This window comes from Pseudomonas sp. SBT1-2 (assembly GCF_028640875.1).
GTDB lineage: Bacteria > Pseudomonadota > Gammaproteobacteria > Pseudomonadales > Pseudomonadaceae > Aquipseudomonas > Aquipseudomonas chlororaphis_I.
This window is the reverse complement of record NZ_JAQZAA010000115.1, coordinates 180631-235947: the sequence shown is the minus strand read 5'-3', so window position 1 is coordinate 235947 and position 55317 is coordinate 180631. Positions and strand designations below refer to the sequence as shown.

The window sequence follows — 55317 nt, the reverse complement described above, 5'->3', positions numbered from 1 at the left end:
CCGAAGGTTTGCATGGCGCCTTGCAGGGCCGCCTTGGCGTCCGTGGTGGGCTGGCCCTGGGCGTCGATGGCCCAATGTTCGGGGATGGCTTTGCCTTGGCGCGCGTGCAGTTCGATATCGCCGCGGGCGATGGCGCTGGTGGCGAAGTCGAACACGAACGGCTGGCCCGACGGTCGTGGCCAGGCGAAGGCCAGGGGGTTGGTGCCGAACACCGGCTTGCTGCCACCGGCCGGCGCCACCCAGCTGTGGCTGGGGTTCATGGCGATGCCCACCAGCCCTTCGGCGGCAATCGCCTCGACCTCCGGCCACAGCGCCGAGAAGTGGAAGCAGCGCTTGATCGCCATGGCCGCGAGCCCCTGGCTGCGGGCCTTTTCCGCCAGCAACGGCAAGCCGGTCTGGAACGCCAGCAAGGAATAGCCGTAGTGCGCATCCACCTCCAGCACGCCCGCGGAAATAGGCCGCAGGCTCGGTTCGGCCTGCGGATCGACCTGGCCCTCGCGCACGGAACGCACACAGCCCAGCAGGCGATACACCCCGTGGGAGCGGCACTCGTCGCGCTGCCCCTGGGTGATGACCTCGGCAATAGCCCGGGCATGGGCATCGGACAGGCCGTGGCGGGTCAGGACTTTGAGGGATAGTGCCTGGACTTCGGCAAGGGAAAGGGTAACGAGATCGGACATAGGGACTCCTGGTCCGGTGGCGACAGTCAAGGCCGGGGAAACCCGACCCTATTGGATTGAAGGTGAGATCGCCGAAGGCCTGCGGCCTTATCGTCCGAACGCGGCCCGAACCTTCGGCAGCGGCTACAGACTCTCAACGCGGCCGCTCACCGTTGAGGCGCTGCGGAACATGCCAGGGGTTGTCGCTGCGCAGGGCCTGCGGCAGCAGTGCTTGCGGCAAGTCCTGATAGGACACCGGACGCAGGAAACGCTGGATCGCCAGGCTGCCCACCGAGGTGGTGCGCGTGTCCGAGGTGGCCGGGAATGGCCCGCCATGGACCATGGCATGGCCGACTTCGACACCAGTGCCAAAACCGTTGACCAGCAGGCGGCCGGCCTTTCGCTCCAGCAACGGCAGCAGTTCCCGGGCTTGCGGATGGTCGTCGTCGCTCAGGTGCAGGGCGATGGTCAGTTGACCTTCCAGGCTCGCCAGCAGCACTTTCATCTGGGCCGCATCAGTGCAGCGCACGAGCAACGAGGCCGGGCCAAAGACTTCTTCGCGCAGCGCAGCGCGGGCCATAAAGGCCGCCGCCGACGTGGCGAACAGCACAGCCCGGGCCTGATAACGCTCGCCCTCGCCGCCCTGCCCCAGGCAGTCCACCTCGGCATGCCCCAGCAGCCGCTCGACACCCTGGCAGTAGCTGGCGTGGATGCCTGGCGTCAGCATGGTCTGCGCCGGCGCCACCTTGAGCGCCGCGGCCGCCGCGGCTTCGAATGCCCGCAACGCCGGGCTGTCGACGGCGAGGATCAACCCCGGGTTGGTGCAGAACTGGCCGGCACCCAGGGTCAGGGAGCCGACAAAGGCCTTGGCAATTTCTTCGCCCCGCTCGACCAGCGCATTGGCCAACAGCAGCACCGGGTTGATCGAACTCATCTCGGCATAGACCGGGATCGGCTCCTCACGGGCCGCGGCGATCTGCATCAACGCCACGCCGCCGCTACGCGAACCGGTAAAGCCCACGGCCTTGATCCGCCCATCCGCCATCAGCCCCTGGCCGATGCTGCGGCCGGCATCGAACAGCAGCGAGAACACCCCTTCCGGCAAGCCGTGGCTGTGCACCGCCTGCTGGATCGCCTGCCCTACCAGTTCCGAAGTGCCGGGGTGCGCCGAATGCGCCTTGACCACCACCGGGCAACCGGCGGCCAGCGCCGAGGCGGTGTCGCCACCGGCCACGGAAAACGCCAGGGGGAAGTTCGAGGCACCGAACACCGCCACCGGCCCGATGGCGATCTGACGCAGGCGCAGATCCACCTTGGGCAAAGGCTGGCGTTCCGGCTGGGCCGGGTCGATGCGCGCTTCCAGGAAACTGCCGTCGCGCACCACCGCCGCGAACAGGCGCAGTTGACCGACCGTGCGCCCGCGCTCACCTTCCAGGCGGGCGCGAGGCAGGCCGGTCTCGCTCATGCAACGCTCGATCAGCTCGTCGCCCAGGGCGAGGATGTTGCTGGCGATGCTCTCGAGGAACGCCGCCCGTTGTTCCAGGCTGGTTTCCCGATAGCGGTCGAATGCCGCTTCGGCCAGGGCGCAGGCGCGCTCCAGGTCATTCGGGCCGGCGCCGCCAAAACTCGGCGCCAGGGCCTCGCCAGTGGCGGCGGCCAGCGCATGCACTTCGCCGTGGCTGCCACGCACGCGGGCTTGGCCGATCAGCAGTTGTCCTGTTACAGGCATGGGTTACCTCTCCGAATAGATGGTATGAACAGCGGTCATTCGTCTTCCCCTTCCAGCACCAGCTTGCTGCCTGGCACCCCGGTATTGGCGCCCCAGTAGTAGATGCACAGGGCCATGACCGTGACGGCCAGGGTGTCGTAAGGGTGAGTGAGGGTGCCGATACCGCCGAAGCTGCCCAGGTAGGAAATGACCATGGTCAGGGCGTAAAAGGCGATCAGCCACAGGGACGAGCGCACCTGTTCGCTGAGGCTCAGGTGGTCGGTGGGCACCAGGCGCTTGCAGCCCAGGTAGATGACGAACATCAGGATCTGCAGGCCCAGCAGCCAGGACACCGTGCCCCAGCCGGACCAGTAGACGATCAGCGCGGCGATGACAAAGGACACCGGCCCCAGCAGGCCGAAGCCGCTGACCCGGAACGGCCGCGGCAGGTCCGGCGCGCTCTTGCGCAGCGCCGCCACGCTGATCGGGGCAATCGCATAACTGAGCACCAGGGCCGCCGACACCACGTTGATCAGCGCTTCCCAGGACGGGAACGGCAAGGTCCAGAACACCGACAGGCCGAAGGTCAGCCACAGCGCCGGGCGCGGAATGCCGGACTGCTCGTCGATGCGGGTGAAGATCTTGAAGAAGGTCCCGGTCTTCGCCCAGCCGTAGACCACCCGTGGCGTAGCGTTCATGTAGATGTTGCCGCAGCCGCTGGGGGAAATCACCGCGTCCGCCACCACCAGATAGGCCAGCCAGCCGACGCCCAGGGTCAGGGCGATGTCGCGGTACGGCAGGGAGAATTCCTTGCTGATGCTGCTCCAGCCGTTGGCCAGCATGTCGGTGGGAATGCTGCCGAGAAACGCCAGTTGCAGCAGGCCGTAGATCAGGGTCGAGAGCAGCACCGAAAGGATCAATGCGATGGGAATGGTGCGCTGTGGATTACGCACTTCGCTGGCCACCGAAATGATCGGCGTCAGGCCCAGGTAGGCGAAGATGATGCCGCCGGCGGAGACCGCCATTTCGATGCCGGACAGACCGAAGGGGGCAAAGCCCTGGACGTGGAAATTGTCCGGTTTGAAGAAGGTGAACAGCACGCCGATGACCAGCAGCGGCACGACGAACTTGAACAGGCTGATGAGATTGTTGGACTTGGCGAAGGTCTTGACGCTGGAGTAATTGAGCCAGAAGAACAGGCACAACAGGGCGAATTGCACCAGCCAGCCGAGAATGGTCGGGTTGCTGTTGCCGGCATGGGTCAGCCCCGGAAACCAGGCCGCCGCGTATTGCCGCGCCGCCACCACTTCAATGGCCACCAGGCTGGAAAACGCGATCAGCGTGATAAAGCCCATCAGGTAGCCCAGCAGCGGCCCGTGGGAGAACACCGGATAACGCACCACCCCGCCCGCTCGCGGCAAGGCCGCGCCCAGTTCGCAATAGACGATGCCCAGCAGCAGGACGGCAAAGCCGCCGAGCAGCCAGGAGAAGATCCCCGCCGGCCCGGCGATGGCCGAGACATGGCTGGCGGCGAACAACCAGCCGGAGCCGAAGATCGCCCCCAGGCCGATGAAGGTGAGGTCAACCAGAGAGAGCTGTTTCTTGAATTTGCCTTGGCCTGACATAGGCGCGCCTTCTTATTGAGTTATTGGAGTAGGCAGATCGAATGTCGCGCCGGCCTTCCGCGGACGGGGTACCGACGTGGTGAAACACGGCACTGCGCGAGTGCCTGATTGTTCTTCTCGTGGACCAGGACGCCCCGCAAGCCACTGCGCGGGGGCGTCCTGTCGGCGGGCCTACAGACCGACGTCGGGCAATTGCGGACGCTCGGCCAGGGCCTTGGCGACTATCGCCTTGACCTCGGCCAGGGTCTCGCCCTGCAGGGCCAGGCGCGGTGGGCGGGTGATCGAGGAGCCGCGACCGACCAGTTCCTCGCAGAGCTTGATGCACTGCACCAGGTCCGGACGCGCATCCAGGTGCAGCAGCGGCATGAACCAGCGGTACAGCGTCAGGGCCTCTTCAAAGCGTTTTTCCTTGGCCAGGCGGAACAGCGTCTCGCCCTCTTTCGGGAAGGCGTTGGACATGCCGGAGACCCAGCCTTCGGCGCCGACGGCGATGCTTTCCACCACCACGTCATCCAGGCCGGCGAACAGCACGAAGCGGTCACCCACGGCATTGCGCAGGTCGATGAAGCGCCGGGTGTCGCCGGAGGAGTCCTTGAAGCAGACGATGTTTTCGCAGTCCTGCAGGGCGATCAGCACGTCCGGGGTGACGTCGTTTTTGTAGATCGGCGGGTTGTTGTAGACCATCACCGGCAGGTCGGTGCCGGTGGCGATGCTGCGAAAGTGCGCGGCGGTCTCATGGGACTTGGCCGAATACACCAGGGCCGGCATCACCATTACCCCGTCGACCCCGACCTTGGCCGCTTCGCGCACGGTGTTGCGGGCGAACTCGGTGGTGAACTCGGCGATCCCGGCGATCACCGGTACGCGGCCGCCGGCGGCGTCCTTGGCGACCTCGATCACCGAGAGTTTTTCCGCGGTGCTCAGCGAGGTGTTTTCGCCCACGGTGCCGCACACCACCAGGCCCGACACGCCGTCGGCCACCAGGTTGCGCATGACGCTGTGGGTGGCGTCCAGGTCCAGGGAAAAGTCAGCTTTGAACTGGGTGCTGACAGCAGGGAACACACCGCTCCAGTGGATGGCTTTACGGCTCATGGTCTTGTCCTTGTTGGTTGAGTCGGCCGGGCCGACAGGCGTTGAAAACGAAAAACAGATTCCGCCTTTCGCCGCCCTGGAGCTTGAGGTTTTTCCCGCTCAAGCAAGACGAAATCGGCACATTCACCCAATCGTCCACAGACCTTTTCCGTCCATTGCGCCTGCGCACTACCCTCCTTCGACCCGCCTGAAATCCCCTGCACCAGCAGCCGCACCGCACGCCTGTAGCCGCTGCCGAGGTACGAGGCTGCGATCGGCTGCGCAGCAGACGCAGAACCTGTATCCCCGGTCTTTCTGTCACACCACGTCGTCCGATCTGGCGGACGCTGCGCGTCCGTGCGCAGCCTGCGGCAGCGGCTACAGGATGGGCGAGCCCCGGCACTGTGCCAATTTCGTCATCCGCCGCAGAGAAAACCCACAAGCGATACAGCCCTTTCCCGAGCCAATCTGTAGGCCTTTTCCGTCAGGTGCTGCCATGAAAAAAATAACCGTCATCGATTCACATACGGGGGGCGAGCCGACTCGCCTGGTTGTCGACGGCTTTCCCGACCTGGGCAGCGGTTCGATGGCCGAACGGCTGGCCGTCCTGCAAGAGCGTCACGATCGCTGGCGCACGGCCTGCGTGCTGGAACCGCGGGGCAGCGATGTGCTGGTGGGGGCCCTGCTGTGCGAACCCCAGGCGGCGGATGCCTGTGCCGGGGTGATCTTCTTCAACAACAGCGGCTACCTGGGCATGTGCGGCCACGGCACCATCGGCCTGGTGCGCTCGCTGCATCACCTGGGCCGCATCGCCCCCGGCGTACACCGCATCGAAACCCCAGTGGGCACCGTCAGCGCCACCCTGCACGACGACCTCTCGGTCAGCGTGCGCAACGTGCCGGCCTACCGTTACCGCAGCGGCGTCGAACTGCAGCTGCCCGGCCACGGTATCGTCCGCGGCGATATCGCCTGGGGCGGCAACTGGTTCTTTCTGATCAGCGAGCATGGCCAGCGCATCGCCCTGGACAACGTCGAAGCTCTGACCCACTACACCTGGGCCGTGCGCGAAACCCTGGAGGCCGCCGGCATCAGCGGCGCCGACGGTGGTGTGATCGACCATATCGAGCTGTTCGCCGACGACCCGCATGCCGACAGCCGCAACTTCGTGCTGTGCCCCGGCAAGGCCTACGACCGCTCCCCCTGCGGCACCGGCACCAGCGCCAAGCTGGCCTGCCTGGCCGCCGACGGCAAGCTGGCGCCCGGGGCGATTTGGCGTCAGGCCAGTGTAATCGGCAGCCAGTTCAGCGCCCGCTACGAGCAGGCGGGCGAGCAGGTCATCCCGACCCTTCGCGGCACCGCCCATATCAGCGCCGAAGCCACTTTGCTGATCGAGGACAGCGATCCCTTCGCCTGGGGCATCGTCTCGTGAGCGAGCCGGCCGAAGCCGACGTGCTGGTGATTGGCGGCGGCATTGTCGGGGCCGCCTGCGCCCACGAAATGGCCCGCCGCGGCCTGCGGGTGCGGGTGCTCGACAACGCCAGCGGCGGCGCCACCGGCGCAGGCATGGGCCACCTGGTGGCGATGGACGACAACCCCGCCGAACTGGCGCTGAGTCACTACTCCATCGGCCTGTGGAACCAGCTGCGCGCTCACCTGCCGGCCGCCTGCGCCTACCGCAATTGCGGCACCCTGTGGCTGGCGGCGGACCCGGCGGAAATGGACCTGGCCCGGGCCAAGCAGGCGACCCTGGCCCAACACGGCGTGGCAGGCGAATTGCTCGACAGCGCGACCCTGGCCGGACTCGAACCCATGTTGCGCAAAGGTCTTGGCGGCGCCCTGAAGATTCCCGGCGACGGCATTCTCTACGCCCCGGCCACGGCCCATTGGCTGTTGCACAACACGCCTGGGATCAGCTGCGAGCGAGCCACGGTCAGCGCCATCGCCGCCCAGCGCGTGGAGCTGGATGACGGCCGTGTGCTGCGCGCCGAGTACGTGGTGCTGGCCAACGGTCTGGCGGCGCGGAGCCTGCTGCCGGAGTTGCCGTTGCGACCGAAGAAGGGCCACTTGCTGATCACCGATCGTTACCCCCGACAGGTGTCCCACCAACTGGTGGAGCTGGGCTACGCCGCCAGCGCCCACGCCAGCAACGGCACCTCGGTGGCGTTCAATGTGCAGCCACGGCCGACCGGGCAATTGCTGATCGGCTCGTCCCGCCAGTTCGACACTCTCGACCCGGCCATCGAGCCCGAGGTGCTGACGCCGATGCTGCAACGGGCCGTGGCCTATCTGCCGGGCCTGGCGCAATTGAACGGCATCCGCGCCTGGACCGGCTTTCGCGCCGCCACCCCGGACGGCCTGCCGATCCTTGGCGAACACCCGCGATACACCGGCCTGTGGCTGGCGGTCGGTCATGAAGGCCTGGGCGTCACCACCGCCCCCGGCAGTGGCCGGCTGCTGACCAGCCTGATGCTCGGCGAACGGCCGGGTATCGATGCCCATGCCTATCGCCCCGAACGCTTCGCCGAGCTGACCGCCACCCTGACAGGAAGCGCCCCATGATCATTTACCTGGACCGTCAGGCGCTGACCGTGGGCGATGGCCTGAGCGTCGCCGCGGCCATCGCCGCCAGCGGCGACCCACGTACCCGAACCTCTTGCACCGGCCAACCCCGGGCGCCCTTCTGCGGCATGGGCATCTGCCAGGAATGCCGCATGACCATCGACGGCCGGCGCCAACTGGCCTGCCAGACCCTGTGCCGCGAAGGCATGCACGTGGAGCGCACGCCATGAAGCAACAGCGCCTGAGCTGCGACATCCTTATCGTCGGCAGTGGCCCGGCCGGCCTCGCGGCCGCCCGGGCGGCGAGCCGCAGCGAGCTCTCCATCATTCTGCTCGACGACAACCCGCGCCCCGGCGGCCAGATCTGGCGCAACGGGCCCGGCGTCACGCTCCCCGGTATCGCCCGCGAAGCCTTGCAGGTGCTGCAACACTCGCGGCTGCGCTACCTGCCGGGCACCCGGGTGGTGGCCGGCGCCGGTGCCAATGCCCTGCTGCTGGAAGATGTCGAGCAGGCTCTGCTGGTCCGCTACCAGAGCCTGATTCTGTGCTGCGGCGCCCGCGAACTGCTGCTGCCCTTCCCCGGCTGGACCTTGCCCGGAGTGACAGGCACCGGGGCCTTGCAGGCGCTACTGAAAAACGGCCTGGCCGTGGCCGGCGAGCGGGTGGTTATCGCCGGCAGCGGGCCGTTGCTGCTGGCCAGCGCCGCCACCGCCCGCCAGGCCGGTGCCCGGGTCGAGGCGGTCCTGGAACAGGCCCCGCTGGCCTCGCTGGCGACATTCACCGCCGGGCTCTGGCGCTGGCCGGCCAAGCTCGGCCAGGCTGTCGGGCTGGCAACCACTTCCTATTGCTGCAACGCCCATGTGCTCGAAGCCCTGGGCGACGATCGCCTGGAAGCGGTGCGCATCCAGCAGGGCGAACAGGTGCGGGAAATCCCCTGCGAGCGCCTCGCCTGCGGGTTCGGGCTGGTGCCCAACACCACCCTGGCCAGCCACCTCGGCTGCCAGCTGCAAGCCAACGCGATTGCGGTGGACCGTTACCAGGGCACCAGCCTCGCCCGGGTCTACGCGGCCGGCGAATGCACCGGGGTCGGCGGCAGCGAACTGGCGAGGGTCGAAGGCGAGATCGCCGGGCTGGCCGCCAGCGGGCAGACCCGGGAGGCCACCGCGCTGATCCAGCGCCGAGCCCATTGGCAGGCGTTCGCCGAGCGAGTGAGTGAAACCTTCGCCCTGCAACCGGCGCTTCTGCGCCTGGCGCGAGCTGATACGCTGCTGTGCCGCTGCGAGGATGTGCCCTACGCCGCCGTGGCTGGCGAAGCGGGCTGGAGCGAGGCCAAACTGCACAGCCGCTGCGGCATGGGTGCCTGCCAGGGGCGGGTCTGCGCCACGGCGGCACAGGCCCTGTTCGGCTGGACCGTACCGACACCACGAGCGCCCCTGGTGCCGGCGCGGATCGAGACCTTGCTGATGGAGTCGACGCCCGGCGCGAAGTGACGAGCAGACCGTTGCCGCTGGCCGCCCGCCAACGGCGCCGTGGGATTCAAGGATGAGCCAGTAGACCCAAAGTCGCGGGGCGCGCCCCGCCCCCTAACAAGAGCAGCCCTTGATGATCGACACCGCTCAGCTGCACCGCCTGCCCGAAGCCATCGCCAGCCAGGCGCCCGAGGATATTCACGACCTGCTGGGCAGCATGGCCCTGGTGATCCCGCTGCTCGACACCCTGCCCAACGCGGTGTTTTTCATCAAGGACCTGCAAGCCCGCTACCTCACCGCCAACCTGACCCTGGCCCAGCGTTGCGGTTTCAAGAACGTCGCGCCGCTGCTGGGCAAGACCTCGGCCGAGGTGTTTCCCGCCGTGCTCGGCCCGGTCTATACCGAGCAGGACCAGCGCGTGCTGCGCCAGGGCATCACCATCAAGGGCCAGCTGGAACTGCACCTGTACGGCAGCCGCGAACCCGGCTGGTGCCTGACCCACAAGCTGCCGCTGCATGGGCGCGACGGGCGGATCATCGGCATGGCCGGCATCTCCCTCGACCTGCAGGCCGCCCGCGACGCGCACCCGGCCTACGAACGCCTGGCCGCGGTCGACCGGCATATCCGCGAGCACTACAACGAAGCCATCCGCCTCGACGACCTGACCCACATCGCCGACCTGTCCATCGCCCAGCTGGAGCGCTACTGCAAACGCATCTTCCACCTCACCCCGCGGCAGATGATCCACAAAGTGCGCCTGGAACACGCCTCGCGCCTGCTGCTCGGCGAACTGCCGATCACCGACGTCGCCCTGCAATGCGGCTACACCGACCACAGCGCCTTCAGCCGCCAGTTCAAGGCCCTGACCGGCGTCAGCCCACGGCAGTTCCGGCAGAACGCCGCGCACTGACCTGGGCCCATTTTTCCTGGGGTGATAAAAGAGCATGCCGTTAGAGCCAGAAGCCCCTGGCTCATAACCGAATGTTCCATATCGGCCTTATGACTCCGCTATTTTTCATGCCCCCGCACGGCATAAGATGGCGACGGGAAAAACACCCCGTAACCGTTGAACAGCCCAGCCGCGCCTACCCGTCCACATCGACGCCCTGGCCCCGTGATAGAACATTTAACGGATTAAATTTCTGTGCACACCTCTTTCAATTCAACGCCGCGGTCAGTGTGGTCCTTTGTGGCTTTGGGGGTATTACTTATACTTTCCGAAGCCATCTACGACCTGGTATTCGCCAACCTCGCCTATTCCATTAGCGGAACGACGCTCGCTGTTACCACCACCTACGCCGTCGGCTATAGCGCTGAAATACTGGTAACCCTGCTAGGCGCGGGTTTTATCGATCGTTTCAACAAATGGAAACTGTTCATTGCCACGCAACTGGCCAACATTGCGGTGTTTGCCCTGGCTGTTTTTGTCCTCAGGATCTACGACAGCTCCGTGGAGTGGGTGTGGTTTTTTGCCTTCTTCGTCGACCTGATCCATCAGTACTCACGGCTGATCATGTTTGCCTTGATCCCGTTCCTTTTCACCGCTGACAACATCCCCAGAATCAACGGCCTGCTCGCCACCTTCAATGGCATCGCCAGGACCCTGGGGCCGGTCATCGGCGCCCTGGTCATTTTCAACGTCGGCTTGTCGATCTCACTGCTGGCCTCCATTGCCTTCATGCTGGCGGCGCTCGCCTTGACGATCAGCCTGAGCGCCTTGAATGAGAAGACCTCGACCCTCGATATCTGCAGCACGTCGTTTGCCCAACGCTTCCAGGAAAGTGTCACCGGCGCATCAAGAGCCACCATCGATCTGTTGCGCGCTCCACGCTGGCGGTATTTCCTTGCCTCCTATGCCACCTGCCTGCTGGTGGTCAGCGTGCTGGCGCTGCTGTGGGTCCCCTTGCTGCGGGGCTTTCATGGTTTTTCTGAAGCACAGACCGGCTACCTGTTCTCAGTTGGAGCAGCAGGCGCCATAGCCGGCGGACTCGCCTTGCGCGCCAGTGGCCAGGCCTCCCGGGTGCCGGGCACGATATTGCTGTCCCACCTGATCATGATCTCGGGGGTCTGCATCACGTTATGTCTGCGCGGCAACCTCTGGCTCGCGGGCACCGGCATGTTCGTGTTCCAGTTCGGTACCACGCTGTATTTTCGTACCACAGCCAGTGCCATCCAGCTCACCGTACCCAAGGAAATCATTGGCAGCTGGTATGGCTCGATAGACTTCATCAGCCGCTTTGCCGGACTCGTGGGCATTCTGCTGGCGGGTTGGGCCTACGATAAGCTCGGGACCTACGCCATCTACTCGATCCTCTTACTCTTGCTGGCACTGAGCAGTTTCAACTGGCGCGGCAGTCGCCAGGCTCGCTGGTTGGTCAATACCTGAGGCTGTGCCCCCTCGGTCCGTCTCAGTGCCCATGACCTGAAGCATGGGCACTTTGCGCGAAAGCCTCCTTGCCCGACGTTACTCGAGCAGCTCGCTGCATAGCTCGTCAGCATCTTGTCGTCCTCCGCTTCTGCATCATCGTTATCAGCATTCCCTGCTCCGAAGGCGCAGGCAACCGCAAGAGACGGCTGGATAGCACCACTCATTGCAGACCTGAGACGATCATTGATTTGATCATTGAGAAATTGACCCACCATTTTTCGAGTCAGCTCATAAAACTGTTCCCGGACTTTTTGGGTAATCACTCCGTCGTACACCCGCGATGCAAAGACATGGTTTTTTCCAGCGCCAGGGCACGCCGGCCGCACAACCCGGATCAATTTCGTGAACGCCAGGACTTGCGATGAATTATGATGCGCGCCCTTTCGGCTCGCGTTTCAGCGCAGGCTCACAGCGCCACCCCCTCGTTCGCCATCCAAGGCCAGGAACCCTACATGCTTCACCTCAGGAGCTTCACCCGAACGCTGCATCGGCAGCAGATCGATGGCGTGACCTTCCATTTCGATCCATCCCACCGGCACGAACTGGACAGGCTGCTACGGCGTTTTTTGGCCAAGCCCGAGCAATACCCCACGCTGGATATTCCGGAAGACACCCGGGGCGTATTCCTGCTCGAAGGCGAACGCCAATGGGTGCTCAAGCGCAACCGCCTGACTCACTGGAAAAAGCAGCTGCAGAACTTCCTCGGGCTCAAGCGCAGCTTCGGCCTGCACGACCTGACCAACGAATTCATCAACCTGTCGGTGGTGTCGGGCAAATCCGCCCTCTCGCCCCAGGTCTCGGCGTTTGGCTACAAGGGGCGTTTTCCGTTCCTGCGCGAAGAGTACTTGCTGGTGGGTTTCTGGGCCGATCATTGCAGTGTCGACGACCGTCTGCTGGCCCATCCCGAGCAGGCTGAAACCCTGTTGTCGGCGATCTTCCGGCTGTTCGGCCAGATGCTCGACGACGACTTCGTGCACATGGACCCCCACCCGAAAAACATTCTGGTCGCCGCCGATGGCCGACTGCGCCTGATCGACTTCGAGTGCTGCGCCCACTCGGTACTCGACCGCGACTTCAGCCTGGGTTTCCTGCTGGGTTACTTCTACCGCTTCTGGTTCCGGCGCTTCATCTCACAGCAGGATTACGACCGGCTTTGCGAGGCCTACCTGAGCGCGGAGCAACCCCACCTGGACCGCACCATCTTCCAGCCGGTGTACCAGCGCTTTCGCGACCAAACCGTCTCCCGCAGCACGCGCTACCGCATCCTCACCTGTGCCCGGGCACAAGCGGCGTTCCAGCGTGAAATCAGCGGTCTGCCCGAGCAAGCGCGGAAGCCGAGTTGAATCGATATTGAACAATGCCTGGGGGAAACGGCGGCACTGGACGCGGTGCGCCTTCAGGTCATGCCCAAAGACACATCAGCGGCAGAGCCCCACTCAGCCATCCAACTGATCCAGGGCCCGCCCAGCCTTGAGGGCCTTGGCCATTTGTAGGTGGTTTTGCAGTTTCGGCAGGGTCTCTTCGGCAAAGGCCTTGAGTTCCGGTACCTCGGTGATTTCGGCCTGTTGCTGGATCTGCTCGATGGCCTCTTCGGTGGCCTTGACCTGGCTCTCGGCATAGGCGGCGTCGAAGGCTTCGCCTTCCGGGACCTCGGGGATCAGCGCCTTGGCCTTGCTGATCACTTCTTCCCTAGGCGCCACGGGCAGGTCGAGCTTTTTGGCGATTTTCGCCAGGTGCTGGTTGGCGGTGGTGCGGTCGTTGATGACCACGATGGTGTAGTCCTTGACGGCCTTGGAGGACGTCTTCTGGTGGGCCAGGCGACTGGCCTCGATGTCTGCCATGCCCTTGGCCGAGGCGTCATCGATAAACTCCGCGGGGGACTGGGCGAACGCCGCGCTGGCGCTCAGGCCGAGCAGCAGCGCGAGGCAGGTGCGGGACAGATGGGTGGCCATGAAGCTCATGGTGTCGGCCTCCTTTGATCAGGTGACGGCGCACGGCGCCTGCACAGAGTGAGAGTTTTCAGGCCATCGAAGGTTTGAAAAAGTTGCATCGGCCACGACGAACGGTTGGCAAAAAAAACGGCCAGCTCCGCCGCTTCCGTCAAGCGCGGGATGGGCTTCGCTGGGCGCGCTTGGCCGCGTACATCGCCTCGTCGGCGTGCTTGAACAACTGCTTTTCGTCATGGCCGTGTTCGGGGAACAGGCCGATACCGATGCTCGGCAGAATGCTCAGCTGATGGCCGTCCAGGCGCAGCGGCTCGTTGAGTGCCTGGCGAATCTTCCCGGCGACGATACCGGCATCTTCCGCGTGCTGGATACAGCCGAGCAGCACCACGAACTCATCGCCACCGATCCGCGCCACGGTGTCGCTTTCGCGCACGCAGGCCTTGAGCCGGTTGGCCACGGCCTGCAACAGCATGTCACCCACGGCGTGGCCAAGTGTGTCGTTGACCTGCTTGAACCGGTCCAGGTCGACATAGAGCAAGGCCATGCGCCCGGACTCGCGACGGGCTCGGGCCAGGGCGTTGCGCAGGCGCTCGCGTAGCAGTTCGCGGTTGGGCAACTGGGTCAGCTGGTCGTACTGGGCCATGTACTGCAGGCGCGCATGCAGCTGCTTGCGCTCGATGGCGGTGGCGAGCTGGGCGCAGACGTATTGCAGCAACTCCTTGTCCTGCTCGGTGTATCGCTCGTCGCCCGGCGCGCTCTTGACGATCAGCGCGCCGATGGTGCCCTTCTGCGAATTCAGCGGCACACCGAGCCAGCAGGGTGAATGCGGGTCGGCGCTGGCATCCGGCAGCGGCACATAATCGTCAGGGGTCAGCAGCAACGGCTGGCCACTGCGGATCACCTCGGCACACAGGCTGCCGGTCAGCGTGCCCGCCTGCTCCGGGCAACGCTCGCGGTCGTCGACGTGATAGGGAAAGCTCAGCGCCTGGCATTGCTCGTCGTACAGCGCGACGGAGAAATTCAGCGCCGGCAGCCATTCCCCGATGATCCGGTGCACGCGCCGGAACAACGCCAGCAGGTCCTCGGCGGCATGGGCCGCTTCGGAAATTGCATACAGCGCCGCCTGCCGCGACTCGGCCTGCTTGCGTTCGGTGATGTCGCGGGCCACGGCGATGCGCAGCTGGTCGACCTCGGACCAGCGCGCCGACCAGAGGATATGTGCGACCTGCCCGTCCTTGCGCAGGTAACGGTTCTCGAAGTTGGGCATGGGTTCGCCGGCCATGATCCGGTCGGCGGCCTGCAAGGTGCGCGCACGGTCCGCGGGGTGCACCAGCTCGATCATGCGCCGGCCGACCAGCTCGTCCGGCGTGTAGCCGAAAATCCGCTCGCAGGCGGCGCTGACGAAGACGAAACGGCCTTCGACATCCACCGCGCAGACGGCATCCAGCAGAAGGTCGATGAAACTGGCCAGGGGCGCGGAGTTGTTGGTTGCCATCAGGGAACGACACTGCCTGTGAAGATAAAGCGCCGAGTATCAATCCCTGGGTTCCGGCAGCGGCGCAAAGCCGCTGCTTGTCCGTGACTGTCGCAACCTTGCGAACAGCCTTTATGCCTTGTTCGCCAGCAATCCCGGAACGGCATGCAGCAAGGCGTTGATGGCAAACCCGATGAACATCACGCCGCAAAGCCGGGTGATCGCCAGTTCGTGGCGCTGATACAGGGTCCGCACCCGCCGCGCACCGACGATGCCAATCAGAATAGCGTATGCGCCGATGCCGCCGAGGAAACTGAGGAAGATCAGCCAGGGCAGCATCGACCAGTTGAGCAGCTCGGCGCGACTGGACAGCAGCGCGGTGAAAGTCGCCACGGCCACCGGGTACGCCTTGGGGTTGGTCAGGCCGAACAGGATGCCGTGCCAGAACGGCTGGCGCGCCGGCCCCTGGGGCTCCTGCCCGCTGCTGCGCTGGCTGCGGATTGCCCGCAGGCCGAGCCAGAACAGATAAAGGCCGCTGAGCACGCCCAGCACATCGAAGGCACTGCTGCCGATCTCCCGCGCGCCGACGATGGCGATCAGCGCGGTGCTGCACCAGACCACATCGCCCAGCAGATGCCCGCAGAGAAAGCTGGCCCCGGCCCGCCGCCCGCGCGCCGCGCCAATGCCGAAGACCGCCAGCACGCCAGGCCCTGGGGTAATGCCGTAGATAAAGCCCGAGGCGAGGACAGCCAGTAACAGCGAAGAAGTCATGCCACACTCCGAAGCGCCGAAGGTGGCGCGGTTTTGATCGCAGGATTCTGCCGGCTTGTGCGCCCCCGCACCACCCCACCATGGTCGTCACAGCGACAGCCAGTCGTCTTGAAGCGGCGGCGAGCGGTCATTCGTCGGTAAAGATCGTCATCCCGGCATAGGGTTGCTGCCGACAGGCGCGCAAGCGCGAGGCCAGATCGCCGACATGGGCTTCCAGCTGGTGGCCGTCGGGGTCGAGGAAATAGAACGAGGCGCCTTCGCTACGGTTGTCGCGCCACTCCCGCACACCGGCAGCACGCAGGCGCTGGACGAACGCCACGAAATGCCCGGCCTCGATGCTGAAGGCGTAATGGGTGTAGTCCGGCACCTCCGCCGAACGGCGCGACGAGTCCAGCGACAGGCACAACCACAGGCCCGGCAGCGACAGATAGGCGCCGCTGTCCCAGCTGGCGTCCAGGCGCAGGCCCAGCAGGTCGCGGTAAAACCCCAGGCTGCGGTTGAGATCGGTAACGGCGAGGGTCAGGTGGTTGAGGCCGGTGAGCATGCAAAGTCCTTGTTAAGAGGAAGGTCCTGAATCGTCTTGAATCAAAACAGCGTTCGCACTGGACGAATGGCTCTGGCGGCAAGCCTCGGGTGGCGATGTAGTGTGCTGCATCACAAACCACTCCATCGAGATCACCATGTCCGTCATGTCCTTGCGCCTGCCCGATGATGTTGCCAATTCCCTGGCTCACTTGGCCAAGGCGACAGGCCGCAGCAAGTCATTCCTCGCTGTGGATGCACTGAGAGAATATCTGGCCCGCGAAGCCTGGCAAATCGACGAGATCCAGAAAGCCCTGACTGAAGCAGAGGCAGGCGACTTCGCCAGCGCCGAAGAGCTGGATAACGTGCTCACTAAATGGACTGGCAAGGCACGTTGAGTGGCTGCGCACCGCCCTCAAGAACCTCGATGACGAAGCCGCCTACATTGCACAGGACAGTCCTCAGGCCGCCGCGGAATTCGTCAAAGCCATCCTGAGCAGCATTCAACACCTGAGCCGTTTTCCTGCCAGTGGTCGCGAAGGTCGCCTGCCCGGTACCCGGGAGTGGGTGGTCCCCAATCGTCCTTACCTGATCCCCTACCGTGTACGTCAGGGACACCTGCAGATACTGCGGATTTTCCATACCCGGCGCTTGCCGCCTGCCGGTTGGCAAGACGACCGCCAATAGCTCGTGCATTGGGGCCAGCGGCGGCGCGCCCAAGACAGCAAGTCCCGAGCGCGCGGTAAAACATCTGTAGGTATCAGAACGCGCTGCGGAAGATTTCCTCGATCTGGCGCTGGTCGGCGGTGCGGGGGTTGGTCAGGCCGCAGGCGTCTTTCAGGGCGTTGGCGGCCAGGATCGGGATGTCCGTCAGCTTGGCACCCAGGTCGCGCAAGCCGCTGGGGATCTCGACATCCCGGGCCAGGCTGCGAATGGCGCTGATGGCCGCCTGCGCGCCCTCCTCCGGGCTGAAGCCACGAATGTCCGCGCCCATGGCGTGGGCCACATCGGTCAGGCGTCCGGCGCAGACCATGGCGTTGAAGCTCTGCACATGGGGCAGCAGCACGGCGTTGCACACGCCATGGGGCAAGTCGTAGAAGCCACCCAGCTGGTGCGCCATGGCATGCACGAAACCCAGCGACGCATTGTTGAAGGCCATGCCGGCGAGGAACTGGGCGTAGGCCATGTTTTCCCGGGCCACCAGGTCGCTGCCGTCGTGCACCGCCTGGCGCAGGTTCTGGCTGATCATGGTCATGGCTTTCAACGCACAGGCATCGGTGATCGGGTTGGCCGCGGTGGACACATAGGCTTCGATGGCGTGGGTCAGCGCGTCCATGCCGGTGGCGGCGGTCAGGCCCTTGGGCATGGCGACCATCAGCGCAGGGTCGTTGACCGACAGCAGCGGCGTGACGTTACGGTCGACGATGGCCATTTTCACGTGGCGCTTTTCGTCGGTGATGATGCAGAAACGGGTCATTTCGCTGGCGGTGCCGGCGGTGGTGTTGATGGCGATCAACGGCAACTGGGGCTTGGTCGAACGGTCGACGCCCTCGTAGTCGCTGATATGCCCGCCATTGGTGGCGCACAGGGCGATGCCCTTGGCGCAGTCATGGGGCGAACCGCCACCGAGGGAAATCACGAAGTCGCAGCCACTTTGCTGCAATTGCGCCAGGCCCTTCTCGACATTGTCGATGCTCGGGTTGGGCTTGGCGCCGTCGAAGATCACCGAATCGATGTCCTGCATCGCCAGCTTCTCGGCAATCATCCCGGCCACCCCGGCCTTGGCCAGGCCGGCGTCGGTGACGATCAGCGCCTTGCGAAAACCGTAGTTGCGAATCGCGACCATGGCCTCGTCGAGACAATCGATACCCATGATGTTCACGGCGGGGATGAAAAAAGTGCTGCTCATGGTGCGTCCTCCAGGCTAGGGGCGGATCGACCGTGCCGATCCGGCAAATGCGCACAGGATCGACCCATCGGTCACGCGCGTTGTTGATCTGGCTCAAGGGTCGGTCGTGATAAAGTCGGCGCCCTGTACACCTTCTGCCTTGAGACGACGAACCGCGATGATGGATTTCCAGGAATTTGATACCGACCTTGAAGACTGGAACGCCTTGCGCGCCAGCACGCCGATCGCCGGCCTGCTGATCGGCAACGGCGCCAGCCGCGCGGTGTGGGAAGACTTCGCCTACGACTCGCTGTTCGAGAACGCCCGCACCGTCGAGGAAAAGCCCCTGAGCCCCTCCGAGCTGAGCGTGTTCGACGCCCTGCAGACCCGCAGTTTCGAGCAGGTGCTGGGCGCGCTGAAGACCACCAGCCGGGTCAACAAGGCCCTGGCCGTCAGCTCCGCGGCGCCGCGCAATCGCTACTACGCGATCAAGGAAGCGCTGATCAATACCGTGCACGCGGTGCACATTCCGTGGCGCCTGGTGCAGCCGGCGAGTCTTTCGCAGATCAACCAGGAACTGCGCCGCTACCGCACGGTGTTCACCAGCAATTACGACCTGCTCAACTACTGGGCGATCCAGCACGACGCCCAGGGCATCGACGACCTGTTCCAGGGCGCCGACCCGAGCTTCGACATCGGCCAGACCGCCAGCCAACAGACCCGCGTGCTGTACCTGCACGGCGGCCTGCACCTGGTGCGCAACCAGGACGGCACCGCGCGCAAGCTGGGTTCCACCGAGGGCACCCTGCTGGGCAACTTCGCCATCAACAACACCCTGAAGACCCTCGACGATGTGCCGCTGTTCGTCAGCGAAGGCCCGGTGGCGGACAAGCTCAAGACCATTCGCAGCAGCGACTACCTGTCGTTCTGCTACCAGCAGTTGCTCAACCACAGCGACGCGCTGTGCATCTTCGGCCACGACCTCGGCCCCCAGGACAGCCACCTGGTGCAGGCGATCCGCCAGTCCGGGGTGCAGACCCTGGCGATCTCGATCCACCCGCGCAGCAAGGCCTTTATCCAGAACCAGAAGCGGCGCTACACCCAGCTGTTTGAAGGGATGGAAGTGACGCTGCGCTTCTTCGATTCGAAGAGCCATGCCCTGGGCGCGCCTGCGCTGTCGGTGCCGGTCGAACGCTGAAAGCTACCCGCGATCCGTAGGAGCGAGGCTTGCCCGCGATCCAGGCACTGCGGTCTGCCCGCAAGGACGCCATCGCGAGCAAGCTTCGCTCCTACAGTTTTCATGCTGGTACGCCACCTGTAGCCGCTGCCGAGCGCAGCGAGGCAGCGGCTACGGGCCTACGGGGCAGCGGTTCGGCGCCGATGGTGTAGGAAAATCCACAATCCGCAGGAGCGGGCTCATTCCTCGCCGCTGTGCACCACCACCAGCAACTGTGCCTGCACCTCGCCCACCGAGCGCAGGCGGTGGGGTTTCTGCGCGTTGAAGTGCAGCGCATCGCCACGGTTGAGGATCACCCGCTCGTTCATGAAATCCACTTCCACCTGCCCTTCGTGGACAAACAGGAACTCCTCCCCCAGGTGTTCCTTGAAGCTCTTGTCGGTGAACTCCCTGGGCGGATAGATGATGAACGGCAGCAGGCTGCGCTCGCTGACCTGATGCGCCAGCACCGCGTAACCCGGCGCCTGGTCGTTGGCCGCCAGCGACTGGCGTTCGTCGCTGCGCACCAGGCTGTAGCTGTCGAGGCTGACCTTGTCTTCGGCGAACAGCTCCTCGACGTTCACGTTCAACGCCTTGGCCAGTTTCAACGCCGCGGCGATCGAGGGCGTGTTCAGGCCGCGTTCGACTTTCGACAGGTAACTCTTGGTCATGCCGGATTTCTCGGCCAGGGCCTCCAGCGTCACGCCAAGTTTTTTTCTCAATAATTTCAAACGGATAGACATGTAGAACGGTTAACCCATCAAGGAGCCGACGATTTGTCCTTGCCAATGACACAAAGTGTCATATAGCCTCTTTAGTGTCATTTGCTTTCACCCAACGACCTTGCGAGCAGCGGGAGCTGGCAAATCCGACGTCCATTGAAACGACCAAAGGACACCGATATGGCCAAGACATTAGCACTACCCAAAGAGCAACTGGTCAAGCAAGCCTTGACCCAGATGCAAAACACCCTGGCGGATAATACGTGGACCGACCGGCAAAAGCTGGCGCTGACGTGCCGCATCCTGTTCGAGAACGGGCATGACTCCGGCCTGGCCGGGCAGATCACCGCCCGCGGCCCGCAGCCGGGCACTTACTACACCCAGCAACTGGGCCTGGGCTTCGATGAAATCACCGCGGGCAACCTGCTGCTGGTCAACGAAGACCTGGAGGTGCTCGAAGGCCACGGCATGCCCAACCCGGCCAACCGTTTCCACAGCTGGGTGTACCGCGCCCGCCCCGACGTGAACTGCATCATCCACACGCACCCGACCCACGTCGCCGCGTTGTCGATGATCGAAGTGCCGCTGGAAATCTCCCACATGGACCTGTGCCCGCTGTATGACGACTGCGCCTTTCTCAAGGCCTGGCCGGGCGTGCCGGTGGGTAACGAAGAAGGCGAGATCATCTCCGCGGCCCTGGGCGACAAGCGCGCCATCCTGCTCTCGCACCACGGCCAGCTGTCCACCGGCGCCAGCATCGAGGAAGCCTGTGTGATCGCCCAGTTGATCGAGCGCGCCGCCAAGCTGCAGTTGCAGGCCATGGCCGCCGGCACCATCAAGCCGATCCAGCCGGAGCTCGGTCGCGAGGCCCATGACTGGATCTCCAAACCCAAGCGCCACGCCGCCGCCTTCAACTACTACGCTCGGCAGAACCTCAAGCAACACGCCGATTGCCTGAACTGAAACCACCCTATTCGCTAAAGGAGCGTCGCCATGTCGAACACCCACATTCACGGCATCATCGGCTACACCATCACCCCGTTCACCGCCAACGGTGAGCAACTGGACCTGGACACCCTCGGCCGTTCCATCGATCGCCTGATCGACAGCGGCGTGCATGCCATCGCGCCCCTGGGCAGCACCGGCGAAGGCGCCTACCTGAGCGACGCCGAGTGGGATCAGGTCGCCGAATTCAGCATCCGCCACATCGCCAAGCGCGTGCCGACCATCGTCAGCGTTTCCGACCTGACCACCGCCAAGGCCGTGCGCCGCGCGCGCTTTGCCGAGGCCAAGGGCGCCGATGCGGTGATGGTGCTGCCGGCTTCCTACTGGAAACTCAGCGAAGCCGAAATCCTCGGCCACTACCAGGCCATCGGCGACAGCATCGGCGTGCCGATCATGCTCTACAACAACCCGGCCACCAGCGGCACCGACATGTCGGTGGAGCTGATCCTGCGGATCTTCAATGCCGTGGAAAACGTGACCATGGTCAAGGAGAGCACCGGCGACATCCAGCGCATGCACAAGCTGCAACTGCTGGGCGAAGGCCAGGTGCCGTTCTACAACGGTTGCAACCCGCTGGCCCTGGAAGCCTTCGCCGCCGGCGCCAAGGGTTGGTGCACCGCCGCCGCGAACCTGATCCCGCAGCTCAACCTGGACCTGTACCAGGCGGTGCTGGACAACGACCTGGACCGCGCGCGCGAGCTGTTTTACCGCCAGTTGCCGGTGCTCGACTTCATCCTCAAGGGCGGCCTGCCGACCACCATCAAGGCCGGGTTGAACATGACCGGGCTGCAGGTCGGCGACCCGCGCCGGCCGGTGTTCCCGCTGGGTGAGGCTGGGCGTAATCAATTGCAGGCCATGTTGAACGCCGTGCGCTGATCGGGCCTTCACTGTAGCGGCGAGCTTGCGGGCCTCATCGCCGGCAAGCCTGGCTCCTACAGAAGCCAAAGACGCCACCGACCTGTAGGAGCGAGCTTGCTCGCGATGACGCCAGCAGGAGCGCCGCACAACTTGCCCGAGATAGCGGTGCATCAGGCAAAACACCTTGCCTTAAAACGCCGCCCAACAAAAAGCCCGACAGGTTGTCCTGTCGGGCTTTTGTGCTTCAGAGCAGAAAACTAAACGGTCTTGTCCTTGATGGTGGTGGTTGGACCGTTGGTCTTGACGCTTTCGATACCGCCGTCGCGTGCCGCCTCGGACGAATAGCGCTGGCTATTGCCGATGATCTGGTGGTTCGCCGCCTTGAGGTTGAAATAAGGCTTGCCGTCCTTGGAGACTTCCTTGGCGTAGCGGGCCTCGTTGGGGCTGTTGGTCTGCACCGAAGCGATGCCGTTTTCGGCGGCGCTGCGGGAGGAATACAGCTCACTCGTCAAAATGGTTTCAGCGTTGCCAGCCTTGAGAACGAAGCGGAACTGCCCGTCACTGCTTTTGCTTAATTCATACCATCCAGCCATGGTCCTGCTCCTGAGTGTCCAAAGATGCGAATGCACTTCGGATTAAAGCTTGTCTTTGCCGGTTTACCAGCGTTTGGGGTGTGTTGCTGAGGCACGCAGCATCAGACAGGAAAAATCGCATCCGGTTCATGAAGCGAAACTCATGCAGACAAATAGTAATAATTCTCGATATCATTCACGACCTTTCTGCCCGGCAGTACTTGCGAAGGATTTTCATGTCTCGCTTCAAGCCCGACCCCACCTCGGCGGACCCCGTCCGCGGGTTCTATGCGGACATCCTGCATTACCTGCGTAAACGCACGGACAACGCCAGCGATGCGGCGGACATGACCCAGGACGTCTTCACCCAATGGCTCGATTACCGCGACCGGGCCAAGGTCGAACAACCCCGCGCCTTTCTGTTCCAGATGGCGCGCAACCTGCTACGCGATCACTGGCGCCGGCAGAAGGTCAGGCACAAGGTGCACCACGAACCGCATGCAACAGAACCCGAGCCGCTGGCCGACGAACACCACGAGCCACTGCCCGCGGCCCAGCGCCTGCAACGCCTGGAGCGCTTGAAGAGCGTGCTCGCCGAACTCTCGCCGCGCCGCCGCGAAGCCCTTATGCTGCACCGCTTCGAAGGCCTGAGCCAGGCGCAGATCGCCGAACGCATGGGCATCTCCCTGAGCATGGTGGAAAAACACATCGCCTTTGCCCTGCTGCACTGCAAGCAGCGCCTGGAACAGGAACACGGCAAGGAGCAAGCGCAATGACCCGCCCCCACGACACCGAGCAGCAGATCGACAGCATCGATGCCCAGGCGGCCGGCTGGTTCACACGCAATCGCGACGATCGCAGCCAGGCCACGCGCGACGCCTTCGCGGCCTGGTCCAGCGAACCGGCCCACGCCCGGGCTTATGCCGAGTTCGAGCGCTTGTGGGCCGACCTGGCCGAACTCGAACCACTGAACCGACCGACGCCGCTGCCGCTGAGCCAAAAGCCGCGCTGGCGTCCGGCCCTGGCGGTCGCTGCCGCCTTGGTCTGCGCGCTGCTGGCCATCGAACTGGGCGCCCCGCCGGCGATCTATTCGCAACAGATCGCCGCGCAGCGCCAGGGCATGCGCAGCTTCAACCTACCCGACGGCAGTACCCTGTACGTCAACGCCAACACCCGTTTGCGCATCGACTTTACGGCGCAGCAACGCAACCTCTATCTGGACCAGGGCCAGCTGTACCTGGAAGTCGCCGCCGACAAGGAACGGCCGCTGTGGGTGCATGCCGGCGCGGCCCGGGTGCGGGTGGTCGGCACCGGCTTCGATGTGCGCCGCGGCGAAAAACAATTGGTGGTCAGCGTCGCCCATGGCCAGGTGGCCTTCGTTCCCGACGAACAAAAAACCGACCCGCTGCTGCTCGGTGCCCGCCAGCGTGGCATCTATGACTACGCCAGCGGCACCCTGCGGGAACAGCCCGTGAACGTCGCCGAGGTCGCCGACTGGCGCGGCGGCCACCTGGCCTTTCGCAATCGCGACCTGGCCAGCCTGGTGGACGAGTTGAACCTCTATCGCCGCCAGCCGGTGTTATTGGCCGACGGCGCCCTGGGCAACTTCAAGGTCTCGGGCAACCTCGATGTGCGGGATCCGGACGCCCTGATCAAGGCCCTGCCGGCGCTGATCCCGGTGAAAACCGTGGCCCTGGCCGACGGCCGCGTGCGCATCGAAGCCCGGCGCTGAAACTCATATGCGAATATTTTTCATTCGCATATGAGGTTTTAGTTTACTGACGCGTCTTCCTCCGGTCTGCGTTGTTTACGCACACCTTTTCTGGCCTTTGTCGCCGCTCCGGGGGATTTCATGTTTCGCGTGCCTTATCACTTGCAGCTCATCTGTTCGCGTCCGACCTTGCTCGCCGCCTGCCTGGCGTTCAGCCTGCAGGGCCAGGCGCAGATTCAGGCCGAATCGTTCGCCTTCGCCCTGCCCGCCCAGCCGCTGGCGGCCTCGCTGAGCCAGGTGGCGCAGCAGGCGAAGATCCAGTTGCTGTTCGACGAAGAGTTGCTGCGCAACGTGAAGGCCCCGGCGCTGAAGGGCGACTTCAGCCCCGAGGCGGCGATCCAGCAGCTGCTGGGCGGCAGCCAGTTCAGCCTGGTCAAGGTCGACCAGACCTACGTGGTGCGCCCCGCGGAAAACAGCAGCACCCGCAGTTCGGCGCTGCAGCTGGGCGCCATGAGCGTCATCGGCAGCGGCCTGGAAGTGGACTCCGCCACGGTCGGCCGCTCGACCCTGAACCAGGCCGAGATCGATCGCCACCAGGCCACCAACATTCCCAGCCTGATCGCCACCCTGCCCGGCGTCAGCCTCGGCGGTTCGCTCAAGCCCGGCGGCCAGACCATCAACATCTGGGGCCTGGGCGATGCCGAAGACGTGCCGATGAGCGTCGACGGCGCGACCAAGAGCGGCTTCGAACGCTACCAGCAGGGCTCGATCTTCATCGAGCCGGAACTGATCAAGCGCATCGAGGTGGAAAAGGGCCCGCACTCGCCCGAGACCGGCAACGGCGGCTTCGGCGGCACCGTGCATATGGAGACCAAGGACGCCCCGGACCTGCTGCAAGAAGGCCGCGACACCGGCGCCATGCTCAAGTACGGCTACAGCAGCAACAGCCATGAGCAGGCCTACACCGGCGCGGTGTACGGGCGCACCGAGGACCGGCGTTTCGACGCCCTGGCCTACTGGACCAAACGCGACGGCGACGACATGAAGCTGGCCAGCGCCCAGCCGGACCCGCGCAACGCCTACCCGATCAACCCCAAGCGCCTGCCCAACACCGCCCAGGACCTGGACGGCGAGCTGTTCAAGCTGAACATGCAGCTGACCGACGAACATCGCCTGGGTTTGAGCTACATGCGCTCCAACAGTGATATCTGGGCGCCCTTCTCGGCCAAGAGCTACCCGACGCCGCCGACCCAGCGCGATATCGACAAGTACGGTTACGACGGCGCCACCCGGCGCTTCCTCGCCCAGCGCAACACCATCGACACCACCTGGCAGGCCAAGTACCAGTACACGCCGCTGGACAACCCGTGGATCGACTTCGAGGCCAAGTACTCCGACTCCAAGACCGACCAGACCGACGAGCGCGGCCCGAACGCCTACGCCCAGCCGGCCTCCGGTGGCCGCAAGATCACCGTGGGTTACGAGGACAGGATCCTCTCGCTGAAAAACACCAGCCGCTTCAACACCGGCCCGCTGGAACATGCCCTGACCCAGGGCATCCAGATCCGCAAGCACGACCGCGAAGTGGACATGTGGATGCCGGGCAAGACCTACGAGGTGCCCAAGTACAACAACGGGCATTACCAGCCGGGCTTCATGCCCCATGGCAAGGTCGACAACAACGCCTTCTATATCCAGGACGCCATCACCCTGGGCAACTTCACCCTGACCCCGTCCCTGCGCTACGACCATGTGCGCAACCGTGGGCAGAAAAACGACGCGCCGGTCTACAACAGCCCCGACCCGGTGGTCGGCCACGATTACGGCGACAAGACTTACACCGGTTGGTCGCCACGGCTGTCGGCGTTCTGGACGGTCACCCCGCAATTCGCCCTGTTCGCCGACTACAGCAAGACCTGGCGCGCGCCGGTGATCGACGAGCAGTACGAAGTCCAGGCGGCCGGCACCACCCGCTCCTCCACCAGCCGCGACCTCGACCCGGAGCGCATCACCGCGTTGCGCGCCGGTAACATCACCCGCTTCTCCGACGTCCTGACCCAGGCCGACAGCCTGCAGATCCGCACCACGGTGTTTCGCAATGAGATCAAGGACGAAATCATGAAGAACCTGGGGATCGGCTGCCCCGAGCAACTGAGCAGCGGCAAGAACATCGGCCAGGTGTGCAACCAGCCGACCATCGGCGTCTACCGCAATATCGGCGACCTGACCATCAAGGGCTTCGAAGTCGAGAGCTTCTACGATTCGACCTACCTGTTCGGCTCGCTGTCTTACTCCTGGATCACCGGCAAGCATGAAGGCGCCTACACCAACCCCTGGGGGCCGAATGTCTGGGCCCGGGACATCCCGCCACGCAAGTGGGTCGCCACCCTGGGGGTGAAAATCCCGCAGTGGGATGCGCAAGTGGGCTGGCAGGGCCAGTGGGTACGCCAGACCGACCGCGTGCCGAGCGACATCTACCCGAGCGGCCCGGCCAGCGCCGCGGGCGATTCCTACTGGGACCAGTACGAGAACGACCGCTACAACGTGCAGGGCCTGTTCGCCAACTGGAAACCGCAGCAGCCGTACCTCAAGGGCACCGAGGTCAACTTCACCCTGGACAACATGTTCAACCGCGATTACCGCCCGCCCCTGAGCGGCGAAAACGCCTCCAGCCTGGGGCGTAACGCCAAGATCAGCGTGACGCGGTTCTTCTGAAGCGGCGTTGCCTGATCGATCGCCATCGCGAGCAAGCTCGCTCCTACAAAGGAACGCCTATCCCTGTAGGAGCGAGCTTGCTCGCGATGGCAGTACGTCAGACACACCGCGTTGCCCGCATCGCCGGCAAGCCTGGCTCCTACACAAGCCAAGATCGCCACGGACCTGTAGGAGCGAGGCTTGCCCGCGATAGCGGTACGTCAGACACACCACATTGCCCGCATCGCCGGCAAGCCTGGCTCCTACACAAGCCAAGACCGCCACGGACCTGTAGGAGCGAGGCTTGCCCGCGATAGCGGTACGTCAGACACAGCGCATTGCCCGCATCACCGGCAAGCCTGGTTCCTACACAAGCCAAGATCGCCACGAACCTGTAAGAACGAGGCTTGCCCGCGATAGCGGTACGTCAGACACAGCGCATTGCCCGCATCGCCGGCAAGCCTGGCTCCTACACAAGCCAAGATCGCCACGGACCTGTAGGAGCGAGGCTTGCCCGCGATGACATTCTCACAGCCGCTGGAGGTCCTGCGACCAGCGTGGCCCGGACCATCGCAGCCTCGCTGGGGCTCGGCAGCGGCTACAGGTATTGGTCAGGGAGAGGTGCTGGGCGGAGAAGAAGTTTCGCTTTGTTTTGTAAGGTATTTCCTAGAAAACCCCCAACGCCTTTGAGCGTCTTGTCCCCCTCAAACCGATCAGGCAGTCTGCCTGGGTCGCTGCAAAATCAGCGGCCCGGATGTGGAAGTCTGGTTCTGGAGAGCGTGCAATTCGTCTCATACGAAAACATCAGTGACCTTCAGTCCTGGTGAGTTCGTTTTATGGCGGCTGTATGTGGGGCACCCTCGGGTGCGCCGGTTCTTCAGTCCGGTCTTCCACACCTGCGTACGGCTGCCACCTCTCATGTGGAAGTGAGACCCGGCGGTTCCTTGAACAACTGGAGAAATCACCTCATGAAAAAGCTCGTCCCCGATCCCCCCTGCAATCCCCTCGTAAACTGCGCGACCCGGAACTGGATCGCGCCAACGCCAGCCTGATCGCCACCTTGCAAGGCACACGCCGCCGCCCCTTTGGCCTGCGCGATGGCCAGCACAACCCACTGTTCGCCGTGCAACCCGGCGTCAATGCCGAAGACGCGCTGATGCACGTTTCCCTGCTGCTCAAATGCGCCGAGGAGGTTTCCGATGAAATCACCGAACGCGCCAGCGGCGTCGAGCGCGGGCTGATCTGGTCCATGGTGCATTCGGTGGAAATGGCCCGGGCAGTGGTGGATGCCCTGCTCGATGGCACGCGCCCGACCTCATGACCTGAAACGAATCCTGTAGCCGCTGCCGAGCCTTGGCGAGGCTGCGATCGGGGCGCAGCCCCGTAAAACCTGGCGACACGGTATGTCTGATGTGTGGCGTCGCCTGGCTTGGCGCCTGCTACGTCGGAGTGCCGCCCAAGTCGATCGCAGCCTCGCCAAGGCTCGGCAGCGGCTACAGGGATTGCGGGGATCGCAGGGTTATTTGGTGGCGCTGCGCACTACGCTGAGTTCCGGCGTGGCGCTGCGGCGCTGGCTCAGGTAGCGGGTGCAACTGACCCGCAGGAAGGAGGCGAAATTCACCACCTCGCCGCGGTAATCCATCACTTCTTCGTAGAGCTTGGCGATCAACTGGTTGGTGGTCATGCCATCGACTTCGGCGATTTCGCTGAGGATGTCCCAGAACTGGTTCTCCAGGCGCAGGGTGGTGACCACCCCGCAGATGCGCAGCGAGCGCGAGCGGGACTCGTAGAGGATCGGGTCGGCTTTGACGTAGAGCTCGCACATGCTGGGCGCTCCTCGGTTGGCGGTAGGACGATGGCGCTGCTTCCTGACAGAAAAGCAGCGCCAGCGGGTCATCCGTTTACAGGGTGATTTTGGTGCCCAGCAGGCCGAGGAAACCGGCCAGCCAGCTGGGGTGCGCCGGCCAGGCCGGGGCTGTCGCCAGATTGCCTTGAACGTGGCTGTCCGTCACCGGGATATCGATGTAGGTACCGCCGGCCAGGCGCACTTCCGGGGCGCAGGCCGGATAGGCGCTGCACTCGCGGCCTTCGAGAATACCCGCCGCGGCCAGCAGCTGGGCGCCGTGGCAGACGGCGGCGATCGGCTTGCCAGCCTTGTCGAAGGCCTGCACCAGTTGCAGGACCTTTTCGTTCAGCCGCAGGTACTCCGGGGCGCGACCGCCAGGTATCAGCAGCGCGTCATAATCGGCCGCCTCGACCTTGGCGAAATCGAAGTTCAGGGCGAACTGATGGCCCGGTTTTTCGCTGTAGGTCTGGTCGCCTTCGAAGTCGTGGATCGCGGTGCGCACGGTCTGCCCGGCCTTTTTGTCCGGGCACACCGCATGCACGGTGTGGCCGACCATCAGCAGCGCCTGGAACGGCACCATCACTTCGTAGTCCTCGACGTAATCGCCGACCAGCATGAGGATTTTTTTCGCGGCCATGGAGATGACTCCTCTACAAGGGAAAACAGGAATGTTCAAGGTAGTCCTTATCCGCGAGGCCGGGTAATAACCCGGTACTACGCCCTCAACGCTTCTGTAGGAGCGAGGCTTGCCCGCGATAAAGGCACCGTGGATTACCTGGCACACCGCGTCATCGTTCATCGCGAGCAAGCTTCGCTCCTACAAAAAAGCGTGACCCATGGCCTGCAGGAACGAGGCTTGCCCGCGATAAAAGCGACGCGGATTGCCTGATACACCGCGTTATCGTTCATCGCGGGCAATCGAGCGTCGACCGGCCGCTCCTACAGAAGCCGAACTGTATGGATAACTCTGCGTACAGCTGTAACAGGGTGCCGCGGTGGGTTTATGGCTAGATAAGCGCACCTGCCCTTCCCCAATAAAAAACGGTTGTCATCATGTCTTCCCGCGAAAACACCGGCATGGCCCTGGGCCTGCTCGGCGTGGTTATTTTCAGCCTGACCCTGCCCTTCACCCGCATCGTGGTGCAGGAACTTCACCCACTGCTCAACGGCCTGGGACGGGCGCTGTTCGCGGCGATCCCGGCGGCGCTGCTGTTGCTCTGGCGGCGGGAAAAATGGCCGACCTGGCACCAGATCAAAGGCCTGAGCCTGGTGATCGCCGGGGTGATCCTGGGGTTTCCGGTGCTGTCGGCCTGGGCCATGCAGACCCTGCCGGCGTCCCACGGCGCGCTGGTCAATGGCCTGCAACCCTTGTGCGTGGCGCTGTACGCGGCGTGGCTGTCCCATGAACGGCCGTCGAAAGCCTTCTGGGGCTGCGCCGCACTGGGCAGCGCATTGGTCCTGGGTTACGCGCTGATCAGCGGCGCCGGCAGTATCCAGGCCGGCGACTTGCTGATGCTCGGGGCGATTGCGGTCGGCGGGCTGGGTTATGCCGAAGGCGGCCGGCTGGCCAGGGAGATGGGCGGCTGGCAGGTGATCTGCTGGGCCCTGGTGCTGTCGACGCCGCTGTTGATCGGCCCGGTCTGGTACCTCGCGGCGCAGCATCAGGGCGCGGTTTCGGCAAAGACCTGGTGGGCCTTCGGCTACGTGGCGCTGTTCTCGCAGTTCATCGGCTTTTTTGCCTGGTACGCCGGGCTGGCCATGGGCGGTATCGCCCGGGTCAGCCAGATCCAGCTGCTGCAGATCTTCTTCACCATCGCCTTCTCGGCGCTGTTCTTCGGCGAACAGGTGGAACCGGTCACCTGGCTGTTCGCCGTGGGCGTGATCCTTACCGTGATGCTCGGGCGCAAGACTGCCGTGCAGCAAGCAACCCCAGCACGCGCCCTGTAGCCGCTGCCGCAGGTTCGGGCCGCGTTCGGACGATCGACGGCGTAGCCGGCGCAAAGGCGGTATCCCGGCCCTGTCAGATGTAGCGCGTCGCCTGGTTTGCGGCCCCTTCGGTGCCGATCGCAGCCTGCGGCAGCGGCTACAGGCGCGTGGTCAGCTCAGGTAGCCGTCGGCCCGCAGCAGGGTTTCCAGGCAGTGCTCGCTGATGTGGTAGAACGCCTTGAGTTCGCCGATCTTCGCCAGCAGTTGGGTCGGGTCCTGGGGTTCGGCACGTTTGACCGCGAGGATCATCTTGTTCTTGTTGGTGTGTTCCAGGGAGATGAACTCGAAGACCTTGGTCTCGTAGCCACAGGCTTCGAGGAACAGCGCGCGCAGGCTGTCGGTAACCATCTCCGCCTGCTGGCCCAGGTGCAGGCCGTATTGCAGCATCGGCTTGAGCAGCGCCGGGCTCTGCATCTGCGGGCGGATCTGCTTGTGGCAGCACGGCGAGCACATGATGATCGACGCACCGGAACGAATGCCGGTGTGGATCGCGTAGTCGGTGGCGATATCGCAGGCATGCAGGGCGATCATCACGTCCAGCTCGCTCGGCGCCACGCTGCGCACGTCGCCGCATTTGAACTCCAGGCCCTGATGGTCCAGGCGCGCCGCCGCGGCGTTGCACAGGGTCACCATGTCTTCGCGCAGTTCGACACCGGTCACCTGCCCTTGCGCCTGCAAGGTGTTGCACAGGTAGTCGTGGATGGCGAAGGTCAGGTAGCCCTTGCCAGAGCCGAAGTCCGCCACCCGCACCGGCTGCTGCAGGTCGATCGGCGACGAACTCAGCGCATGGCTGAAGACCTCGATGAACTTGTTGATCTGCTTCCACTTGCGCGACATCGCCGGGATCAACTCGTGCTGCTTGTTGGTCACCCCCAGGTCGGTGAGGAAGGGCCGGCTCAGCTCCAGGTAGCGGTTCTTCTCGCGGTTGTGCTCGGCGGACGGCACTTCGCGCTGCTGCTGGGCCTTGCCCTTGAACAGCGAGCTTTTGCCCTTCTTGCTGTATTCGAGCTGCACTTCATCGGTGAGCGACAGCAGGTGCGCGTTCTTGAACGACGCCGGCAGCAGCCCGGCGATCAGCGCCACGCCTTCGTCCAGGGGGAAGTTCTTGGTGATGTCGCGGGTCTTGTAGCGGTAGACGAAGGACAGGCACGGCTGCTCCTTGACCGTCAGCTGCTTGATGATCAGCCGCTGCAAATCCGCCTCGGCCCCCACATGCTTGGCCAGCACCAGTTTGATAAAGGCGTTCTGCGCCAGGCTGGTTTCCAGCAGCTCAAGAAACTGGGCGTGATGATCCGGCGCAAGGCTGGCGGGGGTTGCGGTTGCAGACATGGAAAAAGGCGCCTCGGGCGGTGCGGGTGTGAATCGGGGAATGGCGGGTATTTTAGGGGGGATGGCCCGCCGGGGCACGGAGTTATTTACCCGGCGGCGCAGATTCTGCGGGAGCGGGCTTCCTGTAGCCGCTGCCGAAGGCTGCGCAAGGTCCGCAGGACCTCCAGCGATCTTGCGGACGCCACGGCCTTCGGCCGATTGCAGCCTGCGGCAGCGGCTACAGGAGCGGGGGGGATCAGGCCAGGACCACCAGGCGGTTGGGCAGTTCGTTGCGCACGTGGGTCACCGGCACATGCACCTTGAGCAGTTCGCCGCAGGCCTCGATGCAGGTGATGAAGCCTTGCAGGGTCTGCCCCTGCTTCACCTGCTGGGTGAAAGCCTGGACGATGGTGTCCCAGGTCTTGTCGTCGAGGCGCTTGGAAATGCCCTCGTCCACCAGGATCTCCACATAGCGCTCGGCTTCGCAGACGAAGATCAGCATCCCGGTGCTGCCGACAGTGTGGTGCAGGTTCTGTTCGAGAAACTGGCGGCGGGCCAGGTTCGAGGCGCGCCAGTGGCGTACCGAGCGCGGAATCAGGCGGGTGGTGATGCGCGGAATGCGGAACACCAGGCAGAGCACGATAAAGGTCACCCACTGCACCAGCAGCAACAGGTGCATGCTCATCCAGCCGGTGGCGTAATGCACCACGCCCGGCACGATCAGCGCCAGCAGGCTGGCCCAGAGCAAGGGGATATAGGCATAGTCGTCGGCGCGGGCGGCCAGCACGGTGACCAGTTCGGCATCGGTCTGCTGTTCGACCCGGGCGATCGCCTCGGCGACCTGCCGTTGTTCGTACTCACTCAGTAGTGCCATGTCTTCCCATACTCATCGATTATTTTTAGTCACCAGCCGCCTGACGATCCGCCGCCGCCAAAGCTACCACCGCCACCGCTGAAGCCCCCCCCGCCTCCGCCGCCAAAGCCTCCGCCACCAAAACCGCCCCCGCCAAAACCGCCGGAACCGCCACGCCCGCCGCCACCGCTGGGCAGGATGCCAAGCAATTGGCAGACGAAGATCGTCACGAAAAACAGCAGCACCAGGAACACCAGGGCGCCGGGATGCCGATCGAAAAACTCGCTGCCGCGCTCGCCGCCACCGTCATAGGCGGCGCTCGGCTCGTCCAGCGGATTGCCGCCCAGCACCAGCAACATGGCCGACACGCCGTCACTGATGCCCTTGCTGAAATTGCCGGCCTTGAAGGCCGGGGTGATGACCTGATGGATGATCACCGAGCTTTGCGCGTCGGTCAGGCGGTCTTCCAGGCCATAACCGACTTCGATGCGCAGCTTGCGATCATCGCGGGCGACGATCAACAAGGCGCCGTTGTTCTTGTCCTTCTGGCCGATGCCCCAGTAGCGCCCCAGCTGATAGCCGAAATCCTCGATGCTGGTGCCTTGCAGGTCCGGCAGGGTCACGACCACCACCTGCTCGCCAGTGGACTGCTCGTGGGAGGCCAGCTCCTGGGTCAGTTGCTGGCGCACCGTCGGCTCGATCATCTGGGCGTTGTCCACCACCCGCCCGCTCAGCGCCGGGAACTTCAGCTCGGCCTGGGCCGTTATCGCAAACACCCAGAGCAACAGCACCAGGCCAACTCTCAACACGCGCATTGGAACCTCATCCGTGGTAACGCCGGGCCGGATCCCGCGGCCGCTCGTGCGATCCGCGGGCAGCCGCTGCTGATCAGAACTTCACTTCTGGCGCTTTGTCGGCGTCGGGGCTGGTGGCCTCGAAGGTCTCGCGCACCGGCAGGTCGCTGTACATCACGCTGTGCCACAGGCGGCCGGGGAAGGTGCGGATCTCGGTGTTGTACTTCTGCACCGCGAGGATGAAATCGCGACGGGCCACGGCGATGCGGTTCTCGGTGCCTTCGAGCTGCGACTGCAGGGCCAGGAAGTTCTGGTTGGCCTTGAGGTCCGGATAACGCTCGGACACCACCATCAGACGGCTCAAGGCACCGGTCAGCTGGTCCTGGGCCTGCTGGTACTGCTTGAGTCTTTCCGGGTTGTCCAGGGTGCTGGCATCGACCTGGATCGAGGTGGCCTTGGCCCGCGCCTCGATCACCGCGGTCAGGGTCTCCTGTTCGTGCCTGGCGTAGCCCTTGACCGTTTCCACCAGGTTGGGGATCAGGTCGGCGCGACGCTGGTACTGGTTCTGTACCTGGCCCCAGGCCGCCTTGGCCTGTTCGTCGAGGGTCGGGATGTTGTTGATCCCGCAGCCACTGAGCAGGCTGCCGAGCAGCAGCAATGCCATCATGGGCCAGCTTGAGCACAGGCTCTGTCGTACGTTCATGGTGGTGACGCTCCTTGCAACCTAGGGGATGGAACCTGTAACCCTTTGAATCGAGTGCATCGACATAATCTGCCGCCACCACTGGATTGCATCGGGCCAATCGGCTAAAAGATGCCCAGCGCGAAAAAGAGTTCAGAAGTGTGCTGCATTTATCCGAACAACAATAGTCGTTCCTTTATTAGCCGCTCTCCCAATTTTCGGCCGCTCGACGCGTACTGATCGCGTCTGTTTTAGGCCCTAGAGAACAATATTCATGAAGAAGCTGTGTTTGCTGGGCTTGCTGGTCAGCCTGGCCAGTCACCCTGCCCTGGCCGCCACCACGCCGGTAGCGGCCCAGGAAAAACCCTTTTCCGATGCGGTCCTGCAGAACAAGGACGCCTTCATCGACAACCTGCTCAAGCAGATGACCCTGGATGAAAAGATCGGCCAGTTGCGCCTGATCAGCATCGGCCCGGAAATGCCCCGCGAGATGATCCGCAAGGAAATCGCCGCCGGCCGCATCGGCGGCACCTTCAACTCCATCTCCCGCCCGGAAAACCGGCCGATGCAGGACGCGGCCATGCGCAGCCGGCTGAAGATCCCGATGTTCTTCGCCTATGACGTGATCCACGGCCACCGCACGATCTTCCCGATCCCCCTGGCCCTGGCGTCGAGCTGGGACATGGACGCCATCGGCCGCTCCGGGCGCATCGCCGCCCAGGAAGCCAGCGCCGACAGCCTGGACATCACCTTCGCGCCGATGGTCGACATCTCCCGCGACCCACGCTGGGGTCGCACCTCCGAAGGCTTCGGCGAAGACACCTACCTGGTCTCGCGCATCGCCAAGGTCATGGTCAAGGCCTACCAGGGCGACAGCCCGAAGAACGCCGACAGCATCATGGCCAGCGTCAAGCACTTCGCCCTGTACGGCGCGGTCGAAGGCGGTCGTGACTACAACGTCGTCGACATGAGCCCGGTGAAGATGTACCAGGACTACCTGCCGCCCTACCGCGCCGCGATCGACGCCGGTGCCGGCGGGGTGATGGTGGCGTTGAACTCGATCAACGGCGTGCCGGCCACCTCCAACACCTGGCTGATGAACGACCTGCTGCGCAAGGAGTGGGGCTTCAAGGGCCTGGCGGTGAGCGACCACGGCGCCATCGTCGAGCTGATGCGCCACGGTGTCGCCAAGGACGGCCGCGAAGCCGCCAAGCTGGCGATCAAGGCCGGCATCGACATGAGCATGAACGACTCGCTGTACGCCAAGGAGCTGCCGGGGCTGATCAAGTCCGGCGAGGTCAGCCAGCGCGACCTGGACAACGCCGTGCGCGAAGTACTGGCCGCCAAGTACGACATGGGCCTGTTCGCCAACCCCTACCTGCGCATCGGCAAGGCCGAGCAGGACCCGGCCGACACCAACGCCGAAAGCCGCCTGCACCGCAGCGACGCCCGCGATGTGGCGCGCCGCAGCCTGGTGCTGCTGAAGAACGCCAATGAAACCCTGCCGCTGAAAAAGGCCGGCAAGATCGCCCTGGTCGGCCCGCTGGCCAAGGCGCCGATCGACATGATGGGCAGTTGGGCCGCTGCCGGCGTGCCGGCGCAATCGGTCACCCTGTTCGACGGCATGAGCAACGCCCTGGGCGACAAGGCGCAACTGATCTACGCCCGTGGCTCGAACATCACCGCCGACAAGGCCGTGGTCGACTACCTGAACTTCCTCAACTTCGATGCCCCGGAAGTGGTGGACGATCCACGCCCGGCCCAGCAGTTGATCGACGAAGCGGTGAAGGCCGCGCAGCAGGCTGATGTGGTGGTGGCGGCGGTGGGCGAATCGCGGGGCATGTCCCACGAATCCTCGAGCCGTACCGACCTGCACATCCCGGCCAGCCAGCGCGAGCTGATCAAGGCCCTCAAGGCCACCGGCAAGCCACTGGTGCTGGTGTTGATGAACGGCCGGCCGCTGGCGCTGCTCGACGAGAACCAACAGGCCGACGCGATCCTGGAAACCTGGTTCAGCGGCACCGAAGGCGGCAACGCCATCGCCGACGTGCTGTTCGGCGACTACAACCCGTCCGGCAAGCTGCCGATCACCTTCCCCCGCTCGGTGGGGCAGATCCCGACCTACTACAACCACCTGACCATCGGCCGGCCGTTCACCCCGGGCAAGCCGGGCAACTACACCTCGCAGTATTTCGACGACACCACCGGCCCCCTGTTTCCGTTCGGTTATGGCCTGAGCTACACCACGTTCAGCCTGTCGGACATGGCCCTGTCGTCGACCACCCTGAACAAGAGCGGCAAGCTCGACGCCAGCGTGACCCTGAAAAACACCGGCAAGCGCGACGGCGAAACCGTGGTGCAGCTGTATATCCAGGACGTCGCCGGCTCCATCATCCGCCCGATCAAGGAGCTGAAGGGCTTCCAGAAAGTGCAGCTCAAGGCCGGCGAACAGAAGGTGATCCACTTCAGCATCAGCGAAGACGACCTGAAGTTCTACAACGCCCAGCTCAAGTACGCCGCGGAACCGGGCGAGTTCAAGGTCGAGATCGGCCTGGACTCCCGGGACGTCAAGCAACAGAGCTTCGAACTGCTGTAACCCTCCCCCCGGCCTCGCTCCTATGTAGGAGCGAGGCTTGCCCGCGATAGCGATTTCCCTGACACACCGCGTTGCCCGCATCGCCAGCAAGCTTGGCTCCTACAGAAGCCAAAGCCGCGTCGCTTCTGTAGGAGCGGCCGGTCGACGCTCGATTGCCCGCGATAGCGATTCTCCTGACACACCGCGTTGCCCATATCGCCAGCAAGCTTGGCTCCGACAGAAGCACAAGCCGCGCCAGGTCGGTGTAGGAGCGAGGCTTGCCCGCGATAGCGATTTCCCTGACACGCCGCGTTGCCCGCATCGCCAGCAAGCTTGGCTCCTACAGAAGCAGAAGCCGTACCAGGCCAGGGCGGGGTCAGTCGCGGCGATTGAGCAGGTTCACCACCAGCCGGTCCACCCAGCCCCAGATCCGCTGCTTGATCCGCCGCCACAGCGGGCGGTTTTTCCAGGCTTCGAGGCTGACTTCCTGGCTCTGGTCGAAGTCGGCGAGGAAGCTCGCCACCACCGCATCGGTCAGTGGCATGTCGAGGGCTTCGAGGTTGGCCTCGAGGTTGAAACGCAGGTTCCAGTGATCGAAGTTGCACGAGCCGATGCTCACCCAATCGTCGATCAGCACCATCTTCAGGTGCAGGAAACGTGGCTGGTATTCGAAGATCTTCACCCCGGCCCGCAGCAAGCGCGGGTAATAACGATGCCCGGCATAACGCACCGACGGGTGATCGGTGCGCGGCCCGGTCAGCAGCAGGCGCACGTCCACCCCGCGTCCGGCCGCGCGGCGCAGGGAGCGGCGGACCTTCCAGGTCGGCAGGAAATACGGAGTCGCCAGCCAGATCCGCCGGTGCCCGCTGTTCAGCGCGCGCACCAGCGATTGCAGAATGTCCCGGTGTTGCCGGGCGTCAGCATAGGCCACCCGGCCCATGCCCGCGCCCTGGGCCGGCACGCGCGGCAGGCGTGGCAGACCGAAGTTCGACGCCGGCTTCCAGGCGGTGCGATGACGGTTGGCGATCCACTGCCGGTCGAACAGCATCTGCCAGTCGAGCACCAGCGGGCCGCTGATCTCCACCATGACTTCATGCCAGTCGCAGCTGTCCTGCAGCGGGTTCCAGAATTCATCGGTCACGCCAGTGCCGCCGACCACCGCCAGCTCCTGATCCACCAGCAGCAACTTGCGGTGGTCGCGATAGAGGTTGCGCACCCCGCGGCGCCAGCTCAGGCGATTGTAGAAACGCAGCTCGACCCCGGCGCCGGTCAAGCGTTGGCGCAGGCCCATGGTGAAGGCCAGGCTGCCGTAGTCATCGAACAGGCAACGCACCCGCACCCCGCGCTCGGCGGCCTGGGTCAGGGCCTGGACCATGGCCTCGGCGCAGGCGCCCGCCTCCACCAGGTACAGCTCCAGTTCCACCTGCTCACGGGCCCGGGCAATCGCCACCAGCATCCGCGGGAAAAAACTCGGACCGTCGATCAGCAACTCGAAACGATTGCCTTCACGCCAGGGAAAGACTGCGCCCGCCATATCAGCGCGCCGTGAAGATCAGCACCGCACCCACCGGCACCGACAGGCTGATCGCCGACAGGCCGGCCGCCTTGCGCAGGGTTTCGAGCCCCGGCACCAGGTCGAAATCGGCAGCGTTGAGCACCAGCGGCTCCAGGGTCACCACCTGGAAGCGTCGGTCATCCAGGCGCGTGGCCAGCAGTTCGGCGGTGTATTCGTGCTGTTTGCCGTGCAGGGTGACATTGACCGGCAGACGCAGTTCGATCTGCGCGCCGGGCGCCAGGTCGTTGATCGGCCGCAGGTTGATTTGCGCGTTGATCAGGGCATCCGGATGCCGGTCGATCTCGAACAGCTCCTTGCGCATGCGCTCGTCGCGCAGCGGAATCCCGCTGTTGATCGAGTCCAGCTCGACTTCCAACTGCGCCATGCCCTTGGCGTCGACCTTGCCGTGCAGGACCAGGAAACGATGGACTTCGGAAACATTGGCATTTTTGGTGGTGACGAAAGACAGGCGCGAGGACTCGTTGTCCAGGTACCAGTTGGCCTGGGCCGGCCAGGCCGCGCAGGCCAACAGCAAAGCGGCCAGGGCCTTGGGGAAAGAGGCGTTGAACATGGAAGACTCATGGGGTCGAGAAATCTGAGCCGAACCTTAACCGGCCCGCGTGCGCTTGCAAACAGCGACAGGGCCGTGAACGGCGAATACTCGGAGTGCATAAAGACGAAAAAGATCCCCGGTCCCCTGTAGCCGCTGCCGTAGGCCACGATGGCCTTGCAGCGGCCCCGAACAGGGCAGCCGGTGGTCCGGATACGCCGCAATGCCAGGCCGAGCGGCTGAGTCTAGATCAAGCTGCGCTCGACATCGTGGACAGTCGCCTCGAGGCTCGCCAGGTGCAAACTCAGCACCCGCTCCACCGGCGCCTGGTCCATCGGCCAGTGCAGGGCCATGCTGCCCACCAGCCGGCCCTGGTCACGAATCGGCAAGGCCACGGCGCGGATCAGGAACGGCAGCCGCACCGGGTACTCCCAATAACCCTCGGTGCGCTGGCCGAAACCCTGATGCTGGGATTGTTCGCAGGCGCGGTACTGGTCCTCCTGGGGCACCCGCTCGCGGACGGCCAGGCGCTGGACTTGCTCGTGATCCAGTTCGGCCAGGCAGGCCTTGCCCATCGCCGAATGGAACAGGCTCGAATAGTGGCCGACGATCTGGCAGTTATGCGGGTAACGCTTGCGCAGCACTGCCGGGATCGAACTTTCCATGACCTCCAGGCGTTCGCCGTCGAAACACGACAGGTCGACCACCAGCCCGGTGCGCTCGCTCAACGCCTGCAACCAGGGCGCGGCACGCTCCACCAACTGCCGCTTGAAGCGTTGCTGCTGGTCGCCGAACAGCCGCCTGGCGCACAGCCGATAGCGCCGGTCGCTCAGGCCGCGATAGATCCAGCCCTGCTCCTGCAACGTCAGGAGCATGCGCGATACCGTGGCCTTGGGCAGCGCCGTCAGGTAGTGCAGTTCCTCCAGGCCCAGGGCCTGGTGCTGGCCCAGCAGCTCGACGATCGCCAACGCCCGTTCGACCGAACGCACACTGCCGGTTTCTACCTTGCTGGCCATATGCCGACCTCCCTGATAAGCGGATGGATGAGCGTTTTACGCAGCAAGATGCGGGCCCGATAAACCCGCACACCCCGGTTCGAGGGTTACAACGGATGACCAGGCGGCCGGCGCCTGACCCACTGCGTCAGTTGTTCGTGGGCATGACCGAGCTGCAACACCGCCCGGTCGGCCTGGGCCGGGCCGATGATCTGCATGCCCATGGGCAAGCCCGCCGGATTGAAGCCGACCGGCACGCTGAGGCTCGGCAGGCCGGCCAGGGTCGGACCGATCACCACTTCCATCCAGCGATGGTAGGTGTCCATCTCCCGCCCTCCGACAAAGCGTGGCCATGGCACCCCTGCATCGAAAGGGAACACCTGGGCGCTGGGCAGCAGCAGGAAATCGTAACGTTCGAACAGGCGCTCCAGGGCCCGGTACCAATCGCTGCGAACCTGCGAGGCGCGGTAGACCTCCGCCGCGCTCAGGCCCAGCCCGCCCTCGACTTCCCACTGCGCCTCGGGCTTGAGCAGGTGGCGCTTCTGCGGGTCGGCATACAGCGGCCCCAGGTTGCCCTGGACCAGCCAATGCCGATGCACCAGCCAGCACTGCCACAGCGCCGCCATGGAAAACGCCGGCTGGCAGGCTTCGACCTCGCAGCCCAGTTGGCGAAAGTCCCCCAGCGCCGCTTCGCACAGCGCCAGCACGCCGTCGTCCATGGCCAGGTAGCCGTCAAAGTCCCCCAGCCAGCCCAGGCGCGCGCCGCGAAAATCCCGTTGCAAGGGCTCGTTGAAGATCGCCGGGTCGTCCTTGAGCGACAAGGGCACCCGCGGGTCGTACCCGGCCTGGGTGCCCAGCAAGCGCGCGATATCGGCCACGCTGCGGCCCATCGGCCCCTCGGTGGCCAGTTGCTGGACGAACAGCTCCGGTGCCGGGCCGTGAGGCACCCGGCCCTGGGACGGGCGCAGGCCAAAGACATTGTTGAAGGCCGCCGGGTTGCGCAACGAGCCCATCATGTCGCTGCCATCGGCCACCGGCAGCATGCGCAGCGCCAGGGCCACCGCCGCCCCGCCACTGCTGCCGCCGGCATTCAGCCTCGGGTCGTAGGCGTTGCCGGTGGTGCCGAACACCTTGTTGTAGGTTTGCGAGCCCAGGCCGAACTCCGGCACGTTGCTCTTGCCGACGATGATCGCCCCGCTGGCCCGGACCCGCGCCACGCAGATGGCGTCGTGGGCCGGTATCTGTTCGGCGAACAGCGGCGAGCCCAGGGTGGTGCGCAGCCCGGCGGTGGCCGCCAGGTCCTTGATCGCCTGGGGCATGCCGTGCATCCAGCCCATGGACTGGCCCCGGTCCAGCTGGCGGTCGCGCTCCTCGGCCTCGGCCAGCAACACCTGGCGCTCGCGCAGGGACACCAGGGCATTGACCCGGGGGTTGCAGCGCTCGATCCGGTCCAGGTAGGCCAACATCACTTCGCGACAGGAAAACCTGCGGGCGTGGATCGCCCGGGACAGTTCGACGGCGCCCAGCTCAACGATGGGCCCAAAGTCTTGTGCTGCGATATCCATCAAGGTTTCACCCCGAAATTCAGTGCGCTCGGTTTCTTCTCTTTGGGTGCCTCATGCAGGCAATAAGTGCCCAGCAGCGTCAACACGCAGGCAAACAATACATAAAACGCCGGGGCCACCGGGGTGCCCAGCACCTTGCTGAGCCAGGTCACGATCAGCGGGGCAAAGCCGCCGAAGACCATGACCGCCACGTTGTAGGCCACCGACACCCCGGTGGAACGCACCTGCACCGGGAACTGTTCGGCCAGCGCGGTCGGCGCCGGGCCGAAGAAGCCGCCGATGGCGCTGCACAGCAGCACCTGCATCACCAGCAGCCGCTCGATCGACGGCGCCGCGGCCACCCAGACGTACAGCGGGTAGACCATGACAAAAAACGCCAGGGTAAAGGCCAGCAACACCGGGCGCCGCCCCAGCCGGTCCGACAGGGCGCCGGACAATGGAATCACCACCGTCATCAGCGCCACCGCGAACATCTGCACCAGCAACACCTGGTCCAGCGGCAAGCCGAGGTTCTTGTGGGCGAAGGTCGGCATGTTCACCAGCACCACGTAGAACGACACCGTCGCGCCACAGGCCAGGCCCATGGACACCAGGATGCTGCGCCGGTGCTCACGTATGACCTGCATCAGGCCCGGGCCGTTGCCGCGCACCTGCTTGCGGGCCTCGACGAAGGCTTCCGGCTCTTCCATGTACTTGCGGATCCACAGGCCCACCGGACCGATCAGCAGGCCGATCACGAACGGCAGGCGCCAGCCCCACAGATCGAGGTCCTCGGGCGAAAACAGATGGGTGACCAGCGCCACCATCGCCGCCCCGGAGAACACCGCCAGGCATTGCCCGACCAGTTGCCAGGAGCCGTACAGGCCCTTGCGATGGGCCGGCGCGCTTTCCACCAGGAAAGCCGTGGCGCTGGCGTATTCGCCGCCGGTGGCGAAACCCTGCAGCATCCGTGCGACGACGATCATCAGCGGCGCGCCCATGCCGATGGCCGCGTAGTTGGGGGCAAAGGCGATCAGGGCGATGGACACCGTCATCAGGCGGATGATCAGCTGCATGGCGGCCTTGCGGCCTTTGCGGTCCGAATACATGCCCAGCAGAACGCCGCCCACCGGCCGCATGAAGAAGCCCACGCCGAAGGTGGCCAGGGCCATCAGCAGCGAGGCGTACTCGTCGTCGGAGGGAAAAAACTGCCGGGCGATGATGCTGGCCAGAAAGCCGTAGACGATGAAGTCGTACCACTCCAAGGCGTTGCCGATCACCGCGGCGACCACTTGCCGGGTACGCGAAACACTGGATCTCGAGGCGTGCATGAGCGCTGTCCTTCTATTCTTGTCGGGCCTCTCGGGTAACGAGTCGGGCCCTTATGGGAAGTGCCGGGCGCTACGGCGCCCGATTCAGCGGCAGAAGAAAGGGAAAACTCAGGCCGGCTCGAGCCAGCTCTCGGCCAGCGCGGCCCAATAGGCGGCGCCGGTCAGCAGGATGTCGTCGTTGAAGTCGTAGCCGGGGTTGTGGACCATCGGCCGGGACAGGCCGTTGCCGATGAACAGGTAGCTGCCGGGGCAGCGTTGCAGCATCCAGGCGAAGTCTTCGCTGCCCATCAGCTTGCGCGTGTTGCCGTCGACCGCCTGCTCGCCCAGCAGCGCCACACCCACCTGGCGGGCGAATTCGGTCTGCTCCGGGCTGTTGACCAGCACCGGATAGGCCGGGCGGTGTTCGATGCTGGCCGAGCAGCCAAAGCTCTGAGCCTGGGTGTGGATGATCGCCTTGACCCGTTCGAGCATCTGCTCGCGCACTGGCGCGTTCAGCGCCCGCAGGCTCAGGCGCAGCAACGCCTGTTGCGGAATGACGTTGGCCGCCTCGCCGGCCTGCAGCGCACCGACCGTCACCACCGCCGCCTCCTGGGCATCGATGTTGCGCGCCACCACGGTTTGCAAGGCCATCACCACACTGGCCGCAGCCACCAGCGGATCGACCGTCAGGTGCGGCATCGAACCGTGCCCGCCCACGCCTTCCAGAGTCACGGTGAGCAGGTCCTGGGAGGCCATCATCGGCCCTTCGCGAAAGCCCAGGTGACCGGCCGGCAGCCCCGGCATGTTGTGCATACCGAACAGCGCATCGCAGGGAAAACGCTCCAGCAGGCCATCGGCAAGCATCGCTTCGGCACCGCCCTGGCCTTCTTCGGCCGGCTGGAAAATCAGGGTCAGGGTGCCGTCGAACTGGCGCGTGGCCGCCAGGTAGCGCGCCGCGCCGAGGAGCATGGCGGTGTGGCCGTCGTGCCCGCAGGCATGCATGCACCCGCTGTGGCGGCTGCTATAGGCCACACCGCTGTTCTCGACGATCGGCAAGGCGTCCATATCGGCACGCAGTCCCAACCGGCGCGGGCTGCTGCCGTTACGCAGCACACCGACCACACCGGTCTTGCCGATACCGCTATGCACTTGGTAGCCCCATTCCTCCAGGGAACGGGCAACCAGCGCCGCGGTGCGGTTCTCCTCGAAGCCGAGTTCGGGGTGGGCGTGGATATCCTGGCGCACGGCGCGCAGGTCGCTGGCGACGTCGTCGAGCCAGGCAAAGATATGCGGGAAACGGGTCATGACGTATCTCCTTGGCCGGGTGTAATCCCGTTCTTTTTTTCGGAGCGTCTCACGGTGCAGCAAGGCGTGATCGCGGCGTGCCCTCAGATAACCGCGAGCCGTCGCCTGCGACAATCAAATGTGGTTCCACAGGGTGGAACCTTGTGCGGGGAGCCAATCAGCACAGGGGCTGGCAGCCCCGGGAAAGGATTACCGATCGTTGCGTGGCGCCGTTCAGGGCTCCAGTCGACAGCCCTGGCGCTCGCTCAGCCAGACAGCGCTGTGGCTGCGTCCCAGGCCGCTGGCGCTCACCCGCTTGTGCTCGGCATCGTCGTGCAGACTTTTGAGCGGCAGGTACTGCTGCACATAACCTTCGCAGTACTCGGCAACGTTGTGCATCACGTAGCGGCAGGAACAGTACTCCTTGGCACTGTAGGCGCTGAGGATGTCCGGGAAGGCCCGCAGCGCGACCCGCTCGCTCCAGCCCCAGCCGAACAAGGCCAGCAGCGCCAGCAACAGCAGGCTGGCGAAGGGATGGCGCACGACCCACGGACGCCGGCTCATGGCTGCACCTGCCGGGCGAAAGCCGCCTGGGCCAGTTTGAGCAGCTCGTTGTGGCTATAGCTGCCGTCGCGGTCGTCGGCATAACGCACAATCACCAACCCGGCGCTGGGGATCACGTACAACGCCTGCCCCCAATGGCCCAGCGCCGCGAAGGTATCGGCCGGCGCGTCTGGCCAGGGCGATGGGGCGCCGCCGACGGCGCGATTGAGCCACCAGTGGCCACCGGGCACCAGCTCGTCCTGGTTCGCCTGATAACCGGCGAACGGCGTGCGACTGAATTCGACCCAGTCCCTGGGCAACAACTCGCGCTCGCCCCAACGTCCGTCGCGCAGCATCAACAGGCCGACCCGCGCCAGATCGCGGGCAGTGAGGTAGGTATAGGAGGAACCGACAAAGGTGCCGGTGGCGTCGCTTTCCCACACGGCGTGGGTAATGCCCAGGGGCTCGAACAGCGCCTGCCAGGGATAGTCGGCATAACGCTGGGCTCCCAGCATGCCTTTCAGGGCCGCCGACAGCAGGTTGCTGTCGCCGCTGGAGTAACGAAACACCTGCCCCGGCGGGCTGAAGGCCGGGTGCTCGGCGGTAAAGGTCGCCATATCGCCGTGGCCGCGGGTGTAGAGCATGGCCACCACCGAGGACTTGAGTGGCGCGTACTCGTAATCCTCCTGCCAATCCAGGCCCGAGGCCCAGTGCAGCAGGTCGGCCAGGCTGATGTCCGGATGCTGGCGCAACGCCGGAAGGAAGCGGACGGCCTTGTCCTGCAACTGGAAACGCCCTTCGCCATAGGCCACGCCCAGCACCGCGGCCAACAGGCTTTTGCTGATGGACCAGGTCAGGTGCGGGGTGTCGGCACTGGTCGGGCCGGCGTAACGCTCATAGATCAACTGGCCATCGCGGATCACCAGCAAGGCGTCGCTGCGGATGCCCAGGCGGGTCGCCTCGTTGCGGGGTGCGAAGGCGTAGGCCTCCAGCGCCTCGAGGGCCGGGCCGCTGGCTGCGGGGCCCGTGCTCCATTGCGCGCCGGGCCAGTTTTCGGCCCAGGCCGGTGGGAGCATGAATAGCAGCGCGAGCAGCAGGGTCGAGCCTTTGAGCATGGCGGGAACTCGGGCAAGGGAACCCGCTGAGGGTAGACCAGGGAGATGACAGTTTTTTGCCACCCGCGGCCCTTCGGGCCTATCGCGAGCAAGCTCGCTCCTACATGAGCAGCGTCGCTTTTCTGTAGGAGCGAGCTTGCTCGCGATGTGCCGCGCAGCGGCCCCTCCTTTATAAGGCCAGCGCCTTGGCCAGGCGTTTGCTCCGCGCCCCCGCCGCCAGGTCCAGCACTGCCCGATCGCGCTTCCACAATTCGGCCCACTCCGGCGGGCCATCGGCAAAGGCTTGCTCAAGGGCCGGCTTGAGCCCGTCGAACTGGGCGAACAGGCCACCCAGCAACACATGCCCACTGCCCAGCGACGGGTTCTGCCGGCTGACTTCCGCGCAACCGGCGAGCAAGGCCAGCAATTGCAGGAGCAGGGTCTGCGGCCAGTCGTTGTCCTGGCCGACGCCATACAGCCAGGCCGTCATGGCGCTGAGCACATAAATGTCTTCCAGGGTGCGGAAGGGTTTGACGTAGGCATCCCAGCCGTCGCCCGCCAGCAGTTCGCACAGGGCGTTATCCAACTGCAGGCGGCCGTGGCTGATGTCCGGCATCAGCGGGATCGCCGGCAGCTTGTCGACCTTGACCCCAGGCTCGCCAGCGTAGACCACAGCCAGGCTCAGGCGCGGCGATTCACCTTGGGCCTCGCAGCGGGCGGCGATCAGCAGCCAGTCGGCGGCATCGCCCGCGGTGACGAAGTCCTTGCGCCCGCTCAGGTGCAGGTCCCGCAGCCGAGTCTGCATGTCAGCCGGGCGCAGGCTGCGCTGCTCGGTGGCACACAGCGCGCCCAGGCTCAGCGGCGCGCTGGGCCAGAGCATGCGCAAGGCCGCCTGGTAGCCCACCAGGAAGGCCAGCCCCGGAGTGGCCATCAGCCGTCCGCCGCGCACCGCCAGCTCGAAGGGCGTCACCGGTCCCGACGCCTGTAACAACAGCTCCTGTAACAACGCGGCATAACCTTCGGCCAGGTCCGGGTGGGCGGGCAGTCGGCGACGGCTGTGCAGCAGGGCTTGCCAGGGCATAAGCGGGTCCTCAGGGGCTGTCATATAAGCATCACCAAAGCTTCATGGCGATGACACCGGGGCTACATAGCCTGACTTTGCACAACAAAGTCGATCGGCTGCAACCCAAGGCGGGTCAGTGGCCCGCACGGAGATTCACAATGACTCAGATCGCCCGCATCAGCGACACCGGCAATGAACGCCGCCTGCAAGCCGAGCGCCTGGTTGGCGCCGCGGCCCTGCAAGAAGCCCAGGCCCTGCGCTTCAACGTCTTCAGCGGCGAGTTCAACGCCAAACTGAAAGGCGCTGAGCTGGGTCTGGACATGGATGACTATGATGTCCACTGCAGCCACATCGGCGTGCGTGACTTGAGCAGCGGCCGCCTGGTCGCCACCACCCGCCTGCTCGACCACCAGGCCGCCAGCAGCCTGGGGCGTTTCTACAGCGAAGAAGAATTCAGCCTGCACGGCCTGGTCCAGCTCAAGGGCCCGATCCTGGAGATCGGCCGCACCTGCGTCGACCCGGCCTACCGCAACGGCGGCACCATCGCCGTACTCTGGGGCGAGCTGGCCGAAGTGCTCAACCAGGGCGGCTACAGCTACCTGATGGGTTGCGCCAGCATCCCGATGCAGGACGGCGGCGTGCAGGCCCACGCGATCATGCAGCGCCTGCGCGAACGCTACCTGTGCACCGAACATCTGCGCGCCGAACCGAAGAACCCGCTACCGAACCTCGACATCCCGTCCAACGTCATCGCCGAGATGCCGCCGCTGCTCAAGGCCTACATGCGCCTGGGCGCGAAGATCTGCGGCGAGCCGTGCTGGGACCAGGACTTCCAGGTGGCCGACGTGTTCATCCTGCTCAAGCGCGACGAGCTGTGCCCGCGCTACGCCCGCCACTTCAAGGCGGCCGTGTGATGCGCCGGCTACGGGTCTACGGGCGCATCGCCCGCGTGCTGCTGGTGGTGGCGCTGGGCCTGAGCATGGCCTGCGTGTTCGGCGTGTTCGAGCGCCTGGGCATCGCCAATTCCATGGTCCGCCGCCAGCGCTGGTCGCGCTTTTTCATGGCGCGCCTGAGCAATGCCTTGCCCTTCGGCGTGACGGTGCACGGCGAGTTGCCCAAGCAGCCGATGCTCTGGGTCAGCAATCACGTGTCCTGGACCGACATCCCGTTGCTCGGCGCGCTGACGCCGCTGTCGTTCCTGTCCAAGGCCGAAGTGCGCACCTGGCCGGTCGCCGGCTGGCTGGCCGCCAAGGCTGGCAGCCTGTTTATCCGCCGTGGGTCGGGTGACAGCCAGTTGATCCGCAAGCAGATGACCCGCCATTTGCAGCAGACCCACCCTCTGCTGATGTTCCCCGAAGGCACCACCACCGACGGCCGCAGCCTGCGCACCTTCCACGGGCGCCTGCTGGCCAGTGCCATCGAGGCCGATGTGGCCTTGCAGCCGGTGGCCATTCGTTACCTGCGCGATGGCGATATCGATCCGCTGGCGCCCTTCGTCGGCGATGATGATTTGCTGTCGCACCTGATGCGCCTGTTCGCCAACGATCAGGGTCGGGTGGAAATCCATCTGCTCAAGCCGATTGCCTGCCAGGGCCAGGAGCGCGCCGCGTTGGCGTTCCAGGCGCAACAGGCGGTGCAGAAGGTCCTGTTTGGCGATATCGCCCAGCCAGCCGAACCACGGCGTGCCGGCGAACTGATCGCTGCCTGAACCCAGTACCTGTAGGAGCGAGCTTGCTCGCGAAAAAACCTGAGCCTTGAACCGTATTCAAGGGCCTCATCGCGAGCAAGCTCGCTCCTACACGGGATGGATGTGTTGCGCGGCGAATGCCTGCAACTGCGGGTAGAACGCCCGGAAATCCTCGCTCAACGGCTGATACAGCCGCTCCAGCTCGCCCATCGCCGCCGCCAGCTCTTCCGGACGTGACAGGCGCCGGGCAATCCCACGCAACACCTGCTCCAGCACCTCGAACTCGCGGTAGGAACCCAGCCAGTCATGGGCGGCCATGTGCGGCGCGATCTGCGCCAGGCGCCCGGGCAATCGGGGTTCGGCCGCCAGCACCCGGTACACGTCCGAAGTGAACAGTTCCAACGGCCGGTCGGCATAGAACGCCCAGTCCCGCGCCAGGCAGTGGTCGAAAAACACGTCCAGCACAATGCCGGCGTAACGCCGGCGGGTCAGGGAAAAACGCGACAGCGATTCGCCCACCAGCGGATGGCGGTCGGTAAAGATGTCGATGCTGCGATGCAGCTGGATGGCCGCCTCGATCTCCGGGTCGAACTGGCCCTGCAGGCGCCCTTTGACGAAGTCGCCATACAAACTGCCGAGTAATTGACCGGGGCGCTGGCCGCCGAGGTGCAGATGTGCGAGATAATTCATTCGCGCAGCTTAGCACTGCGCCTCACATATCGTTATAACCCGATATACCGATTAACGCTGATCTCAGATCAAAATCATATTGGTATATCGCGAAATAGCGATTTAAAGTTCGCCTCATCGCGATATAACGTTTTACGGAAAACGAGCACCGCCATGTCCATCGACCTCGACGAAATAATAAAAGCCCTGGCGCACCCAGTACGACGAGACATCCTTATCTGGCTCAAGGACCCGAAGGTCCAGTTCCCCGATCAGACCCACAACCATGAGTACGGCATCTGCGCCGGACAGATCGACCAACGCTGTGGCCTGTCGCAGTCGACCGTCTCCGCGCACCTGGCGACCTTGCAGCGGGCGGGCCTGATCAGCAGCCAGAAAGCCGGCCAATGGCACTTTTTCAAACGCAACGAGGATGTGATCCAAGCCTTCCTCGAAGCGCTCACCCAAGAACTCAGCAGCAGACGCTGACAAGGACCCGACAATGCCCCTCTCGCTCCTCATCCTGGCCTTGAGCGCCTTCGCCATCGGCACCACCGAGTTCGTCATCATGGGCCTGCTGCCCGATGTGGCGAACGACCTGGGTGTGTCGATCCCCGGCGCCGGCTGGCTGGTGACCGGCTACGCCCTGGGCGTGGCCATCGGCGCGCCCTTCATGGCCCTGGCCACCGCCAGGCTGCCGCGCAAGGCCGCCCTGGTAGCGTTGATGGGGATTTTCATCGTCGGCAACCTGCTGTGTGCGCTGGCCAGTGACTACAACGTGCTGATGTTCGCCCGTGTGGTCACCGCCCTGTGCCATGGCGCCTTCTTTGGTATCGGTTCGGTGGTCGCGGCAGGCCTGGTGCCCGCCAACAAGCGTGCCTCCGCCGTGGCCCTGATGTTCACCGGCCTGACCCTGGCCAACGTGCTCGGCGTACCGCTGGGCACTGCCCTGGGCCAGCAGGCCGGCTGGCGTTCGACCTTCTGGGCGGTGACCGTGATCGGCGTGATTGCCCTGATCGGCCTGATCCGCTTCCTGCCGGCCAAGCGCGACGAAGAGAAGCTCGACATGCGTTCGGAACTGGTCGCCCTCAAGGGCGCCGGGATCTGGCTGTCGCTGAGCATGACCGCGCTGTTCTCCGCCTCGGTGTTCACCCTGTTCACCTATGTCGCCCCGCTGCTGGGCGAGGTGACCGGCGTCTCGCCCCAGGGCGTGACCTGGACCCTGGTGCTGATCGGCCTGGGCCTGACCCTGGGCAACATCGTCGGCGGCAAGATGGCCGACAAAAGCCTGTCGGGCACCCTGGTCGGCGTGCTGATCGCCATGGCCGTGACCAGCTCCGTGCTGACCTGGACCAGCGTCGCGCTGATCCCCACCGAAGTCACCCTGTTCCTCTGGGCCACCGCCTGCTTCGCCGCGGTGCCAGCCCTGCAGGTCAATGTGGTGACCTTCGGCAAGGCCGCGCCGAACCTGGTGTCCACGCTGAACATCGGCGCCTTCAACATCGGCAACGCCCTGGGCGCCTGGGTCGGCGGCAGCGTCATCGCCCACGGCTACGGCCTGGTCAACGTGCCGCTGGCGGCCGCCGCGCTGGCGATCCTGGCCCTGCTGGTGACGCTGATTACCTTTCGCCAGGGCGGCAACGCCGATCTGGCTCCTGCGACCAACTGATACGTTCATCTAAAGAAGGGTGTATTTCATGACGACTATTTTCGATCCGATCAAACTCGGCGACCTCGAGCTGGCCAACCGCATCATCATGGCGCCGCTGACCCGCTGCCGCGCCGACGAAGGTCGCGTGCCGAACGCGCTGATGGCCGAGTACTACGTACAACGCGCCTCCGCCGGCCTGATCCTCAGCGAGGCCACTTCGGTGACCCCGATGGGCGTCGGCTACCCGGACACCCCGGGCATCTGGTCCAACGACCAGGTGCGCGGCTGGAGCAACGTGACCAAGGCCGTTCACGGCGCGGGCGGCAAGATCTTCCTGCAGCTGTGGCACGTGGGCCGGGTTTCCCACCCAAGCTACCTGAACGGCGAAGCGCCGGTCGCGCCAAGCGCCATCCAGCCCAAGGGCCACGTCAGCCTGGTGCGTCCGCTGGCCGACTACCCGACCCCGCGCGCCCTGGAAACCGCTGAAATCGCCGATATCGTCGACGCCTACCGGGTCGGCGCCGAGAACGCCAAGGCCGCTGGTTTCGACGGCGTGGAAATCCACGGCGCCAACGGCTACCTGCTGGATCAGTTCCTGCAAAGCTCCACCAACCAGCGCACCGACCAGTACGGCGGCTCCCTGGAAAACCGTGCCCGCCTGCTGCTGGAAGTGACCGACGCCGCCATCGAAGTCTGGGGCGCCGGCCGTGTCGGCGTACACCTGGCGCCACGGGCCGACTCCCATGACATGGGCGACGACAACCTGGCCGAAACCTTCACCTATGTCGCTCGCGAACTGGGCAAACGCGGTATCGCCTTTATCTGCTCCCGCGAGAAAGAAGGCGCCGACAGCCTCGGCCCGCAACTGAAAGAAGCCTTCGGCGGCCCGTATATCGCCAACGAGCGCTTCACCAAGGACAGCGCCAACGCCTGGCTGGCCAGCGGCAAGGCCGACGCCGTGGCCTTCGGTGTGCCCTTCATCGCCAACCCGGACCTGCCGGCCCGCCTGAAGGCCGATGCACCGCTGAACGATGCGCGTCCTGAACTGTTCTATGGCAAGGGTCCGGTCGGCTATATCGACTACCCGACGCTGTAAGACGCTTCAATTAAAAAGCCCCGGACTCGCGAGAGCCGGGGCTTTTTCATGCGCATTCACCTGTAGGAGCGAAGCTTGCTCGCGATGGTAGTCAACGATAATGCGGTGTGCCTGAAGCTACCCGTTGCCCTTGGGTTTATCGCGAGCAAGCTTCGCTCCTACAAAGACGGGGCGCGATTAGCTGCGCTTGCGCTGGCCCCAGGCCACGGCCAGGCCGCTGAAGCAGATCACCGCGATCCCGACTATGCCGAAGCTGTCCGGGGTGTGATCGAAGATCAGGTAGCCGTACATGCCCGCGAACAGGATCTGCCCGTAGCTGAATGGCGCCAGCATCGCCGGCGCGGCATGGCGGAAGGCCTGGGTCAGCAACAGGTGGCCAAGCATGCCGCAGGTGCCGAGGCCGATCATGAACAAGGCGTGCCACAGGGTCGGTGTACTCCAGAAGAACGGCAGCGCCGCGCTCATGATCAGGCTGTTGAGAATTCCGGTGAGGAAGTTGCTGGTGGTGGGGCTGTCGACGCCGCTGAGCTTGCGGGTGAACAACTGATAGAAGCCGAAACACAAGGCCGAGCACAGCGGCAGCAGGATCGCCGGGGTGAACAAGGCGCCGCCCGGACGAATCACGATCAAGACCCCGACGAAACCGGCCAGCACCGCCAGCCATTGGCCGCGGGTCACCCGCTCGCCCAGCAGCGGCACGGACAAGGCGGTGACCAGCAAAGGCGCGAGGAAGTTGACCGCGGTGGCCTCGGCCAGGGGGATATAACGCAGGCCGGTGGTGAAAAACAGGCTGGTGCCGATCAGGCACAAGGCGCGCAACAGTTGCAGGCCTGGCCGCTTGGTACGCACCACGGCGGAGAAACCGCTGCGCGGCACGAACACCACCAGCATCAACAGCGTGTGCACCACATACCGGGCCCAGACCACCATGACGATGGGGTAGAACCCGGACAGGTATTTGGAGAGGGTGTCATGACTGGCGAACAGCAAAACCGCCAGGCAAATCAGTGCGATACCTTTTACCGGTTGCTCGGCACCCTTGTAAGCCGCGGTACTTACACTCATTCACATACCCGCAACAATTTCCCTACAAAATACGTAGCTCGCTATCTATCAAGATAAAGTCGCCACGTATATAAAGGCATCCCGGTGAGTCGTGACGAATGAAACATCAAGCTTTATAACGCGCAAACGTTGACATCTGCCGACGTAATTCCGCATTTTGTCTCAATTACGCAGGCTGGGACTCAGGCGCAGCATGTCCAATCCGGTATCGATCCAGCGCTCCGCTTCCTTATGGAGTTCGAAACTGTCCGGCGCCAACAGCCACTGATAAAGAATGCCATCAATATAGGCGTGGATGCTGATGGCCGCCCGGGCAGTATCGAGGTTCTCGGGCAGTTGTCCCCGCTTCACGGCATTGCGCAACCCCAGCTCGATATGCACGTTGCAATCCAGGCTGGCCGCGCGACGCTGGCGCCGCATGTCGCACATTTCATCGGTGATTTCGCACTTGTGAAACAAAATCTCATTAATGCGTCGGGTTTTCGGGTCCAGGGCAATTTGATGAAACAAATGAATCAGCAGCTTGCGCATGCACCCCAGCGGATCGACTTCTTCTTCGTCTTCACTGGCCCTGGCCATTTCATTCAGCGGCTCGCGCAAGGTATCGAGCATGGCCTGCACCAGATCCGCCTTGTTGCTGAAATGCCAGTAAATGGCTCCACGCGTGACACCGGCCAACGCCGCGATATCGGCCAGGGTGGTACGCGCCACACCGCGCTCGTAGAAAGCTTTTTCGGCCGCCTCGAGTATCTGTTTGCGGGTTTCTTGAGCTTCCTCTTTGGTACGACGGACCATGGCAGTAAACCTCGATCAGGATGTTTCAGCGATGCATGAAGCTCATCTGAATAAATATGGAACGGCATCTCGGGTGCCGTTTGCCCAGCCTACAATTCAACGTTTGCAACGGCTTTTGTAACCGAATGGGTACGCCGCCAAGGTATTTACAAACAACCATGAACGTAAGTATATTCCTTAGCAAGCTACTTATCCACTCAGCACCCGTTTTTTACCCTTCCACTTTTCGAGTGCGCATTTTGCGCGCCTGACCCGAGGATCTTCATGCAACTCAAGCCAGCTGTTACCGCTCTGGTCACTGCCGTCGCCCTGGCATCGCTGCTCAGCGGATGTAAAAAGGAAGAGGCGGCTCCCGCCCCACAAGCCCCTCAGGTCGGCGTAGTCACCCTGCAACCTCAAGCCTTTACCCTGACGTCCGAGCTTCCAGGGCGCACCACCGCGTTCCGGATCGCCGAGGTCCGTCCCCAGGTCAACGGCATCATTCTCAAGCGCCTGTTCAAGGAAGGCGGCGACGTCAAGGAAGGTCAGCAGCTCTATCAGATCGATCCGTCGGTCTATGAGTCGACCCTCAAGAGCGCCCAGGCCAACCTGCAATCGACCAAGTCGATCTCCGATCGCTACAAGCAACTGGTCGACGAACAGGCCGTAAGCCGCCAGGAATACGACACCGCCGTCGCCAACCGCCTGCAATCGGAAGCCGCGCTGCAGAGCGCCCAGATCGACCTGCGCTACACCAAGGTGCTGTCGCCGATCTCCGGGCGTATCGGCCGTTCTTCGGTCACCGAAGGCGCATTGGTCAGCAACGGTCAATCCGCTGCCATGGCAACCATCCAGCAACTCGACCCGATCTACGTCGACGTCACCCAGTCGTCGGTGGAACTGCTCGAGCTGCGCCGTGAGCTGGAAAGCGGTCGCCTGCAGAAGGCCGGCGACAACGCCGCCAAGGTCAAGCTGACCCTGGAAGACGGCAGCCAGTACAAGCTCGACGGCAAGCTGGAGTTCTCCGAAGTGTCGGTCGACGAAACCACCGGTTCCGTGACCCTGCGCGCAGTGTTCCCGAACCCGGAACACACCCTGCTGCCAGGCATGTTCGTGCACGCGCAACTGCAGGCCGGCGTGAATGCCGCGGCGATCCTCGCCCCGCAACAAGGCGTGACCCGCGACCTCAAGGGTACACCGACCGCCCTGGTGGTTGGTCCGGACAACAAGGTTGAACTGCGTCAGCTCAAGGCCAGCCGCACCGTCGGCAACCAGTGGCTGATCGAGGACGGCCTGAAGGCCGGTGATCGCCTGATCACCGAAGGGCTGCAATTCGTCCGACCTGGCGTCGAAGTCAAAGCCAGCGAAGCGACCAACGTTCCAGCCAAAAACCCGGCCACTGCACAGGCAACTGACAAAGCTGCAGGCGGCAAAGGGGAGTAAACCATGTCGAAATTTTTTATCGACCGTCCGATTTTCGCCTGGGTAATCGCCCT

The 55317-nt window shown here is 64.4% G+C and carries 53 protein-coding genes and 2 pseudogenes (2 of these 55 cut by a window edge); 25 read left to right on the top strand and 30 right to left on the bottom strand.

Going from position 1 to position 55317, the window contains the following annotated elements; genetic code table 11:
* From PVZ78_RS29790 to PVZ78_RS29775, 4 genes are all read right to left on the bottom strand, one after another.
* Nucleotides 1-680: the 5' portion of an Ldh family oxidoreductase gene (locus PVZ78_RS29790; RefSeq protein ID WP_273829671.1), read on the bottom strand. It extends 334 nt beyond the left edge of the window; 680 of the gene's 1014 nt are visible here — the first part of the coding sequence; the start codon lies at nucleotides 678-680; its stop codon lies beyond the left edge, outside the window.
* Between the two features lie 133 nt (nucleotides 681-813).
* Nucleotides 814-2388 (bottom strand): aldehyde dehydrogenase (NADP(+)), encoded by a 1575-nt coding sequence (locus PVZ78_RS29785; RefSeq protein ID WP_273829670.1) that lies wholly within the window; start codon nucleotides 2386-2388, stop codon nucleotides 814-816.
* A 35-nt stretch (nucleotides 2389-2423) separates the two neighbouring features.
* Entirely contained in the window at nucleotides 2424-3992 is a 1569-nt protein-coding gene (locus tag PVZ78_RS29780; RefSeq protein WP_273829669.1) for an APC family permease, read from the bottom strand.
* 171 nt (nucleotides 3993-4163) lie between these two features.
* A complete protein-coding gene (locus tag PVZ78_RS29775) occupies nucleotides 4164-5084 on the bottom strand; it encodes a dihydrodipicolinate synthase family protein (protein WP_016702111.1) in 921 nt (306 codons plus the stop codon).
* Nucleotides 5085-5559: 475 nt separating this feature from the next.
* Here PVZ78_RS29775 and PVZ78_RS29770 point away from each other — a divergent pair, with 475 nt between their 5' ends.
* The 6 genes from PVZ78_RS29770 (at nucleotide 5560) to PVZ78_RS29745 (ending at nucleotide 11476) form a co-directional block, all read left to right on the top strand.
* The gene (locus tag PVZ78_RS29770; RefSeq protein WP_273829668.1) at nucleotides 5560-6492 is read left to right on the top strand and encodes a 4-hydroxyproline epimerase; all 933 of its coding nucleotides are present in this window, start codon (nucleotides 5560-5562) and stop codon (nucleotides 6490-6492) included.
* Nucleotides 6489-7622 (top strand): NAD(P)/FAD-dependent oxidoreductase, encoded by a 1134-nt coding sequence (locus PVZ78_RS29765; protein WP_273829667.1) that lies wholly within the window; start codon nucleotides 6489-6491, stop codon nucleotides 7620-7622. The genes PVZ78_RS29770 and PVZ78_RS29765 overlap by 4 nt, the downstream gene beginning before the upstream one ends.
* Nucleotides 7619-7852 (top strand): 2Fe-2S iron-sulfur cluster-binding protein, encoded by a 234-nt coding sequence (locus PVZ78_RS29760; RefSeq protein WP_016702108.1) that lies wholly within the window; start codon nucleotides 7619-7621, stop codon nucleotides 7850-7852. Before PVZ78_RS29765 ends, PVZ78_RS29760 begins: the two co-directional genes overlap by 4 nt.
* A complete protein-coding gene (locus tag PVZ78_RS29755) occupies nucleotides 7849-9111 on the top strand; it encodes an NAD(P)/FAD-dependent oxidoreductase (protein WP_273829666.1) in 1263 nt (420 codons plus the stop codon). The genes PVZ78_RS29760 and PVZ78_RS29755 overlap by 4 nt, the downstream gene beginning before the upstream one ends.
* Nucleotides 9112-9223: 112 nt before the next feature.
* Nucleotides 9224-10000, top strand: a complete 777-nt coding sequence (locus PVZ78_RS29750; protein WP_038630807.1) for an AraC family transcriptional regulator — start codon at nucleotides 9224-9226, stop codon at nucleotides 9998-10000.
* Nucleotides 10001-10234: 234 nt separating this feature from the next.
* Nucleotides 10235-11476 (top strand): MFS transporter, encoded by a 1242-nt coding sequence (locus PVZ78_RS29745; RefSeq protein WP_231999300.1) that lies wholly within the window; start codon nucleotides 10235-10237, stop codon nucleotides 11474-11476.
* 101 nt (nucleotides 11477-11577) lie between these two features.
* On the opposite strand, the pseudogene PVZ78_RS29740 reads toward PVZ78_RS29745, so the two are convergent.
* A pseudogene (locus PVZ78_RS29740) lies at nucleotides 11578-11808 on the bottom strand (restriction endonuclease); the annotation flags it as partial.
* 162 nt (nucleotides 11809-11970) lie between these two features.
* Here PVZ78_RS29740 and PVZ78_RS29735 point away from each other — a divergent pair.
* Nucleotides 11971-12861: an AarF/UbiB family protein gene (locus tag PVZ78_RS29735; protein ID WP_198919858.1), complete on the top strand. Its 891-nt coding sequence runs from the start codon at nucleotides 11971-11973 to the stop codon at nucleotides 12859-12861.
* A gap of 93 nt (nucleotides 12862-12954) precedes the next feature.
* Here PVZ78_RS29735 and PVZ78_RS29730 read toward each other — a convergent pair whose 3' ends face one another.
* The 4 genes from PVZ78_RS29730 to fos form a co-directional block, all read right to left on the bottom strand.
* On the bottom strand, nucleotides 12955-13479 hold the full coding sequence (locus PVZ78_RS29730; RefSeq protein WP_009047451.1) for a DUF4142 domain-containing protein: 525 nt from the start codon (nucleotides 13477-13479) through the stop codon (nucleotides 12955-12957).
* A 139-nt stretch (nucleotides 13480-13618) separates the two neighbouring features.
* A complete protein-coding gene (locus PVZ78_RS29725; protein ID WP_016702102.1) occupies nucleotides 13619-14959 on the bottom strand; it encodes a sensor domain-containing protein in 1341 nt (446 codons plus the stop codon).
* 111 nt (nucleotides 14960-15070) lie between these two features.
* Entirely contained in the window at nucleotides 15071-15709 is a 639-nt protein-coding gene (locus tag PVZ78_RS29720; protein WP_110177471.1) for a LysE family translocator, read from the bottom strand.
* Between the two features lie 127 nt (nucleotides 15710-15836).
* Entirely contained in the window at nucleotides 15837-16253 is a 417-nt protein-coding gene (gene fos / locus PVZ78_RS29715) for a fosfomycin resistance glutathione transferase (protein ID WP_009047448.1), read from the bottom strand.
* A 136-nt stretch (nucleotides 16254-16389) separates the two neighbouring features.
* Here fos and PVZ78_RS29710 point away from each other — a divergent pair, with 136 nt between their 5' ends.
* Together PVZ78_RS29710 and PVZ78_RS29705 are read left to right on the top strand one after the other, a co-directional pair.
* The gene (locus tag PVZ78_RS29710; RefSeq protein WP_096373267.1) at nucleotides 16390-16629 is read left to right on the top strand and encodes a CopG family ribbon-helix-helix protein; all 240 of its coding nucleotides are present in this window, start codon (nucleotides 16390-16392) and stop codon (nucleotides 16627-16629) included.
* Entirely contained in the window at nucleotides 16613-16918 is a 306-nt protein-coding gene (locus tag PVZ78_RS29705) for a type II toxin-antitoxin system RelE/ParE family toxin (protein ID WP_273829681.1), read from the top strand. The genes PVZ78_RS29710 and PVZ78_RS29705 overlap by 17 nt, the downstream gene beginning before the upstream one ends.
* Before the next feature lie 73 nt (nucleotides 16919-16991).
* Here PVZ78_RS29705 and yiaY read toward each other — a convergent pair whose 3' ends face one another.
* On the bottom strand, nucleotides 16992-18140 hold the full coding sequence (gene yiaY, locus PVZ78_RS29700) for an L-threonine dehydrogenase (protein ID WP_038630803.1): 1149 nt from the start codon (nucleotides 18138-18140) through the stop codon (nucleotides 16992-16994).
* 157 nt (nucleotides 18141-18297) lie between these two features.
* Here yiaY and PVZ78_RS29695 point away from each other — a divergent pair, with 157 nt between their 5' ends.
* On the top strand, nucleotides 18298-19317 hold the full coding sequence (locus PVZ78_RS29695; protein WP_009047445.1) for a DUF4917 family protein: 1020 nt from the start codon (nucleotides 18298-18300) through the stop codon (nucleotides 19315-19317).
* A gap of 218 nt (nucleotides 19318-19535) precedes the next feature.
* On the opposite strand, the gene PVZ78_RS29690 is transcribed toward PVZ78_RS29695, so the two are convergent.
* On the bottom strand, nucleotides 19536-20078 hold the full coding sequence (locus PVZ78_RS29690) for a helix-turn-helix domain-containing protein (protein WP_007922237.1): 543 nt from the start codon (nucleotides 20076-20078) through the stop codon (nucleotides 19536-19538).
* A 159-nt stretch (nucleotides 20079-20237) separates the two neighbouring features.
* Between PVZ78_RS29690 and PVZ78_RS29685 the strand changes: the two genes are divergently transcribed.
* Entirely contained in the window at nucleotides 20238-21020 is a 783-nt protein-coding gene (locus tag PVZ78_RS29685) for an aldolase (RefSeq protein ID WP_016702096.1), read from the top strand.
* 30 nt (nucleotides 21021-21050) lie between these two features.
* Nucleotides 21051-21938, top strand: coding sequence for a dihydrodipicolinate synthase family protein (locus tag PVZ78_RS29680; RefSeq protein ID WP_041988772.1), 888 nt, complete (start codon nucleotides 21051-21053; stop codon nucleotides 21936-21938).
* A 239-nt stretch (nucleotides 21939-22177) separates the two neighbouring features.
* Here PVZ78_RS29680 and PVZ78_RS29675 read toward each other — a convergent pair whose 3' ends face one another.
* Nucleotides 22178-22513 (bottom strand): YegP family protein, encoded by a 336-nt coding sequence (locus tag PVZ78_RS29675; protein ID WP_009047442.1) that lies wholly within the window; start codon nucleotides 22511-22513, stop codon nucleotides 22178-22180.
* Between the two features lie 215 nt (nucleotides 22514-22728).
* Here PVZ78_RS29675 and PVZ78_RS29670 point away from each other — a divergent pair, with 215 nt between their 5' ends.
* The 4 genes and pseudogenes from PVZ78_RS29670 to PVZ78_RS29655 all read left to right on the top strand — a co-directional run bounded on the left by PVZ78_RS29670 (nucleotide 22729) and on the right by PVZ78_RS29655 (nucleotide 28218).
* Nucleotides 22729-23268, top strand: coding sequence for an RNA polymerase sigma factor (locus tag PVZ78_RS29670; RefSeq protein WP_023968109.1), 540 nt, complete (start codon nucleotides 22729-22731; stop codon nucleotides 23266-23268).
* On the top strand, nucleotides 23265-24224 hold the full coding sequence (locus PVZ78_RS29665; protein WP_273829665.1) for a FecR family protein: 960 nt from the start codon (nucleotides 23265-23267) through the stop codon (nucleotides 24222-24224). Before PVZ78_RS29670 ends, PVZ78_RS29665 begins: the two co-directional genes overlap by 4 nt.
* Before the next feature lie 120 nt (nucleotides 24225-24344).
* Entirely contained in the window at nucleotides 24345-26918 is a 2574-nt protein-coding gene (locus PVZ78_RS29660) for a TonB-dependent receptor (RefSeq protein ID WP_273829664.1), read from the top strand.
* A 947-nt stretch (nucleotides 26919-27865) separates the two neighbouring features.
* A pseudogene (locus PVZ78_RS29655) lies at nucleotides 27866-28218 on the top strand (DUF6124 family protein).
* A 198-nt stretch (nucleotides 28219-28416) separates the two neighbouring features.
* Here the strand turns inward: PVZ78_RS29655 and PVZ78_RS29650 are convergent.
* Entirely contained in the window at nucleotides 28417-28722 is a 306-nt protein-coding gene (locus tag PVZ78_RS29650) for a ribbon-helix-helix domain-containing protein (RefSeq protein WP_009042529.1), read from the bottom strand.
* Between the two features lie 76 nt (nucleotides 28723-28798).
* The gene (locus PVZ78_RS29645; RefSeq protein ID WP_009047437.1) at nucleotides 28799-29380 is read right to left on the bottom strand and encodes a DJ-1/PfpI family protein; all 582 of its coding nucleotides are present in this window, start codon (nucleotides 29378-29380) and stop codon (nucleotides 28799-28801) included.
* A 416-nt stretch (nucleotides 29381-29796) separates the two neighbouring features.
* Here PVZ78_RS29645 and PVZ78_RS29640 point away from each other — a divergent pair, with 416 nt between their 5' ends.
* A complete protein-coding gene (locus PVZ78_RS29640; protein ID WP_101281927.1) occupies nucleotides 29797-30690 on the top strand; it encodes a DMT family transporter in 894 nt (297 codons plus the stop codon).
* A 150-nt stretch (nucleotides 30691-30840) separates the two neighbouring features.
* Here PVZ78_RS29640 and PVZ78_RS29635 read toward each other — a convergent pair whose 3' ends face one another.
* The 4 genes from PVZ78_RS29635 to PVZ78_RS29620 all read right to left on the bottom strand — a co-directional run bounded on the left by PVZ78_RS29635 (nucleotide 30841) and on the right by PVZ78_RS29620 (nucleotide 34387).
* A complete protein-coding gene (locus tag PVZ78_RS29635) occupies nucleotides 30841-32058 on the bottom strand; it encodes a class I SAM-dependent methyltransferase (protein WP_053268397.1) in 1218 nt (405 codons plus the stop codon).
* Nucleotides 32059-32293: 235 nt separating this feature from the next.
* Nucleotides 32294-32911, bottom strand: a complete 618-nt coding sequence (locus tag PVZ78_RS29630) for a TPM domain-containing protein (protein ID WP_038630794.1) — start codon at nucleotides 32909-32911, stop codon at nucleotides 32294-32296.
* Between the two features lie 29 nt (nucleotides 32912-32940).
* Complete coding sequence (locus PVZ78_RS29625; RefSeq protein ID WP_273829663.1) at nucleotides 32941-33705, bottom strand: TPM domain-containing protein; 765 nt, start codon at nucleotides 33703-33705, stop codon at nucleotides 32941-32943.
* A 73-nt stretch (nucleotides 33706-33778) separates the two neighbouring features.
* Nucleotides 33779-34387, bottom strand: a complete 609-nt coding sequence (locus PVZ78_RS29620; protein ID WP_009047432.1) for a LemA family protein — start codon at nucleotides 34385-34387, stop codon at nucleotides 33779-33781.
* Nucleotides 34388-34640: 253 nt separating this feature from the next.
* Between PVZ78_RS29620 and bglX the strand changes: the two genes are divergently transcribed.
* Nucleotides 34641-36962 (top strand): beta-glucosidase BglX, encoded by a 2322-nt coding sequence (gene bglX / locus PVZ78_RS29615; RefSeq protein WP_016702084.1) that lies wholly within the window; start codon nucleotides 34641-34643, stop codon nucleotides 36960-36962.
* A gap of 355 nt (nucleotides 36963-37317) precedes the next feature.
* Here bglX and PVZ78_RS29610 read toward each other — a convergent pair whose 3' ends face one another.
* The 9 genes from PVZ78_RS29610 to PVZ78_RS29570 all read right to left on the bottom strand — a co-directional run bounded on the left by PVZ78_RS29610 (nucleotide 37318) and on the right by PVZ78_RS29570 (nucleotide 46897).
* Nucleotides 37318-38475, bottom strand: a complete 1158-nt coding sequence (locus PVZ78_RS29610; RefSeq protein WP_273829662.1) for a phospholipase D-like domain-containing protein — start codon at nucleotides 38473-38475, stop codon at nucleotides 37318-37320.
* Between the two features lies 1 nt (nucleotide 38476).
* Nucleotides 38477-39067, bottom strand: coding sequence for a YceI family protein (locus PVZ78_RS29605; RefSeq protein WP_103331135.1), 591 nt, complete (start codon nucleotides 39065-39067; stop codon nucleotides 38477-38479).
* Nucleotides 39068-39291: 224 nt separating this feature from the next.
* Nucleotides 39292-40062: an IclR family transcriptional regulator gene (locus tag PVZ78_RS29600; protein ID WP_009047428.1), complete on the bottom strand. Its 771-nt coding sequence runs from the start codon at nucleotides 40060-40062 to the stop codon at nucleotides 39292-39294.
* An 86-nt stretch (nucleotides 40063-40148) separates the two neighbouring features.
* Nucleotides 40149-41606, bottom strand: coding sequence for an amidase (locus tag PVZ78_RS29595; protein WP_016702081.1), 1458 nt, complete (start codon nucleotides 41604-41606; stop codon nucleotides 40149-40151).
* Nucleotides 41606-42916 (bottom strand): citrate-proton symporter, encoded by a 1311-nt coding sequence (locus PVZ78_RS29590; protein WP_009047426.1) that lies wholly within the window; start codon nucleotides 42914-42916, stop codon nucleotides 41606-41608. The genes PVZ78_RS29595 and PVZ78_RS29590 overlap by 1 nt, the downstream gene beginning before the upstream one ends.
* Before the next feature lie 108 nt (nucleotides 42917-43024).
* Complete coding sequence (locus PVZ78_RS29585) at nucleotides 43025-44200, bottom strand: M20 aminoacylase family protein (RefSeq protein WP_009047425.1); 1176 nt, start codon at nucleotides 44198-44200, stop codon at nucleotides 43025-43027.
* A 213-nt stretch (nucleotides 44201-44413) separates the two neighbouring features.
* Nucleotides 44414-44743 carry an amidase gene (locus PVZ78_RS29580; protein ID WP_101281925.1) on the bottom strand — a complete coding sequence of 110 codons (330 nt, stop codon included), beginning with the start codon at nucleotides 44741-44743 and terminating at the stop codon, nucleotides 44414-44416.
* A complete protein-coding gene (locus PVZ78_RS29575) occupies nucleotides 44740-45837 on the bottom strand; it encodes a serine hydrolase domain-containing protein (RefSeq protein WP_273829661.1) in 1098 nt (365 codons plus the stop codon). The genes PVZ78_RS29580 and PVZ78_RS29575 overlap by 4 nt, the downstream gene beginning before the upstream one ends.
* 169 nt (nucleotides 45838-46006) lie before the next feature.
* Complete coding sequence (locus PVZ78_RS29570; protein WP_009047422.1) at nucleotides 46007-46897, bottom strand: acyl-CoA dehydrogenase family protein; 891 nt, start codon at nucleotides 46895-46897, stop codon at nucleotides 46007-46009.
* Nucleotides 46898-47037: 140 nt separating this feature from the next.
* On the opposite strand from PVZ78_RS29570, the gene olsB reads away from it, so the two are divergent.
* Nucleotides 47038-47793: an L-ornithine N(alpha)-acyltransferase gene (gene olsB / locus PVZ78_RS29565; RefSeq protein WP_028681790.1), complete on the top strand. Its 756-nt coding sequence runs from the start codon at nucleotides 47038-47040 to the stop codon at nucleotides 47791-47793.
* Entirely contained in the window at nucleotides 47793-48587 is a 795-nt protein-coding gene (locus PVZ78_RS29560) for a lysophospholipid acyltransferase family protein (protein ID WP_009047420.1), read from the top strand. Before olsB ends, PVZ78_RS29560 begins: the two co-directional genes overlap by 1 nt.
* A gap of 87 nt (nucleotides 48588-48674) precedes the next feature.
* Here the strand turns inward: PVZ78_RS29560 and PVZ78_RS29555 are convergent, their stop codons facing one another.
* Nucleotides 48675-49256 (bottom strand): acyl carrier protein phosphodiesterase, encoded by a 582-nt coding sequence (locus PVZ78_RS29555; RefSeq protein ID WP_028681791.1) that lies wholly within the window; start codon nucleotides 49254-49256, stop codon nucleotides 48675-48677.
* A 153-nt stretch (nucleotides 49257-49409) separates the two neighbouring features.
* Here PVZ78_RS29555 and PVZ78_RS29550 point away from each other — a divergent pair, with 153 nt between their 5' ends.
* The 3 genes from PVZ78_RS29550 to PVZ78_RS29540 are packed head-to-tail and all read left to right on the top strand — an operon-like array spanning nucleotide 49410 to nucleotide 51982.
* Nucleotides 49410-49724, top strand: coding sequence for an ArsR/SmtB family transcription factor (locus PVZ78_RS29550; protein ID WP_009047418.1), 315 nt, complete (start codon nucleotides 49410-49412; stop codon nucleotides 49722-49724).
* A 13-nt stretch (nucleotides 49725-49737) separates the two neighbouring features.
* On the top strand, nucleotides 49738-50904 hold the full coding sequence (locus tag PVZ78_RS29545; RefSeq protein ID WP_028681792.1) for an MFS transporter: 1167 nt from the start codon (nucleotides 49738-49740) through the stop codon (nucleotides 50902-50904).
* Nucleotides 50905-50932: 28 nt separating this feature from the next.
* Nucleotides 50933-51982, top strand: coding sequence for an alkene reductase (locus tag PVZ78_RS29540; protein WP_028681793.1), 1050 nt, complete (start codon nucleotides 50933-50935; stop codon nucleotides 51980-51982).
* 177 nt (nucleotides 51983-52159) lie between these two features.
* Here PVZ78_RS29540 and PVZ78_RS29535 read toward each other — a convergent pair whose 3' ends face one another.
* Nucleotides 52160-53047 carry a DMT family transporter gene (locus PVZ78_RS29535; RefSeq protein ID WP_273829660.1) on the bottom strand — a complete coding sequence of 296 codons (888 nt, stop codon included), beginning with the start codon at nucleotides 53045-53047 and terminating at the stop codon, nucleotides 52160-52162.
* Nucleotides 53048-53209: 162 nt separating this feature from the next.
* Entirely contained in the window at nucleotides 53210-53842 is a 633-nt protein-coding gene (emhR, locus tag PVZ78_RS29530; RefSeq protein WP_009047414.1) for an efflux system transcriptional repressor EmhR, read from the bottom strand.
* Between the two features lie 264 nt (nucleotides 53843-54106).
* On the opposite strand from emhR, the gene emhA reads away from it, so the two are divergent.
* Nucleotides 54107-55264 carry an efflux RND transporter periplasmic adaptor subunit EmhA gene (gene emhA, locus PVZ78_RS29525; protein ID WP_009047413.1) on the top strand — a complete coding sequence of 386 codons (1158 nt, stop codon included), beginning with the start codon at nucleotides 54107-54109 and terminating at the stop codon, nucleotides 55262-55264.
* 3 nt (nucleotides 55265-55267) lie between these two features.
* Nucleotides 55268-55317: the 5' portion of an efflux RND transporter permease subunit EmhB gene (gene emhB, locus PVZ78_RS29520; protein WP_016702072.1), read on the top strand. 3097 nt of this gene lie beyond the right edge of the window; only the first 50 of its 3147 coding nucleotides appear in the window; its start codon is at nucleotides 55268-55270; its stop codon lies off the right edge, out of view.

What these genes read in the sequence shown, in the direction of transcription:
- PVZ78_RS29650 (WP_009042529.1), bottom strand. Translation starts at nt 28,722, where the DNA reads ATGTGCGAGCTCTACGTCAAAGCCGACCCGATCCTCTACGAGTCCCGC.
- PVZ78_RS29555 (WP_028681791.1), bottom strand. Translation starts at nt 49,256, where the DNA reads ATGAATTATCTCGCACATCTGCACCTCGGCGGCCAGCGCCCCGGTCAA.
- PVZ78_RS29785 (WP_273829670.1), bottom strand. Translation starts at nt 2,388, where the DNA reads ATGCCTGTAACAGGACAACTGCTGATCGGCCAAGCCCGCGTGCGTGGC.
- PVZ78_RS29585 (WP_009047425.1), bottom strand. Translation starts at nt 44,200, where the DNA reads ATGACCCGTTTCCCGCATATCTTTGCCTGGCTCGACGACGTCGCCAGC.
- PVZ78_RS29710 (WP_096373267.1), top strand. Translation starts at nt 16,390, where the DNA reads ATGTCCGTCATGTCCTTGCGCCTGCCCGATGATGTTGCCAATTCCCTG.
- PVZ78_RS29535 (WP_273829660.1), bottom strand. Translation starts at nt 53,047, where the DNA reads ATGAGTGTAAGTACCGCGGCTTACAAGGGTGCCGAGCAACCGGTAAAA.
- PVZ78_RS29550 (WP_009047418.1), top strand. Translation starts at nt 49,410, where the DNA reads ATGTCCATCGACCTCGACGAAATAATAAAAGCCCTGGCGCACCCAGTA.
- PVZ78_RS29610 (WP_273829662.1), bottom strand. Translation starts at nt 38,475, where the DNA reads ATGGCGGGCGCAGTCTTTCCCTGGCGTGAAGGCAATCGTTTCGAGTTG.
- PVZ78_RS29580 (WP_101281925.1), bottom strand. Translation starts at nt 44,743, where the DNA reads ATGAGCCGGCGTCCGTGGGTCGTGCGCCATCCCTTCGCCAGCCTGCTG.
- PVZ78_RS29670 (WP_023968109.1), top strand. Translation starts at nt 22,729, where the DNA reads ATGTCTCGCTTCAAGCCCGACCCCACCTCGGCGGACCCCGTCCGCGGG.
- PVZ78_RS29560 (WP_009047420.1), top strand. Translation starts at nt 47,793, where the DNA reads ATGCGCCGGCTACGGGTCTACGGGCGCATCGCCCGCGTGCTGCTGGTG.
- PVZ78_RS29780 (WP_273829669.1), bottom strand. Translation starts at nt 3,992, where the DNA reads ATGTCAGGCCAAGGCAAATTCAAGAAACAGCTCTCTCTGGTTGACCTC.
- yiaY (WP_038630803.1), bottom strand. Translation starts at nt 18,140, where the DNA reads ATGAGCAGCACTTTTTTCATCCCCGCCGTGAACATCATGGGTATCGAT.
- PVZ78_RS29640 (WP_101281927.1), top strand. Translation starts at nt 29,797, where the DNA reads ATGTCTTCCCGCGAAAACACCGGCATGGCCCTGGGCCTGCTCGGCGTG.
- PVZ78_RS29685 (WP_016702096.1), top strand. Translation starts at nt 20,238, where the DNA reads ATGGCCAAGACATTAGCACTACCCAAAGAGCAACTGGTCAAGCAAGCC.
- bglX (WP_016702084.1), top strand. Translation starts at nt 34,641, where the DNA reads ATGAAGAAGCTGTGTTTGCTGGGCTTGCTGGTCAGCCTGGCCAGTCAC.
- PVZ78_RS29725 (WP_016702102.1), bottom strand. Translation starts at nt 14,959, where the DNA reads ATGGCAACCAACAACTCCGCGCCCCTGGCCAGTTTCATCGACCTTCTG.
- PVZ78_RS29540 (WP_028681793.1), top strand. Translation starts at nt 50,933, where the DNA reads ATGACGACTATTTTCGATCCGATCAAACTCGGCGACCTCGAGCTGGCC.
- PVZ78_RS29590 (WP_009047426.1), bottom strand. Translation starts at nt 42,916, where the DNA reads ATGCACGCCTCGAGATCCAGTGTTTCGCGTACCCGGCAAGTGGTCGCC.
- PVZ78_RS29730 (WP_009047451.1), bottom strand. Translation starts at nt 13,479, where the DNA reads ATGAGCTTCATGGCCACCCATCTGTCCCGCACCTGCCTCGCGCTGCTG.
- PVZ78_RS29770 (WP_273829668.1), top strand. Translation starts at nt 5,560, where the DNA reads ATGAAAAAAATAACCGTCATCGATTCACATACGGGGGGCGAGCCGACT.
- emhA (WP_009047413.1), top strand. Translation starts at nt 54,107, where the DNA reads ATGCAACTCAAGCCAGCTGTTACCGCTCTGGTCACTGCCGTCGCCCTG.
- PVZ78_RS29760 (WP_016702108.1), top strand. Translation starts at nt 7,619, where the DNA reads ATGATCATTTACCTGGACCGTCAGGCGCTGACCGTGGGCGATGGCCTG.
- PVZ78_RS29625 (WP_273829663.1), bottom strand. Translation starts at nt 33,705, where the DNA reads ATGCGCGTGTTGAGAGTTGGCCTGGTGCTGTTGCTCTGGGTGTTTGCG.
- PVZ78_RS29775 (WP_016702111.1), bottom strand. Translation starts at nt 5,084, where the DNA reads ATGAGCCGTAAAGCCATCCACTGGAGCGGTGTGTTCCCTGCTGTCAGC.
- PVZ78_RS29735 (WP_198919858.1), top strand. Translation starts at nt 11,971, where the DNA reads ATGCTTCACCTCAGGAGCTTCACCCGAACGCTGCATCGGCAGCAGATC.
- PVZ78_RS29755 (WP_273829666.1), top strand. Translation starts at nt 7,849, where the DNA reads ATGAAGCAACAGCGCCTGAGCTGCGACATCCTTATCGTCGGCAGTGGC.
- PVZ78_RS29690 (WP_007922237.1), bottom strand. Translation starts at nt 20,078, where the DNA reads ATGTCTATCCGTTTGAAATTATTGAGAAAAAAACTTGGCGTGACGCTG.
- PVZ78_RS29575 (WP_273829661.1), bottom strand. Translation starts at nt 45,837, where the DNA reads ATGCTCAAAGGCTCGACCCTGCTGCTCGCGCTGCTATTCATGCTCCCA.
- emhR (WP_009047414.1), bottom strand. Translation starts at nt 53,842, where the DNA reads ATGGTCCGTCGTACCAAAGAGGAAGCTCAAGAAACCCGCAAACAGATA.
- PVZ78_RS29695 (WP_009047445.1), top strand. Translation starts at nt 18,298, where the DNA reads ATGATGGATTTCCAGGAATTTGATACCGACCTTGAAGACTGGAACGCC.
- fos (WP_009047448.1), bottom strand. Translation starts at nt 16,253, where the DNA reads ATGCTCACCGGCCTCAACCACCTGACCCTCGCCGTTACCGATCTCAAC.
- PVZ78_RS29545 (WP_028681792.1), top strand. Translation starts at nt 49,738, where the DNA reads ATGCCCCTCTCGCTCCTCATCCTGGCCTTGAGCGCCTTCGCCATCGGC.
- PVZ78_RS29570 (WP_009047422.1), bottom strand. Translation starts at nt 46,897, where the DNA reads ATGCCCTGGCAAGCCCTGCTGCACAGCCGTCGCCGACTGCCCGCCCAC.
- olsB (WP_028681790.1), top strand. Translation starts at nt 47,038, where the DNA reads ATGACTCAGATCGCCCGCATCAGCGACACCGGCAATGAACGCCGCCTG.
- PVZ78_RS29635 (WP_053268397.1), bottom strand. Translation starts at nt 32,058, where the DNA reads ATGTCTGCAACCGCAACCCCCGCCAGCCTTGCGCCGGATCATCACGCC.
- PVZ78_RS29645 (WP_009047437.1), bottom strand. Translation starts at nt 29,380, where the DNA reads ATGGCCGCGAAAAAAATCCTCATGCTGGTCGGCGATTACGTCGAGGAC.
- PVZ78_RS29750 (WP_038630807.1), top strand. Translation starts at nt 9,224, where the DNA reads ATGATCGACACCGCTCAGCTGCACCGCCTGCCCGAAGCCATCGCCAGC.
- PVZ78_RS29665 (WP_273829665.1), top strand. Translation starts at nt 23,265, where the DNA reads ATGACCCGCCCCCACGACACCGAGCAGCAGATCGACAGCATCGATGCC.
- PVZ78_RS29720 (WP_110177471.1), bottom strand. Translation starts at nt 15,709, where the DNA reads ATGACTTCTTCGCTGTTACTGGCTGTCCTCGCCTCGGGCTTTATCTAC.
- PVZ78_RS29620 (WP_009047432.1), bottom strand. Translation starts at nt 34,387, where the DNA reads ATGAACGTACGACAGAGCCTGTGCTCAAGCTGGCCCATGATGGCATTG.
- PVZ78_RS29660 (WP_273829664.1), top strand. Translation starts at nt 24,345, where the DNA reads ATGTTTCGCGTGCCTTATCACTTGCAGCTCATCTGTTCGCGTCCGACC.
- PVZ78_RS29605 (WP_103331135.1), bottom strand. Translation starts at nt 39,067, where the DNA reads ATGTTCAACGCCTCTTTCCCCAAGGCCCTGGCCGCTTTGCTGTTGGCC.
- PVZ78_RS29600 (WP_009047428.1), bottom strand. Translation starts at nt 40,062, where the DNA reads ATGGCCAGCAAGGTAGAAACCGGCAGTGTGCGTTCGGTCGAACGGGCG.
- PVZ78_RS29680 (WP_041988772.1), top strand. Translation starts at nt 21,051, where the DNA reads ATGTCGAACACCCACATTCACGGCATCATCGGCTACACCATCACCCCG.
- PVZ78_RS29595 (WP_016702081.1), bottom strand. Translation starts at nt 41,606, where the DNA reads ATGGATATCGCAGCACAAGACTTTGGGCCCATCGTTGAGCTGGGCGCC.
- PVZ78_RS29630 (WP_038630794.1), bottom strand. Translation starts at nt 32,911, where the DNA reads ATGGCACTACTGAGTGAGTACGAACAACGGCAGGTCGCCGAGGCGATC.
- PVZ78_RS29675 (WP_009047442.1), bottom strand. Translation starts at nt 22,513, where the DNA reads ATGGCTGGATGGTATGAATTAAGCAAAAGCAGTGACGGGCAGTTCCGC.